Genomic DNA, 43,629 nt, shown 5'->3' with positions numbered 1-43,629 from the left:
ATCATCGGTGCAAGCACATGTGGCAACTAATCAGGCGGGTGAAGTACTTCATGAACAACGCCTCACCATTCCCGGGTGGTGGTCATGGATTGCAGAAACTGGAGCACAATTAGGATCAGTTATTTAGTCCTCAGCCTAGTGCAAATCGATTTCACTCGGCACCTCTAAGTCGGAGAGAAGCAAGAGCAAGCGCGGTGGGGAAGTGGGGATTGGTGCGCCGCCACGGCACGACAAACGTGGCGGGATATCAAGTCATTGAGCTTAAGCAATCATCTTATCGTGGGTGGATTGATAAGTGAGCTGTCGTTCATGCGCTTACCGGGTGTGGCTAGAGGAGCAATCACTTTGTGATCCCTTGAGCTCCAGCATCACGATGCGTTGCAGTACTCTTGCCGGGCTTTGTCTAAAACGATTGAAGGCACGAGTTTGGCAGATTCTTCGGCAGAAAGTTGCTGTTCTTCGTGAAGCAGTCCCTGGCTGATCTGCGTGTTGGAACCTGTGCAATCTAAGGTCAACTGTGTCTCGAAGTTACCATTTTTGCCCAAGCGGCTGAGCTGCAGTTTAACGTCACTTCCCTGCTCTGTGAGCAATTGGGCATGCCACCAGTCACTGTAGGGACCTTCAATGTGCTCTTGATGCAGCACCCACGCCATTGCCTGAGACGGTAGTGACAAGCTGCTAAGCAGCAGAGCGGTTGCTATTGTCGAGGCTTTCATGGTTTTTCCAGCTAAGTTTATATTAATAAGCACTTTATTTTCAGATCTTGACTGGAAAGTGGCTTGAGCACAACCTTATGGGGTGCCTATTGGAAGGTTGATCAAACTATCGTTTCTGGTGAGATAGTCGAAGCTGAACAGGTGCGAAAAGAAAGCACAAACGAAAGCGCAAAAGAAAGTACAAGGACAGGCATTAAAAACCAATTATTTGGATTTGGTGGACTTTAGTGGCCGCGCCATGTTGGACGACAAACCGGGCCATATACCGGCGCAGTGCGGCACACTTTTGTCCCGGCTTTGGGTGAAATTGGAGAGTTAGCTAGAGCTGATGCAGGGCTTCGAGCATCAATTCTGTCACTTGGCCGGAAACGTCACTAGCTTGCAAGCCTGCCGACAGGCCGACGGACTGAGCCGCATTCGAGGCTCAGGAAACGCCAGGCGGCTATTCGCCGCCTAACCTGGTACCCAAGTAAGCAAAAACGCGCGCCGATGGCTCTTCGGAGGAGCAGCATGCCTAGCCGTCACGAAAAGCTATGAAAATCTGAGAAAGTACAAGAAAGTACAAGAAAGTACAAGGACAGGCATAGCAAGTACATGGACAGGCATTAAAAACCAAGCCGGTGACACGACAAGTATAAGGACAGGCATTATAAACCAAGCAAGTGACACGATGTTCTACGCTTACTCGTATTCATAAAGTGCTCGGGTAAGGGGAAGGGATATGCCAAAGGCGCGAAAGCAGCAGATAAGCTTGGAAGATACGCCGTATTACCACATTGTCAGCCGCTGTGTACGGCGGGGCTTTTTGTGCGGTGATGACCCTTACAGCGGCAAAAATTACGAACATCGACGCAAGTGGGTTGAGGACAGAATATTACAATTAACTCAATCGTTTGCGATTAGTGTCGGGGCCTTTGCAGTGATGAGCAATCACACACATTTGGTACTGTGTGTTGAGGTGGAACAAGCACAATCATGGGATATCGGGGAGGTGTTGGAGCGCTGGCATCGCTTGTTTTCCGGCACGCCGTTAACCCGACAATATTGCGATGAGCAGTCACGAGAAACCTTAAGTAGCGGGCAGGTCCATCAAATCGAGGATCTGGTCCAAGACTATCGTCAACGGCTGACCGACATTAGTTGGTTTATGCGTTCGCTCAATGAACCCATTGCTCGCAAGGCGAATAGGGAGGACGGTTGCACGGGCCACTTCTGGGAAGGTCGGTTCAAATCGCAAGCATTGCTTGATGAGCAAGCGTTGCTAAGCTGCATGGCTTATGTGGACTTAAACCCCATCCGAGCCAAGCTATCCAAGACGCCGGAAGACTCCGATCATACCAGCATTCAACTGCGCATTAGGGCGGCGATTAACGGTAAACAGCCGGTAAAACTTAAGCCTTTCAATAGCTGTGATATTGACGAAGCCTTTACTTTGCCTTGCCACCTTAACGATTATTTGGAGCTGGTGGAGTTCAGTGGCCGCGCCATGTTGGACGACAAACCGGGCCATATACCAGCGCAGTGCGGCACACTTTTGTCCCGGCTTGGGGTGAAATTGGAGAGTTGGCTAGAGCTGACACAGGGCTTCGAGCATCAATTCTGTCACTTGGCCGGAAACGTCACTAGCTTGCAAGCCTGCCGACAGGCCGACGGTCTGAGCCGCATTCGAGGCTCAGGAAACGCCAGGCGGCTATTCGCCGCCTAACCTGGTACCCAAGTAAGCAAAAACGCGCGCCGATGGCTCTTCGGAGGAGCGGCATGCCAGGCCGTCACGAAAAGCTATGAAAAACTTAGCTTAATCATGCTTAATCCCTCTTGGTTAGACCGATAATCCCAACAACCGAGATAAACGCCCGCGCAGAGATGGAGATCCAAGGGGGCTAAGGCTGTAGTTGTTGCTACTTCAATATAATGGCTGTCCTTGTAATTGTTGCAACCCACGTCCCATGGAGGTGACGGTCAAGCTGGCACCATTGGCGAGACTGCTAACGCAAGCATTTACCGCACGCTGGCGCGTGCAGTGCATATCGAGGGTGACGCAGGATATAAATCGAGATAGGATCTGTCGGGCATTCATGGCGTTCTAGGTTTGTTTTTGTTTGGCGACTGATCAGATCGCGAAACGCCATGAATGTTCCCTCCTTTTTCGCCTATCTATCTGTTTTAGCTTATAACTTTGTGGGGATACCTCAGACTCTGACCCCTTGAACCATATAAAATGGCTGTCCTTGTAATTTGTTGTAATTTGTCTTGTAATTTGCCTTGAACCTATCACTTTTCTGCAGTAATTATTATTTCATATGGTGAGTCTTCATGTTTCGTGATCTTCCGGTAGTTAAGGACATCCATTTTCCACATTATATTGTTAACTACTTTGTATGCATATTCAAGAGTTGGTTCGTTTGATCCTGATTCAATAAGCCCCCGCAGAGTCCCTTTTATTTCGCCATTGCCGTCTTTTTTGAGAAATAAGACAGGAATAGTTATGACAATGACTCCACCTCTTGTTAGTACTCTATAAGCTTCATGTAATGCGGGCTTGATGTCGAAAAGACTTGATTGATACGTTCTAAGTGATACGTATAAATCAATAGTAGAGCTTTCTATCTTATTTAAATTGTTTGCGCTGGATTTACATGTTTCTATATTGGGTAAGTTAGATTTTGCTCGTGCTAGTGACTTTTCTGATACATCTACCCCTATCAAGGAACGAACGTTCTTCCATATGGCTTTAGAAGCTTCAGCATTGCCTACTCCAACATCTAATACATTTAGATTTGATATGTCAGATATACCGATATTAGCTAGGCATCTACTGAAATAAAAGTCCCAACACTTGGCTTGGTCATGGCTAGTGATGTTGAGAAGCTTGGGGTTGACAAGCTTCTCATCTTCTTTCATTTCAAGATATTTTGATGTAAAAGCAGTCTCCATTGCAACCAATACTATTTCTTCAATTTTTTCTTCGTGCTCTCCTGGGTTAAGTATATGAAGTCTCTTTACAAGATCGCTAGACTCGAACCCATGCTTTACATCAAGTCTTTCTATATTTAACCCACACCTTTCCACTTCGTTTAACACAATGTTTCTAGTGCTTTGCATTGCATACTTTGAATTTGGGCTTACACTTGAGTTGCTTTTTTGATGATTGGGGCTTTGGCCTTTTTTGCTATTTTTGTCAAAGTGTGGGTAGAAAAATGTATATAACCAAATTGGTATTATTGATAGTGACAGGATTTTAATAAACCATGAGTCTGTTTTTATGATGGCAGGTATTGTGTGCTTGCCAATCTCAACTCCAGCAAAAAAGGGAGAGACACTGACTGCAATAATTATAAGTGTAAGCGTAGTCACTAGCTGTGCAGGCACTTTAAATTTTTCGATTAAGTTAACAGACAAAACAAAGACCTTTATTTAGGATTATTCATTTGGCCAAAGGAAGAATTAATGAGAGCTAACCGATCATCGTTAACTCTTTCTAAGTTGCTCGCTCCGGCCACTTGGTTTAATGGTTCAGAGAAATTGAAGTTATTACCAGTAGTTCGAACAACATGCTGTAACTCTGTTGCGGCCTGTAGAAGTAGGGCCAGAGTCAATTTTCTAGTCTTAGGCCTGTGGCGTGTAGTTTGGCTATATCGTTTAGCCAACTTCCGATTCGCAGACGCCTTTTGAATAGCGCCTGCTCGCACGACGTTTCCACTGAACTGGTAAGTAACCACTATCGTGTGCACCATAGTTCTTTCTGTCCAATGGGCGTTTTCGTTGCCTAGTTTCAGGCACGCTGCCGCATAAGTGCGACACACCCCGTTATGGCAATACGGTGCTTAGGAGGGGTGAGAGGGCGGGGATACCGCTTATCTTCGGCCACTCCATTGGCACGTATCTATCTGACCTAGCTGTCTAAAATACGCAAATTTACGGTGTGTTGAAAGGCTAAATAATGTTCAATGCGTCAGTTTGGTATTTATGGTGCGATTTTGGGGGCCTTGGCAGCTTGGCCACGCCCAGCGAACTCCAACAGCCGGGCATAAGTATGTGAAAAGTTGTTGGAACTCGCTTCACTCATTCCAACCTACGAGCCGTTTCCACTTGGGTTACGAGGCTGGGCTATCCCGCCTCCGGCAACTCTCCCTCACTGGAACTGCGTTGCTCCGGCGACGGCTCTTGCAACACCGCCACCAGCAGGGCGGGTAGGAAGGTGAGGCTGAGTAGGGCCGAGGCGAAAATGCCGCTCAGCACAATAATGCCGACGCCGCGATACAGCTCGGTGCCGGCGCCGGGGAGCAGCACCAGCGGGGCCAGGCCAAAGATGGTGGTGGTGCTGGACATGAGGATGGGTTTAAGCCGCTTGCTGATGGCGTGCAGCACCGCTTCTTGCACCGGCATGCCTTGGTCGAGCAGGTTCCTGCGGGTTTGATCGACGATCAGGATGGGGTTGTTGACCACGGTGCCCAGTAGGATCAAAAAGCCCAGCATGGTGATCATGTCGAGCGGCTGATGCAGGCTGGCAATGCCCATCGCCGCGAGCGCTGCGTTGACGGCGTTGACCCCCACCAGCCCCAACAAGCCGCCGGCCATACCCATGGGCACGGTGGCGAGAATGAACAGCGGGTAGCGCCAGTGGGTGAAGATCGCCACCAGCAGCAGGTAGATCAGGATCAGTGCGACGGCAAAGTTGTCGGTTAGCGAGGCGCGGGTGGCGTCCAGCAGATCGGCGGCGCCGCTGATCTCCACTTTGATCCCCTGGGCAATGTCGCCGTCGCGCCACAGGGCGGGCAGTAGCTCTTGCCGCACCCGCTGCTCGGCGGTTTCCAGCGCGACGTTGCGCGGCGGAATGATGTAGACGGTGACGGTTTTGCTGCCGCCGATCCGACGGATGGAGTTGCTGTCTTTGCTGCGCTTGAGATCGGCCAGGGCGTGCAGTGGCAGCACGCTGCCCGCGGGCGTCACCAGCGGGGTTTGCGCCAGCGCATCGATGCTCTGCTCGTTACCGGCGCCGCTGAATAGGAAGATGTCGATCTTATCGTCACCGAGGATGAATTCGTCGACAAAGGCGCCGTCGCTCATGGCGGCGATGGCGTAGCCGAAGTCACGGCTGTCGATCCCCAACTCCGCCAGACGTTGCCAGCGCGGCAGGATCTCAATAAGCGGCTGATCCAGGCTGAGGGAGCCGGGATCCGAGTTGATCTGCGGATCCTCGAACAGCGCTTCGGCTTTGCGGTACACGGCGTCGGCCGCTTGATAGAGCAAGGCGGTGTCACTGCCGGCCAGATCCACCGCCACCGCGCGGGTGCCGCCATCGTTGCTGGAGATGATGGATCCTCGGGAGGAGAAGGCGCGCATCTTGGGGTAGCTGCGAAACTTCTCGGTGATGGCGCTCATCATGGCGTTGATATGGGCCGAGTCTACCGGCGCGCTCAAAAACCAGATCCGGCCGATGGAGACACTCATGGAGTAGTAGGCCAGCGGCGGCATGTCGGTGTTGCCGGCGAGGAAGTCTGCCTCGTCGGCATTGAGGTGGGTTTCGAAGTACTCGCGCAGCTCTTCGCCGATCAGGGCCATCTCACTGAGGTTGTAGCTGGGCGGGGCGATCATCATGGAGAACGCTTTGGGCTCCTCGCCTTCGGGCAGGTACTCGGCGGCCGGCAGCAGCAGGTAGGCCGCGCCCATGATCACGCCCATAAAGAGCAGCGATCCGATCTGGGCTTGACGCCGGGAGCGCACGAAGAAGCGGGCCAGATCGAGTAAGCGGCCGGACCATCGCATCGGTTGGTTGGATCTGGCGTCGACGCTGCTGGCCTTGTTGTCGGCCTTTTTATCAGAGAGGTGCGCCAGGGCGACGGGCACCAGGAACATGGCCACCAACATGGAGGCGAGGATCGCCCCGGAGATCGCGATGGCGATGTCGGAATAGAGTTGTCCCGCCTCCTGCTCGACAAACAGGATGGGGGCGAACACCAGGACGGTGGTGGCGGTGGAGGCGAGCACCGCAGGCCACACCTCTTTGGCGCCGTCGATGGCCGCCTGCTTTTTACCCAGGCCCTTGGCCCGCGCCTGAATAATGGATTCGAGCACCACGATGGTGTTGTCCACCGTCATGCCGATGGCAAAGGCTATTCCGGCCAGGGAGATCACATTGATGGTACGCCCGGTGATCATCAAAGCGTAAAAGGCGGCGATGGTGCAGATGGGAATGCCGATGACGCCCACCAGGGTGGCGCGGCCGGAGCGCAGGAACAGGAACATCACCAGGGTGGCCAGCCCGGCGCCCAGCAGCAGATTGGTCCAGACGTTTTTCAGCGAGCTTTGCACATAGCCGACGTCGTCGCTGGTCAGTTTCAATTGCAGGCCGTTACGCGCCAGCAGTTGCTGGTTGAGCTCGTCGACCAGGGGCAGCAGGGCGGCTTTGATCGCCAGCACGTTGGAGCCGCTTTCCCGGCTGACCGACAGACTCAGCGCGCGTTCGCCGTTGTGGTAGGCCAGGGAGCGGGTTTCAAAATGGTCGAGCTCGACGGTGGCGACATCGCGCAGGCGGATGTTGGCGCCGCCGCGGCGGTCGATGATCAGCGCTTCCAGTTCGCTTATCTGCTCGAAGCGACCAATGACCCGCAGCAGGTAGCGGCTGCTGCCGCTTTCCATATCACCGGCCGAGGTGTCGCGGTTGCGGGTGCGAATGGCGCTGCGCAGGTCGCTGAGGCTGATCCCGCGTTTGGCCAGTTTGGCGGCATCGACTTTGATCTGCAGCTGGCGCTCGGCGCCGCCGCGGAGGTTGACCTCGGCGACGCCTTCGATACTCTCCATCCGCGGCCGGATGTAGTCGTCGGCAAAGTCGCGCAGCATGTCGACATCCAGCTGCAACGGGTTGCCGGGCAGCGGCTGCAGGGTGAAGTACATGAAGGCGTTGGAGGAGAAGGCGCTGGAGAAGAGCCTGGGTTGATCGACGTTTTCCGGGTAGGCGGGCACTTGGCTCAGCGCATTGTTGACCCGGATCAGCGCATCGTTGACCTCGACGCCGAAGGGAAACTCCAGCTCGATGCTGGCGCTGCCCATGTTGGCGTAGGAGACCATGCGCTTGAGGTTGGGCAGGCTGCGCAGATAGCGCTCCTGCTCGATGAGGATCTCTTTTTCCACGTCCTGTGGCGTCGCTCCGGGCCAGCCGGTTTGGACGGTAATGGTGCGCACTTCCAGATCTGGGATCATCTGCACTGGGATGTTCAGGGCGGAGACAATGCCGAGCAGGGTGGTAATGAGGGCGATCACCACCACCAGGGTGGCGCGGTTGACGGCGGCGGCGATCATAGCGTGCGCCCGCTGATGTGTTGGATCTGGACCGGATCGCCGTCGTTGAGCAGCTCAATGCCACTGAAGACGATGCTGTGATCAGCCGGTAGGCCCATGACTGCCACGCGCCCCTCCTGACGTTCGACGATCTCCACCTGGTAGCGTTTGGCTCTGTCCTGCTCGACGGCAAACACGCTGGCGCCGCCATCCGGGTGGGCCTTCACCGCTGAGCTGGGGATCCAGCTGACGCTCAGTTCGCTGCGCGGCAGGGCGATCTGGGCCCGTGCCGACATGCCGGGCACCCAGCCGGCATCGCGGGGCAGATCGACGAGCGCCGTCATGGTGCGGCTGTCGGCGCTGACCACTTCCACTAACTGGCTGAGTCTGACTTGACTGGATTGTTGCGCCGACGTCTCGGGTAGCAGTGTGACTAAGGTGTCGGGGGTACCGACCAGCCGCGCGTAGTACTCTTGTGGCACCTGCAGGGCTAAGCGCAGATCCTGCTGCTGCACTAGGGTAAAGACGCTGCTCTGGCGGGTGATCCACTCGCCGAGGTTGATCGATCGGGCGGAGATCACGCCAGCGAAGGGGGCATACAGGGTGTGGCGATCGAGCCGCTCTTGTTGCAACGCCAGTAGGGCGGTGGCGCGATTGAGATCGGCCTCGGCAACGCTCACGGCGGAGCGGCGCTCTTCCATCTGGGTGGTGGGCACCAGCTGTTGCTCCGACAGGCCCAACACCTCCTGATAACGACGCACGGCTTCCGCTTGGGCCACTTTGCTGGCGCGCACTTCAGCTTCAACTCGCTGCAGCTCTAGCTCGGCCAACCTTGAGTCCAGTGTCAGCAGTTTTTGTCCCTTGGCCACCTGCTCACCGCGCTCGGCAAAGATCGCCGCCACCACTCCGTCCTGCAGCGGTGCCAGATCGGCGTGCTGGCGGGCTTCCACGGTGCCGGTTAGCAGCAGGTTGCGTTGGTGCTGATCGGTGGTGGGGAAATAGACGTCGACCTGGGTGGTTTCGGCGTGGCTGAGCGCTGGGGCACACAGTGCCGCTGCCAGCAGGATCTTCGGGATCAGCCTGTCGCCCGCCGGACCCCTCGAAAGAGACTTGAAAAACCGTCCTGTGATCACCTGAACGTTCTCCGTAACTTATTGGTGCAACAATTGATTAACTGGATTGTGACAGAGAAGGCGGCGAGGTTATAGCGGCAATTAGGGCGGTGACATGGCTTGGTCCACCATCTTTGCTCTTATTGCTTGCCTTTTTACATAGGGATCCGGTTGATCGCTTTTAGGTCATCGGCTTAGCCAATTGTGTGGCTTAGTGCCTGCTAATTGGCCAGCTGAGGCTGCTCGCTGGCACTCGGCGACAACGCTTGTCTTAACGCGAACTCCACTTCATTGCGCTGATAGCCGCGTTTGGCAGGGAAGCGCACCAGTGGTAATTGGGCACATTCGCAGGCATCGTTGACCAAATTGTCTCTGGCTTTTGCCTTGTTGCTGCGGTGGCTTTTGTCGTCCAGCTCAATGCTGAGTACCGGTGCTAAGGTTTTGGCATCACACAGCACAAAGTCGAAGTGCTTTTGGCTGATGCGGCCGAAGGCGCGCAGCCAGCCCTTTGTGCCTTTACGATGGTCCGGCTCCAGCACATCGGCGATGCGTACTTTGGCAAAGAGCAGGTACTGGGTGCCGCCTTGATTTAGCTGACTTACGCTGTGTTGCAGCACGCCATAGAATGAGCGCTCGGCAGGACTAAGCAATGCCGCTATCCGTCTGTAACGCGAGGGCTTGGGGCGATTTAGTCGATTGCTGGCGGCGCTGAGCAGGAGCAAAGCAATAAAGGCTAGGACAAGTACGCTCATATCCATAGGTGTATTCTCGTGGTTTGTTCGGGGGCAAGCGATCTGAGTCTGCGAGAGCCCCACAAATCCTTGAGATCCACTCTGACGCTTTTTGTTGTGGTTTTCTGTGGTTCTTTGGGGTTACGCCTCACCCGTTTGCAGCTCTGCCTCCGGCCCGCCGTCAGCTTGCGCCTTAAGCTGTGCTTGCTTTGCCGCGGCAAAGCCTCGTAACCAGTATTGGTTGAGTCTTTTTTGTGTCTCGCATGTGAGGCCGTAGGGGCAGTCGTCGGTGCTGAGGCCCGAGCTGAAGGCGTGTTGGCCTTCGGCTGTCGCGGCGTGATGGCCGTCGGAAACGCGCTTGTAGAGTCGGGCGTTGTATTCAATGAGCACCAGACTGAGTCCAATCAGGCTGAGTCCCACTACCAGATAGATGACGAAACATAGGATAAAGCCGAACTGAAGCCGCTCTGGATAGAAGTACAGGGTGAACAGAATGGCTGGGATGAGCAGCTTCCAGACGCTTCCCTCAGACATCCATTCGGCGAACTGACTAAGCCGGGTTTCCAGTTGACTGAGACGGTGCCATTGGCGGCCAAGGGCGATGCGCTGCTGCTGTTGTTTTGTTTGCATGTTTCTCGTTCTTCACTCTGTTTGTTCAGACTCACTTGCCATCAGAGGCAAGTGGCGGTGTTTTTATCGGGACGGTTTCGGCGCAGCGGTGTTGCGCTGGCATGTTGCCATTGACGGGCGTGTGGTAAGTGGCCACTGTCGCTGGCTGCGTTGTTGTGTGTGGAGATGAGGTATTTTGTCGGTCTGGACGTAGGTACGCTGCCGCTTAAGTGCGACACACCCCGTTATGGCAATACGGCGCGGAGGGAGTGGGGGCAGGGGGGAAGACCGCTTGCCTACGGCCACTCCTTGGCGCGTATCCATCTGATCTGAATGCTTAAAATACGCAAGTTTGTCGGTCGATGGAAGGTTAAATACTGTTCGGCGTATGGCCAGAGAAGGCATTGCCCCTTTAGCCGGTTTGGTTGCTGAGTGAGTCGGTGGTTGGGTCGAAGATCGGCCGCGAACGATGGGGGAGTTGGGCGAGCTGCGCGGAGCAAGTGGCGGCTGTGTTGCTGTGATCAGTGGGTGCTGTGTGGCCTGGCCGCTGCGGAGCGTGGGAGTGGACGCGTCCGATCTGGGTCATGGGGCGTATCGTGGGTTGGGGGGGTCGCCCTATCGGTGATCGTTCGGTGGGCGCTGGTGTGTGAGCTGTCGGTGGTGGCAGCAGAGGGGCTTGGCCCCTCTGCTTGTGGTCGTGAAGGTGAGTGACTATCGGCGTGGGGCAGCAGTGCGATGCGCGCGTTGCCGATCGCCATCAGCCGTTTACGACGTGGTTGGCCCTTAATGCGTTCTGTGATGGGCGGTTAGAACGCGTAGTTGTATTCCACCCAGTAGCTGTCGTCGTTCTGTGAGTTGTAGTAGGCGCGTAGGTTGGTTTTGGGACTGAACTGGTATGCGGCGGAGATCTCAACCACGGAGTTGTCCATGCCAAAGTCGCCCTTCATCGGATCACCCCCCCATTTTTTGCCTTGCAGCTCGGTGGTGTACTGGTAGCTGGCCAAGACCCAAATGTTGTCGGTGACGGTCACTTTCATGTAGTTCATGCTGGTGAACAGGGTGGAGGCGATGTTCACACCGTCGGCTCGGCCCGGGTAATCGGTGCCTGGGCTGCCTGGCAGCATGGGGTTATCACTGCGGTTCTCTACCATGGCGCCGCCCACGTAGAGGATTGGCCAGAATAGGACGCGGTCGCCCAGCGGAATGGTCGCGACTGGACCGCCTTGCACGACGGTGGTTCGGCCGTAGATGGGGTGGTCAAAGTTGATGGCGTCGATGGAGCCACCTAAGCCGTTTTTGGTGTTTACGGTACCCACGCGAACGCGATACGTTCGGTTGTCCACCTCTTTGCCTGGCTGATAGAACGAGGGATCGCCGCCGTTCTCGTTGAATATGTCCTTGATGTCGATCAACACCCCGGATTTCTGCTCATAGCCGCCCTTGTCTTCGGAGAAACCGACCATGCCCTTCAGGTTAAAGCCGTCGTTACCATAGGAGGCGCCCAGATAGGTGTAGGCTTCGGTCGGGCTGCCCATATCCGGCGCGTCGTTGGCAACGGCTCCGAGGCTGACGGCACTGATGGCGAGGGCGAGGGCGATTTTTTTCATGTTTCACTCCATGTATGGCAAGGCCATTTGAATAAAATTGGGATGAGATATCCCGGACTTATTGGCTGATCCAATGAGTCGTTAAATATTGGTTGATTTGTGCGCAACTCTATATTTATTGCTTATGTACTGCGCTTAATGTTCGCGGCTTTATGGCTGACAATGGGTCGGCACACAAAGGGGCGTTTGTTCTTATATGTATACGTCTCGTTGAGCTCCAGTTTGGGGTTGTTTTGTGGTCGCCTTTGCTTTGATTAGAGCAACTGCTCTAAAGTTATTTAAAGCGTAGAGATAATGTTTGTTAACAATGTTGATCGACATCAATTAACGAGACGGTTATGAAAATTTACTGGCTGACTTGTTAACGGGGTTGGATAAAAGAACGGGTGGGTGAGTTTAAGGCTAGAGTGGGAGTTGTGGGTAGGCGACGCCCTTGGCAAAGACTTGGTGCAGATAACGGATCATGGTGCGGGTTTTTTCCGGCAGATAGGCTTTGGTCGGGTAGATAACCGAAACGCGTAGGTCGGGCAGACGCTGCTCGGCCAGCAGTTCAATCAGTTCGCCTTGCAGGATGGCTTTATCCACCAGCAAGGCGGGCAGGGCGGTGATCCCATGGCCTTGGCACGCCAAGCGTTTCAGCAGATGGAGGTCATCACTGTAGTGTTTGTCGCGCACTTTGCTTTGGTAAGCGTGGCGGATATAGCCGCTGGCTAGAAAGGTATGTTCGCTGAGCTGCTCGTGGCTGTTTGGGTGGCCATGAGCAGCGAGGTAGCGGGGTGAGGCGACGATGCGGTAGGGCAGATCGACCAGGCGTTGCTGGACAAAGTCGTCGTGCTGAGGTGGTACGTAGTTGGGTAGGATCTGCAGATCGGTATTGGTACGGCGCAGATCGACCGAGGCCTTTTCATGACGGATATTCAGCTGTATGTCCGGGTAATGGAGCATGTACTGCTCCATGATGTGACTGAACAGCTCTGTCATGCCTAAGACGGGCGGAATGGCCATGCGCAGTGTGCCTGAGGGGCGGGATCTTTGCTCGGTCATCCAACCTGTGGCGGATTCGATGGTCTCAAGTGGCGCTTGGATCTGGTTATACAGCCACTGGCCCTTCTCGGTGAGCTCGATATGCCGGGTGGTGCGGATCAACAGTTGGTAGCCGAGCGCTTGCTCTAGGTGTTGCAGACGGCGGCTGACCTTGGATCGTTGCAGATCACAGGCTGTGGCCGCTGCGTTTATTCCGCGATGGCGAACCACGGCGGCAAAGAGGCTGAGATCATCAAAATTCATTAACATGGCCTCAAATAATAATGATCCGGCACTGTATCATTCTGTTCGAACGTTCGATAAGTGATGTTTGTCTTTGCCAAAGTAATATCAAAAGTCGGCCATTTAAATGAAATGGATTCGCTGCGGTGGTGGTTTTTTGATGTGTTCATGTAAAAACGAGTCGGCAGAATAAGTAAGTCACATCGAGTGTTGCAAAAATAGGTCGCAAACGGACAAATACACGGTCTAGTACGTTGGTGCATCGCCTCTCTATATTGCAAGCGAGAGCCGAACGAGTGCTGTGGTTGTATAACGGACAGATATCGGCTGGGGCATTACTGTTTTATTCCTATCTGAGGGATCCCATGTTTTTATATGAGTCGATCACAGCCATGCAGTGGCTGATGTTCTTGGTGGTGTTGGGAAGCTTGATGCTCGCCAATGAGATCTCCCGCCGCAGTTTGTGGGCTGCCATCGCTTGTTTTGCTATCTTGCCGCTCGGTCTTTTGTTGTTTGTCTGGCCCAACACGGTGCCGGGTACGCACGCGGATACCTGGTTTCACTATGCCAAGGTGTACTCGGTGCTGATCGCCTGTCTGGGCTTCTTGCTGCTGCGCTATGTGCCGCGCCTGCAAAAAAACAAGTTTCTGCTGTTTTTTCCTGCGTTGATCTTGGCGGTCAATATCTTCGAAGCGGTGATGCGCGACTTTGAGCTGGCTGGCGCCAACGGCATTGTCGATAACATCATGGTGGTTGGCGGTCCGTGGAACTACATGAATGGCGTCGCCGGGATCCTCAATATCCTGACTATCTGTGGTTGGGCGGGGATCTACATTACCCGCGATAAAACCCAGGATATGATCTGGCCGGATATGATGTGGTTCTGGATCATCGCTTACGATCTGTGGAACTTCGCGTACGTCTACAACTGTGTCGGCGCCAGTTCGTTCTACGCCGGTGGCGCTTTGCTGCTCTCTTGCACCATCCCGGCCTTCTTTATGTGCAAGGGCGCCTGGCTGCAGCATCGTGCTCATACCTTGGCGTTCTGGATGATGTTTATCATGGTGGCACCCAATTTCTCGACTTACAGCCAGTGGACGGTTCAGCCTTCTTACGAGCCGACGGCGTTGTTCCTGGTGTCTTTCCTGAGTTTGGCGGCGAACATTGCTGTGGCGGTGTATCAGGTGCGCGTGATCTACAAGCGACGTCTCAACCCGCTGACCGATGAGTTGTACAGCGATCATGCGAAGTATCAAGAGGTGGCGGATCCTATGCTGAGCAAGCCCGCGGTGACCGCATGAGCGGATCTGAGCTGTTGAGTGGGCCTTGCGCCCGGCTCTGAGCGAGTCCGGTTTTCGTTTGATCTCTTTGGGGCGCTGCGGCGCTCTTTTTTTGGGCTGTGCTCAGTACCGCCGGCGTTGAGGCATAGGGTGGCCGTGGGCTTGACGGTTGGTGCGGGGATGCCGCGCGGCGCGATCGACGCGGGGGCTGAGTGGGACGGTCTGTATACGCGTTCACAGGTGTGTTGTTGGTGGGCCTTGATGGGGGGGTCGCCGGAGCGTTGGTGAGTGTGCTCGAGAGCAGGGCATGGCGAAAGGCTAACTCGGGGGAGCAATGCGGTGCTTGGTTTTTGTGTTGGCTCTGGGCAATGGCTGATCGCCGTGGATGGGCGTCTGTTTGGACAGCGCACAGGTCGCGGTAACGCGGGCGCCGCGTGAGCCCTGGTGGCCTACAGCAGAGGCGTGGGGGTTAGGCGGTTGGGGATGGCTTTGGCGTCGAGTTCGCAGGCGACTGGGGCGGATCGCGATTGATGATCCGATCGCGGCCCGATGTTTTGGCGAGATAGAGTCGGCGATCGGCGCATTCGTAGAGGTTGGGGCTTTGCGGTTCCTGTTCCGGCCAGTTGGCGATCCCGCCGGAGACGGTGACTGGGATGGTGCATTGGTTGTGCTGATAAGGGGTACGGCTAAAACCTTGTCTGATCTTATTGGCGACTTTGAGTGCGCCCTTGGAGTCGGTGTTGGGCAATAACAGGCTGAACTCCTCTCCGCCGATCCGAAAGGCCAGATCTGAGTTGCGCACGGAGGATTGGAGTTGCTGGGCAAAGTGTTTGAGTACGGCATCGCCGACGGGGTGGCCGTATTGGTCGTTGACCTTTTTGAAGTGGTCCAGATCAAACAGCACCAGTGCGAACGGCGTCCCGGGTGTGGCGCTGGCTTGCAGTCGCTTTAAGGCTTCTTTGAGATGGAGCCGATTGAATAGGCCGGTTAAGGGATCGCGCGAGGCCGCGTCTTCCAGCTCGATGGTCATGTTGATCCGCTGGCGTTCAAACACATCAATAACCAACCAAATAGTCAGGCTGGACATAAGGGTATTGGCGACGGAGAGATGGGTAAAGCCGGTTTCGGTCTGCCATCGGAACAACAAGATGCTCAGGGCGATCGTGAGGAAGATCGCGGTGTAGAGTCGACCGTGTCGCCGTCCCAACAATAGGTAGCTGAATGCGGGGATAAGCAGCAACCAGTTGCCGTGGCTGTCCTGGGGTGGGACGCGCGCGATCCCGTAGATGATGACCGAGAACAGTAGGATCAGATAGAGGCCAAACAGACTCTGGAGGTGGCGGCGGTGGGGTAATAGGCGCAGCGCAACGAGGCAATAGAGGGCCATCACGGTTTCGATCAGCGCATAGTCAATGCGACCTGCGATCCAGTTGACGGGGGCGAAGCCCGCGCAGATCAGCATGCTGATCAGCAGCATGATGCGAAAGATGGTAGTGCGAAAGTCGCTTTTTCGACTGCGAGGGGGAGTTTGCGCGTCCATGGGCCGGGATCTCCTTCTTTGTTGGCTGTTGGCGCGCAAGCTCTTGACCCTCTTGCTTTACCAACCTATTGGATTGTAGTTCATTTGCTGCCGGAGTCGCGCTGGGCTGGCGCCATGGTGCTTTGGGTTGGCTGGCGGTCGAGCCTCGGGGGCGCTACGCGATTGTGCTGAGTGCGGACACCCGATCCGGCGGTGGCGACTAAAGGAGGTTCCCGGCGAGGAGCCTCTGCTCTTGTGGCCTAGTCAGTCATCACGCGGGTATTGCGTCGGGCTGTGGGACGACCTCGTGCTGAGGCGATTGCGGCTCGGTGATCAGCGGAATACGGGCCGCTGTGCTGGTTGGCCCGGTGTGATGGGCGAGGAATTGGTACACCTCATGGCGTTTGGAATAGCTGCCGTGATCGTAATCCTGCGCGGTACAGTCGACGGCCAGGGTGTTGCTGACCACGGTATCGAAGGGTTTGGGGCCGGAGTAGCCGAGCGCCTTTTCGCCGCCCGCGCCGACAAAGAAGGCGTACTTGAGGACTTCATCTTCTTTGGAGTGGAAGACGTAGGTGGTGCGTGCTTTCTTCGCGGGCAGTGCAAAGCCGCGGTTGTCGGAGAGCCGGTTGCGCCGGACGGCAGGGGCCATCAGACAGAGGTTACCGAGTTGGCTCAGGCTCGATTTCTGCAGGGCGCGTAGAGTCAGGTAACAGCCCATGCTGTGGGCAATGATATCCACCCGCGCAGCGTGCTGGGCCAGTAGCGTCAATTGATCTCCCAGCCGTTGGGCGATCTTCTTGGCCCGGCTGCGGGCCGACCAGTAGCCCAGCGCTTTGTCGCCGCCAGGCCAGAGGTAGCCGACGACGTGGTCGTGTACGACGTGGTTTTGCGTCATTAGGTTAATGATCCGCTGGTATGCGCTGCACACGCTGGCAAAGTCGTTGTTGTAGCCGTGGATGATGACGACGATGTGTTTGCCTTTGATCTGATCGAACAGGGCGTTTTGACTGATCGGGGTGGTGGTGGCGGGCCGTACATCGACCAGATCGACGGTGCGAATGCTGTCGCGTTTGCTGCGTTTGCCCGATTGGAAAAATCCTTTTCTGGCACTGATCATGGGGATCACGCTCATCGCTGCCTCCTGCATGCTATTGGGTGCGGTGCTAACGCGTTATTCGTTAGCGACTGTCGTTGTCACTGTAGTGGATGAGCGGCGCGCTGGACAAGGTTTTGAGTGATCGACAGCAGCTTGCGCGGGGGCGATTGTCAGGTGGTGGGGATACGTCGCAAGGGCCGCTATTCTGTCACGGCCCTTGCGTGGTTTTGCATGGCTTATAGGCGGGTGGGCAGGGCCTGGCGGATCACCTCGGCGTTTTGAGCGGCCAGGTTTTTCGCCAGCTCTTGGGCGACATGTTGCTGCAGTGGTGCCGCCTGATGTTTGCGTAACTCGCCGAGGAATTGCGGCGGGGCAACCACATAGAGTTTGCCCAGCTCCCCTTCGCTGCGCGCCTGCTCCAGTGTTTTGCAGACGTCGTTGGCGAAACGGCTGATCCCCTCTCTTTGTGCTTGTGCTTCGTGGCCCATGTCGCCATTGCGATTGCGGCCTTGTCGATCGCTGATCAGATCGCCCCGGTGTGCTCGGCCTGTTGGGTTGGTCAGGGCGTAGTGTTCGACAATGGGGCCGCTGGCCTGCTCATTGGTAAAGAATCGGGCATGGCTGCTGTCGGCAACGACGATCCAAGTGTTCGGCATGGGAAGTCTCCGTGAGGTGAGGTGGGATCCTAACTTGCTCCCCTAAGATCGGGGACGCGGTGCCAGCACCGCTGTCTTGCAGTATAGCTATGGTGCAGTATAGCTGGGTTGGATCAGGGGCAGAGTCTTGGATCGGTTTGTATCAAACGCGTACGGATAATGTGCAACTGTGGATGACGTGCCGCGGAGCGGCTGTTGCTGACGCGTCGTGATGATAGGCTATGGGTGACATGCCGTTGAGGCGGGCGATCTTCGCGGTTGTCCGTCGATTGGGGGACGAGTCGGGGCACGCCTGTGACTCGATTTGAGGATGCTGCGTGATCACAGCGGGCGCTGTCCCGGTCGATGATGCGTAGCATCGGCCACACATAGGAGCGGTGGATGTTAGGGTGTATTGAGACAATAAACAGAGCGGTTTAATTAGACCGTCGATAAGGAGCCGATTTGTCGAGTCAACGCTACCATCATGGCGATCTGAAACAGGCGCTGTTGGATCAAGCGCAAAAGATGCTGCGCGACGAGGGAGTCGAGGCGATGTCACTGCGTCGGCTGGCGGCCGCTGCGGGTGTGTCGCATATGGCGCCGTATGCGCACTTTAAAAACAAAGCGGAGCTGCTACAGGCGGTGGCGACGGAGGGCTTAAATGCCTTAGCGCAAGAGATGGAGCGGGTGGCGGAGTCCATTAGCGAGCCGGCTGCCTTGGTGTTGGAGTATGGGGTGGTCTACGTCGAGTACGCGTTGCAACATCCGCAGTTGTATCGGTTGATGCTGGGACAGGTTGGCGCTTTCCCTGACGCTGCGCCTGATAGCGCGCTTCAAAGCGCGAAATGGCAGGCGCTGCAGCAAGCGTCGAAACGTCCGTTTCGGCTGCTGCAAGGTGCGTTTGCTTTGGTGTGTGACGATGAAGTCCAGACTCGGGCGCAAGCGCTTGGGGCTTGGTCATTGGTGCATGGCGTGGCGGCGTTGATCACCGATGGCCATATCCGCGTGCCCCAAGGGATGAACATCCGGGATTTTCTGATGTTGGCGGGCGATCACTTGCCCGGTACGGCCGCTTTGCCCCAGCCGTAAGCGGCTGGGGCCTTGGCGTTACAGCAATATTTCGATGTCTTCGGTTGGGAAGGCGACGCAGCTGTGGATCCAGCCAAACTGGCGATCAGACTTTCTGAGTTTGGCTTGCGGGGGGTTAAACACATCGCCGGATAGGAGTTTCACCCGGCATAGGCTGCACTCGCCCGAGCGACAAGCGTTCTCGGCCTGATATCCATTGCGCTCCAAACTGTTAAGTAAGGGCTCACCGATCTTGGCTTTAAACTGGCCGCGACCTTGCACCGATACGGTGATCTCCCGATCTGGGTCAAGCCCCTCGGGCCAGGAGGCCAGTTGCTGCGGTGGGTTGGGGGTGCCATTGGCTTCGACCCGGATCCGCCGGTTTGCGATCCCCAGGCTGTTCAGTTGCGCCTGACAATGCTCGTTAAAGCCGGTTGGGCCGCAGATAAAGACGATGGGATCGGCCTGCAACGGCAGCAGGCGTTGCATCAGCTCGGCGCTGAGGTGGCCGCTTAGGCCAGTGTACTCAGGGCTCGGGCGCGAGATAACCTGATGAACCTGGATATTGGCGTGGGCTTGGGCTGTGGCTTCCAGCTCTTGGCCGAAGATCACGTCATCGGCGCTCTGGGAGGCGTAGAGCAGGTGGAAGTCGATTTCGGCCTCGCGCGCAATCAAGCTGTTGAGCATACTGCGCGCGGGCGCGATCCCCGAGCCCCCGGCGAGAAATACGACGGTTTTGCCGTGATAGACCGGATTGTAGAAGAACGCCCCCATTGGACCTGAGCTTTGCAGCGTGTCTCCGACCTTGATCTGATCCTGCATATGATGGCTGACAAAGCCGTTGGGCATCCGTTTTATGGTGAGATCATAATGGCTGCGCTGCTCCGGGGCCGAGGCGATCGAGAAGGGGCGCGCGGTCTCTGTGCCGTCGACGGTGACGAACAGATTGATGTACTGGCCGGATTGAAAGTTGGGCAGCGAACCTGTCGCGGCGCTGACCCGCAGCGTTCGGGTGGACGGGGTTTCATCGATGATGGCGTCGACTCGAAGAGAGAGGCGCTTGGGGTGAAGCTGGGCGAGCTGCTGGGCGACATTTCCGCGTAGCTCGCTGAGATCGGTGCCTTGCTCGGCGAGCTGTTGTTGCAGATCCAGCGCTTGCTGGTAGCCGGTGACGGCGGTCAGGGCTTGGTTGGGCTTAGGCATGGGCGGACTCCTCGGCGTTATGGCGGGCTTTCAGGGCAATTTCGGCGGCGGAAAAACCGGCCATATAGGTGGGCTGGAATCCGCCCATGCTGGTCCAACTGCCTGCCAGATAGAGGCCTGGAATGACGTTGATGTGGCCACGCACTAAGGGCGAGTCGGCGGCGTTTTGCTCGAAACCATAGATGGCGCCTCCCGGGGTATTGAGATAGCGCATCATGGTTTTCGGGGTGGCCACCTCCATCTGCTCGATGTGAGCGCGTAAGCCGGGGTAGACTTGCTCCGCTTGCAGTAGCAGTTGATCCGCCAGTGCGTATTTGGTGTCGAAGTAGTCGTCGGCGGCGACGTCGTCCCAGGCGGCGCCATATTGCAGGCAAACCAGTGACACCACACTTTTGCCGGACGGGGCAAAGTCGGGATCGTCGATGTTGTAGCAGGTCAGCATGGTGTGCTCTGGCGCGTCGAGGGTTTTCATGCGAGCGTAGGCCTTCTCTTCGTCCAGATGGTTACAGATGAAGCTCGAAGCGCAGGGGATCCCCAACTGCTCTGGTGGGCAATCCAATCCAATGTAGAGCACGAACGCTGAGGTGCCGATCCGACGTGAGCGGAAGTCTTGTCGCACGACTTCGGGCGGTGCTTCACCATCGAGTAGGTCGTGGTAGGTCACCACGGAGCTGGCATTGGAGATCACGATATCGCAGGCAATGCGCGCTCCGTGTTCGGTATGAACGGCGCAGACGCGGCCATGTTCGGTTTCTATCCGTTGTGCGGCGCAGTTGAATTGTACCGAGCCGCCGGCGTTGAGGAAGGACTCGAGTAAGGCGTTGGAAAGCGCCTGAGAGCCGCCTTTGACATGCCAAGGCTTAAAGGTCGCATACGCGTACAGAACCATCGCCAGATCCGCGAAGGGCAGTTGGCTTGGTGGCAGGCCAAGGTAGCACCAGTAGGCCCCCACCACGGAGCGAATGGCTTGGCTGGTAAACAGCTCGTCGAGGATCTCGCTGGCGGGCTGCATGCCGTATTGCGCGAACAGCGGGCAGCGGGCCTTGAGCAGTTCCGGATCGTTGCGCTTGGCGATCTCGGGCAGGATGGCGAAGCGCTCGGTGGCGATCCCCTCACATAGCGCCAGAAACCGATCGATGCCAGCCGCTTCATGGCGAAAGTGCGTTTTCAGTGTGTCCCTTAGGCCAGACCAACTGGCGGGCAGGGTGATGTCGATCTCGCCGGGCACGACGTAGCGATAGAGCTCGTGCTCTTGCACAAACTCGACCTTATCCATGATCCCCAGACTCTGGAACATCTGACGCATTACAAACGGCTTGTCCTGGGGGCCTAGGCCACTGAGCTGGTGCAGTGCCACTTCGAACTCAAATTCGCCCCGGACAAAGGAGGTGGCACAGCCTCCGGGGATATTGTGTCGCTCCAGCAGTAAGGTGCGCTGGCCGGACAGTTGCAACGCTGCGGCTGCGGTGAGCCCGGCGTTTCCTGCGCCAATTACGACGGCATCAAACTCTTCCATGATGTTTCTCGCCTCTGTTGTGGGTTTGTCTCCGTAACGGCATTAACTTTACGGCGTAAAGTTTAAGGGTGCAACCGCGACTAGCCTAACCGGTAACGGATAGGGAGCGACTCGGTTGCCTCGTTCGGTAACGGCTCTGGCGGCGCAGTGTTGAATGGGGAGGGGAGAGCGCGAGTCGGTTCCGGTTTTGTTGGCCACTGCCCTTCCTCTGAGGTGGACGCTGACGTCGCAAAGGTTGCTCGCCTGTTGCAGGTGGCATAGGGTGGCTTAGGGTAAGGCCGCACAACGCCAGCTCTTGACTGGACATGCTGGGCGACACGAGGCGTATTCAGCCTGAGCAGTCGGCTTGTTGGAGCGGTAACCGGTCTTATCGTCGTGATTGAACGAGTCACTGATTTATCCGATGGCCACGTGAGGGCTGGCGGACAACCAAGTTGAGGCGATGATGATGCAGAGGATCCGATCTGGGTGGTTGATACATGGGCTCCAGGCTTTGAGCTTGGCGATGTTGAGTATGGCGGTTTGGGCGGCGCCGCTGCAATTTGGCGATCCGGTTGATCTGAAGGCGGAGATCCCCATTGCGCAGTTGATGGCAGAGCCGGATCAACATCTAGCGGCCCCAGTAACGGTGCGCGGTACGATTGAAGGCGTGTGCCAGAAGCGTGGCTGCTGGATGGCGTTGACCACCGACGAGAGATATCCGGCGCTGCGGGTGAAGGTGCGTGACGGCGATATGGTGTTCCCTGTGAGCGCTAAGGGGCGGGTAGCCGTAGCCACCGGCACGTTGCACAAGCGCGAGTTGGATCTGGAGGGCACGCGCAAGCATTTGGCCCATCAGGCGGAGGACGCCGGCGAGGCGTTTGATCCGGCCAGTGTGACTGAGCCAATGGCGTTGTATCAGTTGAGCCCCAGCGGAGTGACCATTCTGGAGTGAAGCGCTTGAGGTGATCGCTCGGGGTGAAGGCTGTATGGAGCGTGCGATATCTGCGTGTAAAGACGAGACTCGCATGAGCTCTTGGGGCTTCGCTGATGGCCCAGCGGCGCTCGGCGGTATGCATTAGTGTCAGCAAAGGGGAGTCTCAACAACACGGGGATGTGGGTGGGCCTTTCATCTCGTGGCGGTTTGGTGCTTTCCACGAGACGATTGTTGTGGCGTCCCTCGCCGCTAAGCGAGCAATGCTAGAGGGGGCTGAACCATGGTGCGCTGGTGTTTAGCGCCGCAAAGTCATTGGCGAGAGTATGGCAGTAACAACACTCAATGACCGCTTCATCCCTCCTGAGCGTTAGCGAACCCCGGTTGATCATTGCTTGATTGTACTGCTTTCAGTGGGCGATTTTCCGAGTGGGTTTGCCGATCTTTCCACTCCCGATCCCGTGTCACGAGATCAGGCCAACGCACAGATATAAGGTTCCCTGGATGTGAGCAATAACGCTCATTGATGAGCCTTTTGGCCGCTTGCAACATCAGCACTGATCGCCGCTTGAGCATGAGGATCGCGTCAATGGCGCTATCGCTGCACAGAAAGCTGCGCCACCTTCGTAAGTCGCGTCATAACCGGTCAATGAGACTGCGCACGATCAGCGCTGAGTTTCGGTTTTGGCTCAGCCTCAATGGTGGATCGGATCGTTGCCTTAAAGCGCAAACTACTCTGGGGCTGCTGTGCAATGTTGATGTGGGATGCTTGTCTTTGCTTGGCCTATTTTCTTGTTTTAGTTCAAAGCGTTATGTTGATTTAAATTTACGCTGAGTCCATCAAGGACAGCGGGGGTAAACCCATGTATAAACAGGCAGCAATGGTCGATTTCACGGGGACGTGATCTCGTACCAATAACCAATAAAGCGTGGCTCACACGCTACAGTTTCCATTTTCATGGTTGATAACGCTTTTATGAGACAAGCCCCCTATACACACCTTGCCGGTCGATGGTTACGCCGGTGCTTTTTAACGCTGGGGCTGGTGGCCCCACTTTACGCCGTGGCTGACGCGCCGACCCGCCCGCTTAACCTGGCACCGCTGGCCGAGGTGAGTGGCGATGGTGAACACCTGCGGGCCTTGGTTGATGGCATCAAACTGAAGGATGGCCTGGGGGAGTGGATCGGCGGCAGCCCGAACAAGTGGCACGGCGAGATTGATTACCCCTCGGTGACTCTGACCTGGCCCAAGCCACAGACCGTCAACACCGTGGTGATCTACGATCGCCCCACGCTGGATGAGCACATGGCGGCGGCCGTGCTTACCTTCAGCGATGGCAGCAAGGAGCACCTCTTTGCCGTGCCTAATGATGGTTCGGCCCTGGAGTTAGTGTTCGAGCCACGTACGGTGGAGTGGATGCGGCTGGATGTGGTCGATGGCGTCGGTACCCAGATCGGCCTGTCCGAGCTGGAGGTGTTTCACCAGCCCGGCGCCCCGCTGACCGAGCTTAAGCCGCGCCTTGAGCTGAGCGATTGGGTCTCCCACGTGGATCCCACCATCGAAACCGGCCGTGGCCGCTGGTTTTTCAGCACCCCGGGCAGTCGTCCCTTTGGCATGGTGTCAGCCGCGCCGTACACCCGCAATAAGAATCAGGGCGGTGGCGGCTACAACTACAACAGCGATGAGATCTTGGGTTTTACTCAGATCCACAACTGGATCATGTCCGGGATCAACATCATGCCCACCACGGGTGAGGTGGATCCCCGCCTTGGTGAGCAGGGCTGGAAGTCCAAGTTCTCCCACGATAATGAGATCATCGAAGCGGGCTACCATAAGGTCTTTCTGGATCGTTACCAGACTCAAGTGGAGTACACCTCCACCGATCGGGCCGCGTTCTACCGATTGAACTATGAGCAGGACGCCAAGGCCAATCTGTTGCTGCAACTGGGGGGCTTTGTCGGTGCCGCCAGCTATGTTGATCCCAAGGTGACGCTGGTGTCGCCGACCCGGTTGGAGGGCTCCCATGGCATGACCGATCGCCTGTGGGGCGGGCCACGCCTGTCCCACGTGTTCTTTGTGATCGAGCTGGATCGCCCCGTCGACCGGATGGATGGCTGGGTTGGGCCTGAGCAGCGCTTTACCGATATTCAGTCGTTTGACAATCCGCTGCCCGAAGGGCGCATCGTCAAAGACAACCACAGGGATCACATCACCCAGTTTATGTTCCAGGACGTGCCCGAGGAGCGGGCAGGCGTGGCGCTGGCGTTTGACGCTAAGGCCGGCGAGGAGGTGAAGGTGAAGATCGGGATCTCCTACACCAGCCTGGAAAACGCGCGCAAAAACCTCGAAGCAGAGCTGCCGCACTGGGATTTTGATCGGGTTCGGCAGGAGTCCCGCGACGAGTGGAACGAGTGGCTGGGCAAGGTTGCGATCCAAGGTGGCAGCGAAGACACCCGCATCAAGTTCTACACCGATCTCTGGCACGTGCTGCTGGGTCGCCACAAGATCGACGATATCAACGGCGAATACCCCAGCTACATGGGCAAGGGGGATGAGCGGGGGATCGTGCCGCTGACCGTTCAGCGCGTGCCGCTGGATGAGGATGGCCAACCGAAACACCATATGTACAACTCGGATTCGCTGTGGCTGACCATGTGGAACCTCAACATTATCTGGGGCCTGGGTTGGCCTGAGGTGATGGATGAGTTTTCCGCCTCGATGGTGGAGTACGCCCGCATTGGCGGCACCTTGCCGCGCGGGCCTTCCGCTGGTGGCTATACCCACATCATGTCCGGTAACCCGGCCAGTAGCTTGATCACCGCGACCTGGCAAAAAGGCCTGCTGACCAAGGTGGACGCCGATGAGGTCTATGATGCGATGAAGCGCACCCACCCGCGCCGGATCAAGATGCGCAATGCCGGGATCGCGGTGCAGGGCTCCTTCGAATACTGGGCCCTGGCGCAGATGGCGAAGGAGACGGGGCGTGACCAAGACGCCGCCGAGTTTATGGCCCAGTCGCACGAGTGGAAACGCTTCTACGATCCGGACAAGAAACTGCTGTCTGGCAACTGGATGGAAGCCAATGACTGGCAGGGCACCTTTGGTGTGTCCCACGATATCCCCGGTTTGAGTGCGCTGATGGGCGGCGATGAGGTGCTGGCCCAGATGCTGAACCACGCGTTTGAGACCGAAAGGGACTCCGATTTTGTCTTTTCTTATGGTGAAGGCAAGATCAGCTACGCCAACCAGCCGGGGCTTTCCAGTGCCCATGTCTTTAACCACGTCAATCATCCCTGGCTCAGCCAGTACTGGGTGCGTCGCGTCAGCCAGCAGGCTTACGGCGGCACGAATCCCAATATCGGCTATGGCGGCCACGATGAAGATCAGGGCCAGATGGGCGGCGTCAGTGCACTGATGAAGATGGGCTTGTTCAGCCTGCGCGGCACCTCCTCAGCCGAGCCGCGCTATGAGCTGACCGCGCCGGAGTTTGATGAGATCCAGATCCAGTTGGATCCGCGTTACTATGACGGCGAGATGTTCACCATCAAGACCTACAACAACGCCCCGGAGCACCCCTACATTCAAAAGGCCAAGCTTAATGGTAAGCCATTGAACAGCTATTGGTTCTCCCACGAGGCGTTTGCCGCGGGCGGGGTGCTGGAGCTCTGGCTCGGTGCCGAGCCGAATAAGGATTGGGGTGTCGAGCCCTGATCGTGTGGCGCTCGGCTCTGGCCGCGTAACGTGACGTGAACGGGGGCGAACGCTGGCCTCTGTTGAGCGACGCGTGTTGCTGCGGCGAAAATGAAAGACCCAGGCAGTTTGCCTGGGTCTTTTTCTATCTTGGCTCGTCAGGGTCCGCTTTGTGTCGATCCCCGGTTGGTTTGCTTAGTCGCGTACTAGGGCGTCGATGGTGGCGCGGGCCTTGGCGCGGCGCACTTCATTGGCTTCCATCGCGGCATCCAGCACGTCCTGCGGGATCTTCTTTCTCGCCTCGACGTCGAGGTGGCCGTTGTAGTGGGGGTATTCGGTGCGGTTGCGGCCCCAGCGCGGCAGCTCATTGTCCGCATCCCAGGCTTGGTAAGCTGCGAGCAGGCGGGCGGCTTGATCCGGATGGGTTTGCGACAACTCATGTTGCTCTTCCATATCGGCGCTGAGGTTGAACAGCACCGGCGCTTGTTGGTTATGGAAGTTTTGGTTGTACAGCTTCCAGTCGCGATCCCGCAGCGCCCAACCGCGGGAGTTGGCCCAGAACAGGAAACGGTCATCCAGTTGCTCCTGCTTACCGGTCAACAAAGGCAGCAGGTTTTCCCCTTCCAGTTGCCAATGGGGCTGTTGCTCGATGCCTGCGGCCGCCAAGGAGGTGGCTAGGATATCCAAAGCGATGACGGGCTCGTCGATCCGCTGCTCCGGCAGGATGGTGCCCTTCCAGGTGGCGGTAAAGGGAATGCGAATGCCGCCTTCCCAGAAGCTGCCTTTTTCGCCGCGCAGGGGGGTGTTGAGCGAGAAGTTGTCGTTGAGTTTGCCGCCGTTGTCGGACAGGAAGAAGATGATGGTGTCTTCCATCAGGCCTTCGGCTTCTAACTTGTCGACGATCTTGCCGATGTTGTTGTCCATGTTGTAGTTCATGGCCACGGCTTTGCGGCGGTTCTCATCCTCGATGTGGGCGAAGCGATCCATGTCGATTTGGCGCGGCTCCATCGGGCTGTGGATGGCATTAAAGGCCACGTAGAGGAAAAAGGGCTGCTCTTTATGACGTTCGATGTAGTCGACCGCCTCATCGCCGAATTTGTCGGTCAGATACTCGTCGAAGTTGCCTTCCAGTTTGCCGTTACGGTACATGGCCGCTTCCGGCTTGTAGTCGAACTTGGCTTCGTTCATCGGTCCAACATAGTAGGTGGCGGCGCCGTTGTTGAAGCCGAAGAACTCTTCGAAGCCGCGGTTGTGGGGCCAGTATTCGGCGGGATCGGCATCATGCCATTTGCCGATCATGCCGGTGCGGTAGCCTTCATCAAACAGGTAGTTGGCGAAGATCGGGGTGTTGATATCCAGACCGGCCGGCACCTCGGCGTCGCGGGAGTAGGGCGTCACGATATCCTGATAGCCAAAGCGTTGCTGATAACGGCCGGTCATCAAACCTGCACGGGAGGGGCCACAAACGGTGCCGGTGACATAACCGGCAGAGAATGAGGCGCCCAGGGCCGCCAGTTTGTCTAGATGGGGGGTTTCGACGTCGGTGCTTTGATCTTGAAAACCGGTATCGGCGTAGCCGAGATCATCAGAAAACAGCAGGACGACGTTGGGACGACGGGGCTCGTCCGCCATGGTTTGTTCAGGGGTGGAATGGCTGCAGCCGGTGAGGACCAGAGCACAGGCGGCGCTCAGTGTGCCGAGTCGCCAGGATGGAAGCGTCATATTATTTCCTTCTTGTTTGAGATGACGGCGGTTCTGTCCGTTCAGAGATGGGGGCAATCTCAGGTTCTCTGATCGGGTCTGTTAGTTTGGCTTGTACTCGGCGGTGGGGGGGCCGTGCGCCCGAGCAAGGCTCTGGCACTATTACCGCTGCGCGGTATGGGGTCAAAGAGAAAGCGAGATCCTGGCGTTGGGCAATGTTGTTTGTGTGAGCTCGGTAGCGCGGAAATTATGAACTGTTAAATGGCGTTTACAGCCTCGCGGGGTTCTGAGTGCTGTTGTTCTACACGGCGCTGGCTGGCATTGCCGCGTGGGGGAGAGCTGGGGTAGGGAAGAGGCTCGGTGTCACACCGAGCATTATCGGGGCAATGCGATCATCGCGCTGCGATCTCTTTGATCATAAATTCTTTGCCGGACAGCAGTCCCCACTTTTCACTGTCGCAGCTGGGACAGCGGGAGCGATGCTCCAGCACATTGAACACCTGCTGGCATTGGTGACACAGGCCGTTGGCCGGGATCACTTCGATCTTCAGCTCGGTCTGCTCCAACTCCGTGCCGTCGACGGCGGCTGGGTAACACTCTTTGACGTATTTGGGGATCATCGAACACAGCTGCCCGATCTGTAAGGTGATGCTTTCCACCTCGGATAGCTCATTTTGTTTCACGACGTTGCGCACATTGCGTACGACTTCGATCACCACACCCAATTCATGCATGGTTGGCTCTCCTGACTGCACTGCCCCGCACGATGCGGGGCAGTGAAAGGGATCATCTCAAGGGCTTAGGCGCGCTTGGCTTGATCCGATTGCATTATCTTTTTGATCTTCTTGAACGGCTTGTTGACGGTCACCCGCACCTTGCGCTTGAGCGCGTGCTTGATGATCACCTTCTTCACCGTCTTCAGATCGGCACCGTCGGCGTCGAACACGCGCTCCAGCTTGATGGCACCAAATTTACACTTGGTGGTACAGGCACCACAGCCGACACACATAAACTCGTCTGCTTTCACTGTGCCACAACCCAGACAGCGGGCGGTTTCCGCCTTGATCTGCGCTTCGGTGAAGGTGCCGCGCAGATCGCGGAAGGACTTCTGAGCTTGTTTGCCACACACGTGAGCCGTGGCTTGACGCGGTGCCCGGTCGTAGCCTTGCAGCAACAGGTTCTGCTTGTCGAAGCTGCGGTAGTCGCGTTTGACGCGGCCGATCACCATGCTTTGACCATGCTGCACGAAGCGGTGGATGGAGATCGCCCCTTCCTTACCTTGTGCGATGGCATCGATAGCAAAACGTGGGCCGGTGTAGACATCGCCACCGGTGAAGACGTCTTCTTGTGCCGTTTGGAAGGTTAGCGCATCGGCTTTTAGGGTCTGGTTGCCGTTTAGCTCGGCGTCAGAGCCGGCCAGCAGATCGCCCCAGTGGATGGCCTGACCGACGGAGATCAGCAGGTGATCAGCCGGGATCACCTTGACTTGAGCGTCGTCGAAGACCGGCGCAAACTTGCCTTGCGCGTCGAGTACGGACAGACAGGCTTTGAATTCAACACCGGTCAGTTTGCCGTTTTCGCTTAGGATCCGAGTCGGGCCCCAGCCGTTGCTGATCAGCACATCTTCGCTTTCCGCTTCCGCGACTTCCTCTTCGTGAGCGGGCATCCGGCCGCGTCCTTCCAGACACAGCAGCTCTACGCTTTCGGCGCCGACTCGCTTGGCGGTACGGGCCACGTCGATGGCCACGTTGCCGCCGCCGATCACCAGGGTTTTGCCCTTCAGCTCAGGGGTGTTACCCAGGTTCACTTCGCGCAGGAAGTCGACCCCGGTTTTCACCTCTTCCACGTCTTCGCCTTCCAGGCCCAGCTTGCGGCCAGCCTGTGCACCAATGGCCACGTAGAAGGCTTTAAAGCCTTGCTCGCGCAGTTGGTCCAAGGTGATGTCTTTGCCCACTTCGACGCCGGTTTGGAAGGTAACACCCATCTCGCGCAGCACGTCGATCTCTGCGTTGATCACGTCTTTTTCCAGGCGGTAGGATGGAATGCCGAGCGTCAGCATGCCACCCAGGGCAGGCTGCTTCTCAAACACGGTGACCTTGTAGCCGTCCATTGCCAAGAAGTAGGCGCAGGTCAGACCCGCCGGGCCGGAGCCAACGATGGCGATCGGCTTGCCATGATCCCAACGCTTTGTCGGGATGTAACGGGTTTCGGCGTTCATATCCTGCTGGGCGATGAACTTCTTGATCTCATCAATGGCGATCGGCTCATCGATGTCGCCACGGGTACAGTCAGACTCACACTTACGTGGACAGATCCGGCCACACACCGCGGGGAACGGGTTTTCCTTTTTGATCAGCGCCAGCGCATCTTGGTAGCGGCCTTGTGCCGCCAGCTTGATGTAGCCCTGAATGCCGATGTGGGCGGGACACTCGGCCTTACACGGGGCAGAGCCCTCTTCGAATACCACGGCCTTGTTGGTGCGGTAGTCCGGGTTAAACTTATCGTCGCCCCATTCGGTATCATGTGGGTATTCACGCTCGGGAGCTGGCGCATCGGTGCTGGCGCACAGCTTTTTGCCCAGACGCATGGCGTTGGTCGGACAGGCTTCCACGCACTCACCACAGGCCACACACTTCTCTTCGTCGATGCGAACCTGGTAGTTGGAGCGGATCATGTCCGGGTTTTGCCACTGGGTCGCCAGACGCATGGCGAAACAGCCACAGCCACAGCAGTTACAGATGGCGTGGGTTTTGCCGGAACCGTCGAAGTTGGGGATGTTGTGCATCAGGCCATTGGCTTCGGCCTGTTTGATCACCTCTACCGCTTCTTCCCGGGTGATCTTCTTGCCACGGCCGGTCTTGATGTAGTACTCGGCGGCATGGCCCATCTGAATGCACATGTTCTCCTTCAGGTGACCACAGCCTTCGCCCATGGCTTCACGGGAGGCGCGGCAGGCACAGTCAGACAGGGAGAATACGTCGTTATCGGCCAGATACTTGGACACTTCCTCGTAGGAGGCACTGCGGGTGTCACCATCGATGGCGGTTTCGATCGGGATCACCCGCATCGGACCTGAGCCGACCGGGATGTTGCCTGCGGCCATTGGCCCACGCTTCTTACCAAAGGCATCAAACGCTTCGCCCAACTGTGGGTATTTGGCGATCAGCTCTTTGTTGTTGACGATCATCTCCATGTGGCCCGGAACCCACACGTCTAGCCAGTACTTGTTGACGCCTTCGACTTCGTTGACGAACGCGCCACCCACGACGGCCAGCTCCCATAGCAGCTCTTCGGTCCGTTCGACGGATTTGCCGCACAGGGGCGCGACATCGGCTGCACTCATCTTTTCGCGCAGCTTCAGTTGCATCCCGGCTTCGGCCATCTCATCGGTCATGATTGGCTCGAGGATCTTGTACTCTGGATCCACTTCAGTGACACCGCCACGTGATCCCCGCTTGGTGCGGCTGATCTTATTGGCAAAGTCCAATACTGTCTCTTTAACCATTGCTGGCTCCATTTCGTTGATTAAATTCTTTACGCGCTTTGCCACACTCGCACTTCAGTGCGCAGCCAATTTGCCCACTGCTCGATGCCTTCACCGGTGCGAGCGGAGATCGGGATCACCTTGATGTTCGGGTTCAGCTCGGTGACGCGCTCGATCACGGCATCGAGATCGAAGTCGAAGTGCTCCATAACGTCGATTTTGTTGATCAACAGCACATCAACCACGGAGAAGATCAACGGGTATTTAAGCGGCTTATCGTCGCCTTCTGGCACACTGAGGATCGCGGCATTCTTGACGGCGCCGGTATCAAACTCCGCCGGGCAGACCAGGTTGCCAACGTTTTCGAGAATGGCCAGATCAAGGCCGTCGGTGCCCATGCCTTCGAGGCCTTGACGGGTCATGTCGGCGTCAAGGTGGCACATGCCACCGGTGTGCAATTGGATCACTTTCGCGCCGGTTTCAGCAATGGTTTGGGCATCGACATCAGAGCTGATATCCGCTTCCATAATGCCGACGTTGGTGTCGTTTTGAAGGGCTTTTAAGGTTTGGACCAGGGTGGTGGTTTTGCCTGAACCTGGGGAGGACATCAGGTTCAGTAGAAAAACGCCGTCTTTTTTTAGATCGTCACGCAGCAGTTCAGCACGTTTATCGTTGTTCTCGAATACGCTTTCTTTGATTTCGAGGATTTTAAATTCGCTTTTCACTTTAAATGCTCCATAACGACGCGGTGTGGCGTGGTGAAATTTTGTTTCAGATCGTTTGTTGTTTTTCAGGATAAAAGTTTTCGATTCGATTTGTTAGGAGGCGGATCACCCTTCTGTAGAGTCATTGCTCTAATTTTAAGTTTAATAACCAGATTATGAAGGCGTAGACAGTCTTTAAATAACGTTTTGAAAATTCTTCACGCGCCAGGTGGAAAAAGAAGGGTAAGCAAAAAAGCCCCCGCCGGGCGAACCGGTGGGGGACTTTGCTTGGGGAGGAGATTGAGAGAGCGTTTTTTCAGAAATTAGGCGGTAGCTTCGACCGCTTTCTTGCTTTTACCGAAAGTCAGGATCCCTTTCTTATAGAAGTAGTACAGCTGGAATACACAGGCGATGTTCAGGATCAAACTCAGCGACGCTACCAACATGGAGGAGGTCTCAGAGCGTGGCAGGATCCACATGTTCTGGGAGTAAAACAGCGGGAAGGAGAAGTAGTACATGAACCACGCAGCCAAGGTAAAGGCGCGGGCCTGTAGCCAGGTTCCCTTCTTAATGAACGCCGCCGGGATGGTCGCCGCCAAGATCACTGCTGCGTGGGCGGAAGCGCCGGTTGGGAAGTTCAGGTAAACGTAAACGATGTTCCAAACGTCGTAGGCGATGATCCACAGACCGGTCATCAAAGGCCAAACCATGTCTTTCTGCGGGCTGTTGTCGGTGTGGATACCTTTCCAGCCGTAGTAGCAGGTGATGATGGACAAGATCCCGGCGGTGCCGTTTAACACGTTAGGAATGTGGCCCATGGAGAAATCTTGCATGACCGCTTCTAGGATGTTGATCGCCAGGAAGGAGGCAGCACCGAACTTGGCCCATTTGTATTTCCACAGCGGGGTAAAGCGCATGCATAGGAAGAACACCGAGGCGCCAACGACTGAGTAGATCTTAGCCCACTTAAACCAATGGGAAATGCCAGTGTATGGCCAGATCCAGATGGTGGCGATAGCAGCAAAGCCCAGGAAGAAGGCCCAGCCGGTCCACGCGTAGTGACGGAAGAGCTCGTTTAGGGCGATCAGGATGATCAGGGTCAAGAAGATGTGGGAGTACGCCGCAAAAGCGCTCCACTTGTGCAGAGAAAACTGCGCATCTTCTGGTACCAGCTCAAAGGTGGAAGCCGGAACGTTGATGTCTACTTCAATCAATTTCTCGTCTGCGATAACCATGATGGCTTTATCAAACAGCGTGATTGGGCTGTTGGCATCAGGTTCGATCACAAGTCGGTCGCCACGGACAGACCAATTGTGCTCATGACGTAAGTCTTGACCGTAGTATTTTTGTTCAATAACAACGGTGCCGTTAGTATCAAACTCCAAGCGTAAGGCCATACCGCCGCCAGCGCCGGTACTTTCCAAAGAGCCTTGGTAAATGCCAATATCTGGCAAGGTGGCTTCATTGGCAGACGCCGTTGGCGCCATCCCAAAGGTGATTAAACTCAGTGCGACCATTAACCATGACCGGCACATACTTACTATCTTCATGCTGCTTTCCTAAGAATCATTAAAAGCCATACGAGCCATGCCTGTTAGCGTTGTCTTCATGATGACTCGCCAATCGAATGGCCGTTAGTGCAATTACTCTAACCTTTTCTACGATAGACAAGTTAACGGTGATAAAAAGCGAAAGAGATCAACTTTCCAAACCTAAGGCCAATAATGGTGGCTTAGGTTTAGATATTTGGCTACGAGGTACAGGTAATTTATCCCTATCGGGTAAACTTTTTACTCAATGGTATAAAATACCGCTCAATTGCTCTACTTGTCGAACTTTGTGATTACTTGTTGAGGGATTGATGACGTATTTAAGTATGGATGGTGTGAGGCAGGGTTGAAAGAAGGCACCTGTGGGCAACATTCTATTTACTGAGGGTCGTGGACTATCAACATTAATCGTTGTTTTATTTTGTCGGATAACCTTCTCTTAACGAATGAGGTTCACCTCTAGTGTCGCAATAACTGTTCTGCTTTTATTGTGGCGCACGCGTTGCGCTGTGTTAAGTGAAAGGGTTATTCCTGTCTGATTTGAATTCGTGAAGGGCGAGGCAAAGTTTCATTAAAAGGCATCTAACTTGATCCGGCTCACAAGCAAAATATAAATGTCACGCATATACTCAGCTCCACATAGAGCTATTGCTCTAATTGTCGTTAAATTTATATTTGATGTCTTTTTACTTAACGGGTGTTCTACATATTATGGATATACCAACTTGGCATTACGTTGCGTCTATGACGACGTACATTGTCTTCTTGATGTTGCTGGTAGAGGGGATGCGTCGCACCCCGCGTGCTACTTTTGTCTTCTGGATCCTGTCTCTCTTGACGGCACCAATTTGGGCTAACAATGTTGAAGGTTGGTTCCGCTGGGCCAAAACCCTGAGCGTACTGTTGCCGACCGCTCTGATCGTAGGCACAGCGCGTCTGGCGCAGCTGTACCCTAACAGCCCTAACAAAGTGCTTGCCTATTTCCGCCGCGACTGGGTGTTGTGGGCCTTCTACGGTGTACTGTTCCTCAATATTGCTGAAGCGACCTTGAAGGATCTGGTGACCGGGAACTACTTCAACTTTGTTGTGGGCTTCCTGCTGTGTATTACGATTCCGTTCCCGCGCCATAAAAATGGTAAGCGTCAATATTGGTTGGTCAGCCGAGATTCCAATGCGGATCTGCTGTTCTACTCCACCGCCGCCTGGAACTTCCTGTACACCACTTGGAACATGGCGTTTGTTTACGGTGAAAGCCCTGCGTTCTTCGCCAGCTCCTTCTGTATCCTGATGGCCGCTGAGCTGTACCCGCTAATCAAGAAACGCCCAGAGCTGTACATCATTGCTCGTGTTTATACCTTGGCCTTCCACATCTTGGCTCGCGCCATGGGCGACATGTTCACGCCAGTTATGGACTCCACCAACTGGTACAACGAGAACGTGCTGCACTGGTGGGGCGTGATTAACCTGGCTCTGATGATCCCGTTCACTATCTGGTACTTCAAGAAATTCAAGCAAGATGGCGAACCGCCTTTCAACTTGGAAGGTAAGCCACCGATCGCTAACGAACTGCCGCAAAACCAACCGGCACGCGCGTAACTCCTCCATTAGAGGGAATGCCCAAACCGGCATTCCCTCTCTCAAAAGCACTAATTCTGTGAGGCATTATGAAGACCAAATCTCTGTTTTTGGCCGCGGCTCTGTCCGTTTCGTCTTTCTCGCTGGCCGCTATGGAGCTGGCCAACGTCAAGCTGTCTGAAAGCATCGAAGTTAACGACCAAGAGCTGGTGCTCAATGGCGCTGGGATCCGAAACAAGTTCTTTATGGATCTGTACGTTGCTGCCCTGTACACCAGTGAAAAAGGCAACAAAGCGGAGCCGATGATCGAAGGCGACAAGCCGATGGCCATCCGCCTCAATATCACTTCCGGCATGATCACTTCCGAGCGTCTGGTTGATGCCATGAACGAAGGCTTTGACGCCGCCACCGGCGGTGATACCTCCGCGATGGAAGCCACCATCGAAGAGTTCATGACCCACTTCGAAGCCCCCACCAACAACGGCGACCAGCTGACCTTCTTCAGCATCCCTGGTCAAGGCCTGGTGGTTAACAAGAACAACGAACTGCTGACCACCGTTGAGTGCGAAGAGTTTCGCAAGCTGGTGATGAAAGTGTGGCTGGGCGACAAGCCAAGCGACCGTCGCCTTAAGCGCGCCATGCTTAAAGGTTAAGCCTGTTTCGAAATACCAAAGCACGACAAAAAAATAACAATACGATAGAGAGATCTAATGAAATTACGAAATAAAGCGTTGATAGTGGCCCTAGCCACTGCGATGAGTGCGCCGACATTGGCTGCTGGTTTCGGCCTTAACTCCCAGTCTGCCAACGGCATGGGCCGCGCCTTTGCTGGTGACGCCATCATCGCCGACAATGCCGCGGTTATGGCTCGTAACCCAGCTGCCATGGCACTGTTTGACCGTCCTGCCCTGTCTATGGGTTTGGCCTTCGTGGATATGGACTCCCGGATCACCAACGCCCACTATGCTGGCGGCTCATTGAATGACATCGATGACGCTGCGCAAAGCAGCTTTATCCCTAACATCCACTACATTCACCCACTGAATGACACGTGGGCCGTGGGGGTTTCCGCCCACAGCAACTTTGGCAGCAAGGGCAGCACCACCAGCCTGTACAAAGGCGCTGACACCGGTATGTTGCCGTACGACCTGATTGGCGATACCGAAGTTGTCTCCATGAACTTAAACGGTAGTGTCTCCTACCGCGTCAACGAATACCTGTCGTTCGGTGCCGGTCTGGATATCATCTACGGTCAAGGCACCTTGACCCGCATGAACGACGCTATGGTTGCCGATGCCGATGGTGTCGCCTTTGGCGGCGTGCTGGGTGCCACCTTCGAGCTGAATGAAAACCACCGTTGGGGTATGAGCTACCGTGTGAGCCCAACCGTTACTGCCACTGGTGATATCGGTATGAACATGGCAGGTCAACTGCCGATTGGCCAAATCACCTTCACAGCTGCCGATTTAAGCGACAATCCATTAGCTGTAGCGATCCCAATCGAGTTTGCTCTGAGCAATTTGAACATGGGGATCAATGCAGACTTTGATGAGCTGGAGCTGCCGATGCCGGATGTGTTCCAGTTTGCCGGTTTCCACCAGTTGACCGACCGCTTTGCCGTACACTACACCGCCCAGTGGACCCAGTGGAGTGCCTTTGACCAAGTGACCGCGCGTGGTGGTTACGGCAGCCTGTCTGGTAGCGCCGACCTGAGTGGTCGCTGTACTTTGCCATTCGGCTGTAATTCGAACATTCCTGGCTTAGGTCTGAGCGCTAATGACATCATCGGCATGCTGCCACCGGGTGGTGAAGTTGGTATCGATGGTATCGCTCTGGGTGACGTCGCCCTGAAAGAGTTCGGCTGGAAAGACTCTTGGATGCTGAGCATTGGTGGTACTTACGACGTGTCTGACAAATTGGCACTGCGTGCCGGTTACGGCCGTGACATGGGTGTCGTTGACCAAATCGAAACCATCTCCTTCCCAGACTCTGATCGTAACTGGTACTCCGTTGGTGCCAGCTACAAGCTGAGCGCAAGCTCCGCTATCGATATGGGCTTCCTGTTCATCCGTGGTGAAGAAGTTAACGTAATCGAAGACTCCAGTTTTGTCGGTCCCGTCAACGCCACCACCATCACCGACGGCAGCTACTACTCCATTCAGTACAGCCGCTTGTTCTAAATTGGTTCTCATCAGCCAATGGAGAAAGATGGGGGGCTTATCACTCCCCTGTTATTCCCTGCAATTCAAGGAAGCCTTCACGGCTTCCTTTTTGGGTTCTGGCTCGGACTGGAATTTCAAATCAGATGCTGTGCTTCTAGGCAGCGACGGACGTGTGATGAAGCGCGCCCATGGCGCGCCAATAGACAGGGCAATGCAAGAGGACATTTGCTTTGTTGAGCGAGGGCAAGGTTTTGCAAAGTTGCTAGATCCCAAGGCGAATGGTGGTAGATTTTTCAGCGACTAACGTACCCAGAGCGAGGTACGGTTCCCAATAAGAAGAAGTGGATAGAGATGACGGCGAAAACCTTGACGATGTCAGCCTGTGCAGCAGCAATGATGGCGATGGCTCCGGCGCAGGCCACTCAGGAAGCGGTAAATTTCATTTGGATCGTCGCCGACGATCTCGGTTACAGCGACGTTGGCTTCCACGGAGCGGAAGATGTTTTAACGCCGCAGATGGACCGTTTGGCTGCGGATGGGGTGATCATGAGCACCGCGTACGTATCGGCTCCGGTTTGCGGCCCGTCTCGAGCCGGTTTCCATACGGGCAAATATCAGCATCGGTTTGGTCATGAGATCTTAGTAAGTGACAGTGGCATGGGCACGCCGCTGGATGAATTGATGATCCAGGAACACCTGCTGACGTTGGATTACCAGACCGGTCTGATCGGTAAGTTCCACGATGGCAAGGCGGAGAAGTATCAGCCACATAACCGCGGCTACGCCGAGACGTTTGCGTTTAACAGCGGGGCCTCGGCCTACTGGGTTGGCGACAACTCAAAGGGGATGCTCAAGCGCAACGGCGTGCCGGTGGAGCGGGAAGATCGCTACCTGACGGATGCCATGGGCCAAGAAGCGGTAGACTTTATTACGCGTAATGCCGATAAGCCGTTCTTCCTGCAGGTGGCCTTTACCGCGCCACACGCGCCGATGCAGGCGACTGAGGAGAAGTTGAAGGAATACGAGCACATCAAGGGTAAGCGTCAGATCTTGGCGGCGATGATCTCCAGCATGGACGACAACATCGGCTTGATCCTGGACTCGCTGGAAGAGCAGGGGCTGGCTGACAATACCATGGTGGTACTGTTTTCCGACAACGGCGGCAAGTTCCAACATGGCGGTGAGAACGGCCCGCTGCGGGGCCAGAAGGGCAGTACCTTCGAAGGGGCACTGCGGGTGCCGTTTGTCGCTAAACTGCCTGGGGTGATCCCAGCCGGCAGTCAGTCGGATGTGATGATCAGTGCACTGGATCTGTTCCCAACCACGGTGAAATTGGCTGGGGGCGAGCTAGATCCGACCTGGGAGTTGGATGGCAAAGACATCTTGCCGGTGCTCAGCGGTGACAGTGATGTGTCGCCACACGAGCGTTTGTTCTGGCGTTTCAACCAACACTGGGCATTGCGCGAGGGTGACTGGAAGTTGATGAAGAGCGGCCGACCCAGCGATCCCATGATGTTGTTTAACATTGCCGAAGACATTGGTGAGGAGAATGATCTGGTGCGGCAGTTCCCGGAGCGGGCACAGGAGATGCGTAAGACCTGGAATGAGATCAGCTCCGAGGTCGGGGGCGCGGCTTGGGGCCGCTATAAAGGTGAAGTTGAGCGTAAGTAGGTCTGTTGAGCCAGCGCTCAGCAACTGTTGAGCAGTATTGATAACAAGCCCGATGTGTGTGCCGCTGGCCACTGTCGGGCTTTTTGTTTATTTGGCGTTTGTGGACGCGTAAATGAACAAGGGCACGCATCGATCTTGGCGACGTTTGGTACGCTTCTGGACGCGTAGGTGACGCAAAGGCGTCAGATCTTAGCGTCAACCCGCTCGTTGAGCGTATTTATTCACCACGAGCTGGGTGAATTTTGTACGGCAGTAAGAGGCGGGATCGGATGTTGCTGTTTTTTAACGTTATAACAATGTGAGTGAGGTCGCGATTTGACGGTTTGTTTTGGCACATGGGGCAAGCGTTGCAGGGTGTTTTTTGTTCAATCAGGGTTAACACGAAAAATGTTCGAGAAAGCGGACACTTAGTTATTTCATTGAGCCTTCGTCAGACTTGCTGACTGACAATGTGCGATGAAATGGTGTTCGAATGTCGTTGATATTTAATACATTCTCAATATCTCAAGTGAATATTGCTCATGCGGTGGCGGTAAGCCTTCTGCTACTGTGCTGCTCCTGGTTCAGGAAAGGTGTTGTTGTGACGCCTTTGTTGGTATGAATTTTGACCGTGTGCATTTGACGTAGGGATCTCTCATTTGCCGTTTTGATGAGGAGTAACGATGAAAAAGCAATGGCTAGCCACTGTAGTGGCCGCAACCCTGGTTTCAGGTTGTGGCTCTGACAGCAGCAATAGCAATGGCGGAGGCGATCTTCAGCCACCGGTACCCGGGCCGACCAGCCTGAATCTGTCGGTGATCGACCGTTGGGATCTGGCTCAACGCAGCGTTGATGATGCGGCCGCACCGATGCGTCAGGATTGCCATCATGACAAGTGCCTAGATGATCTGGAAAAGGTTAACATCGCCTTCAACTATGTCTTCTTGAAGCCGATCGCCTCGTTGCCCGGTGAGGAAGAAACCTGCGATCAGACCGGTGAGTGTGAGCCCTACCATGTGTATTTCGAAGATCAACCCGATCACCTGCGCATGCTGGAAGTGAAGGATGCCAACGGCGGCAGCGCAGATGTACTGTTTGAAGGCTTGGCGATGTCGCCGGGCACTTATGAGATGTGCCTGTACATCAACGGGAAATATGAGTCCGGCGTCGAGCCGAACGTTCGTCACGATTCTCACGTGGTTGAGCACAGCGGTGTGGTTGATCATCTCACTACCCCCTCTCAGGGCGCTTGTGCCGGTGCTAAGCCACCAAGCGATGTGCGTGACAGCGGCCGCCTGGTGAGCCAGCGATTTGATATTGTGGCCGGGGACAATAACCTGGCGGTGTTGTTCGATCTGGAGAACAGCCTGCAGTACAACAAGAACAATGGTTGGCGCTTCCTGGGTAACAAGAACTTAGAGATCCGCCACGTTGAGCGCGAGTACGGCGATATCTTAGGGACTGTGGCGGGGACTGAAGTGCGGGATCAGTGTTTGCGTGAGCGCGGCAGTAGTGTCGAAGCGGTGTACCTCTACCCGCACAACACGGCCGCTCATGAGATGCTGGGGTATTACAGCCGCGCCGGTGCGACGGTACAGAATCGTCCGCTGGCCGATGCTCTGCTGGTGACCTCGGAGGGCGTCGATAATCTGGGCCACTTCTCTTTCCATGGCGTTGAAGCGGGTGAATATAACCTGGGGTATAGCTGCACGACGCAAAACGATACCCCTGAGATCGAGGGAGATGGCTTCCGGATCCACGCCAGTCTCGGCGGGCTCCAGGTCGAAGGTGGCGTGATCAAGCACGTTGCTTTCGAATAGGCTCTGTCGAGTCAGTCAATGACCGGAACAACAGTCCAAAGCCCGTATCGCTCTGCGATATGGGCTTTTCTTTTTCTGGCTGATGCGACTGGGCCGGCTCTTGCTTATTGAGTGACGACCCAAAGGGCGTGAATGATCCCTGGAACCCAGAAAAACAGGCAAAGCACCACGTTGATCAGCAATTGCTTATTGGCGCCACTTTTCAGGAAGACCGCCAGAGGGGGTAACAAGATGGCGAGGATCACTAACAGGAGTTTATTCATGGTCGATACCGTGGTTGAGCAATATATATTGAGCAATATAAGTTGAGTATAGACAAGACGATCCGGGCGATGGCGATGCATAGGCGAAGAGTCCTGTTCGTTTGTTCTATCGGGCGAACGCTGCCCTGGCGCTCGTTGCACCTCTGTCATAGCGGCTTCGGCGAAGCAACACCTGCGGGGCGTCGCAATGGGTTGTCGTGGCTTTGTGCCGTGGTTGTCGTCATCATTTAGGGCTGACTCTAATAACCGTGCAAACCTCTGCAAGTTTTATTGGCCTTGCATCACTGGGTTGGTATGTAAGACGCAGCTTGGCGAATTTGTGCCAATCCAACCATTAGGAATTTTTCATGCGTTGTACATTTCAAATTGTGGCGGTCGCTGCCTCAGTCTTAGCTCCGTTAGCGCACGCGGCACAGCCGAACATTGTGGTGATCATTACCGATGATCTGACCTACGCGGGCTACAGCTATACCGGCAATGCTAATGTCGTTACGCCTCATGTTGATCAGCTCATCCAGGACGGGGTATTCGTCGAGCAAGCCTACGCCACCCACGCGGTGAGTGCGCCTTCACGGGCAGCGTTGATGACCGGTCGCTACCAGTCTCGTTTTGGCTACGAGACGCTGACGGGCAATGATAAAGAGGGCCGTAAACTGGATTATGGGGTCTCGACAAAGGAGATCTTCCTGTCAGAGGTCTTGGCTGAGCAAGGCTACAATACCGGCGCCTTTGGTAAGTGGCATCTCGGGGTCAATGATCACTATCAGCCGAATCAGCGGGGCTTTGATTATTTCTTTGGCTTTCCGGGCGGCAGTAGCTACAGCAATTGGAACCGGTTGGTGGAAAATGGCGAACCGGTAGAGGGCGAGGGCTATATCACCGATGCGTTGGGCGATCAAGCCACCACCTTTATTGACGCACATAAGGATGAGCCATTTTTCCTCTACTTTGCCCCGTTCAGTGTCCACGCACCCTACGAGGTCAGTGCAGAGTACCTGCCGGAGGGCTTTACCAAGACACGGGTACCCAAGCCCAAAGGCGAACACGGTGATCCACAATCCTTGGCTGACGCGCAGATCGTTTACGATGCAATGATCGTCTCGTTTGATGCTCAGGTGGGGAAGATCACCGAAAAGCTGAGAGAATTGGGTCTGGAAGAGAATACGTTGGTGATCTTGACCAATGATAACGGCGGCTCAACCTTGCACCCCAATGGCGAATTCAGTGGCGGTAAGGCATCGCTCAACGAAGGCGGGCTGCGGATGCCGTTTGCGGTTAAATGGCCTGCCAAGTTGGATGCCGGACAGAGCTATGGCGATGGCATCGTTTCTAATTTAGATATCTTCCCCACGGCGGTGGCGGCGGCAGGTGGTGCGATGCCGGACGATCGGGATTACGATGGCACGGATCTGCTGCCGTACCTAACCGGACAGGCACAAGGCAGTCCGCGTCAGGAGCTGTTCTGGCGCTCTGGGCGTGGCCACGCTGTGCGTTGGAACAATTACAAGCTGTTGTGGGAGTCGGACCGCAATGCGATGGACCAGGCGTTTGTTGAGCGCCATGACCGCAAGCGTCGTAAGCAGGATCTGCCACTATATGAACTCAAGGAGCTATACACGGCGCCGCGTTTGTATGATCTGAGTCAGGATGTGGCAGAGCAGAATGATCTGGCCCGGAGTCACCCAGAGGTGGTGGAGTCGCTGCTGAAAAAGATCGAGTCGTTTGACCGTTTGCGGGTCGAAGATAAGATCCAAGGCGAGGCGACACGCTAAGGTTTGCTCCGGCAATCGAGTCTGGGATGAAGCGCCTGAAACGGCGTGGCTAGACAGAGCACTTTCCGCACTGCTGTGCCGTTTGTGCGGTGATTGAATAAAGCCCAAAGGCCCGATGTGCCTTTGGGCTTTTGGTTTGTGCATGCTCAATGTGTCGGCGGACTGTATGACGTCGTTTTAGGGCAATGGCCCAGTGAGCGGCTGTTGGTCTCTTTCGTTTTAACGTCCACCCAATGCCTGTTTGCCAAATTTCTGCAGCAGTTACAGCGGCGTTGGCTTCGAGCTTTGTCGTCGAATCTCAACAGTGAGTTGACGCACAGATCTGGTGAGGACCGGCCTTGGCCTTGACTGGGGCTGGAATGACCCCGGCAGACGATGTGAACTCGGCAGCGTGCGGTGTTGAACGCCGTGTTGTTTGCTGCAGGCATCGGCATTCGTGCTCTGAATAAGGATTTTTGCTGGATCTCATGGTGCTTTTGATATGACGAAGATAGCGCAGGTTGTGGGTTATTTCGACAGCAGCCGAGAGTTGGTGGATCGACATGATCAGGAATGTTGTTCTGCCAGCAAGAGGTCAGGGCGGGAGCATACTTTGATCACAATTCACCCAAAGAACACTTTCGCCCTGTAATCGTCATCCCAGCCTGCCCGTTTAAGCTTGTTGCGCTGACTGGGTGAGCCGCAATCACACTGCTTGAGTAT

The 43,629-nt window shown here is 55.7% G+C and carries 31 protein-coding genes; 12 read left to right on the top strand and 19 right to left on the bottom strand.

What is annotated here, in order from left to right; all coding sequences use genetic code 11:
- Positions 1-368: 368 nt before the first annotated feature.
- Positions 369-716, bottom strand: coding sequence for a hypothetical protein (locus ABEA08_RS12675; protein WP_345335696.1), 348 nt, complete (start codon positions 714-716; stop codon positions 369-371).
- 63 nt (positions 717-779) lie between these two features.
- On the opposite strand from ABEA08_RS12675, the gene ABEA08_RS12670 reads away from it, so the two are divergent.
- Positions 780-944, top strand: a complete 165-nt coding sequence (locus ABEA08_RS12670) for a hypothetical protein (RefSeq protein ID WP_345335695.1) — start codon at positions 780-782, stop codon at positions 942-944.
- Positions 945-1,437: 493 nt separating this feature from the next.
- Positions 1,438-2,421, top strand: a complete 984-nt coding sequence (locus tag ABEA08_RS12665) for a transposase (RefSeq protein ID WP_425557367.1) — start codon at positions 1,438-1,440, stop codon at positions 2,419-2,421.
- 566 nt (positions 2,422-2,987) lie between these two features.
- Here the strand turns inward: ABEA08_RS12665 and ABEA08_RS12660 are convergent.
- The 7 genes from ABEA08_RS12660 to ABEA08_RS12630 all read right to left on the bottom strand — a co-directional run bounded on the left by ABEA08_RS12660 (position 2,988) and on the right by ABEA08_RS12630 (position 13,340).
- The gene (locus tag ABEA08_RS12660) at positions 2,988-4,115 is read right to left on the bottom strand and encodes a class I SAM-dependent methyltransferase (protein ID WP_345335693.1); all 1,128 of its coding nucleotides are present in this window, start codon (positions 4,113-4,115) and stop codon (positions 2,988-2,990) included.
- A 708-nt stretch (positions 4,116-4,823) separates the two neighbouring features.
- Positions 4,824-8,015 (bottom strand): efflux RND transporter permease subunit, encoded by a 3,192-nt coding sequence (locus tag ABEA08_RS12655; protein ID WP_345335692.1) that lies wholly within the window; start codon positions 8,013-8,015, stop codon positions 4,824-4,826.
- A complete protein-coding gene (locus tag ABEA08_RS12650; RefSeq protein WP_345335691.1) occupies positions 8,012-9,127 on the bottom strand; it encodes an efflux RND transporter periplasmic adaptor subunit in 1,116 nt (371 codons plus the stop codon). Before ABEA08_RS12650 ends, ABEA08_RS12655 begins: the two co-directional genes overlap by 4 nt.
- A gap of 200 nt (positions 9,128-9,327) precedes the next feature.
- Positions 9,328-9,756 carry a DUF2726 domain-containing protein gene (locus tag ABEA08_RS12645; protein WP_345335690.1) on the bottom strand — a complete coding sequence of 143 codons (429 nt, stop codon included), beginning with the start codon at positions 9,754-9,756 and terminating at the stop codon, positions 9,328-9,330.
- Positions 9,757-9,978: 222 nt separating this feature from the next.
- The gene (locus ABEA08_RS12640; protein ID WP_345335689.1) at positions 9,979-10,467 is read right to left on the bottom strand and encodes an Rmf/CrpP family protein; all 489 of its coding nucleotides are present in this window, start codon (positions 10,465-10,467) and stop codon (positions 9,979-9,981) included.
- A 785-nt stretch (positions 10,468-11,252) separates the two neighbouring features.
- A complete protein-coding gene (locus tag ABEA08_RS12635) occupies positions 11,253-12,053 on the bottom strand; it encodes a hypothetical protein (RefSeq protein ID WP_345335688.1) in 801 nt (266 codons plus the stop codon).
- Between the two features lie 402 nt (positions 12,054-12,455).
- A complete protein-coding gene (locus ABEA08_RS12630; RefSeq protein WP_345335687.1) occupies positions 12,456-13,340 on the bottom strand; it encodes a LysR family transcriptional regulator in 885 nt (294 codons plus the stop codon).
- A 344-nt stretch (positions 13,341-13,684) separates the two neighbouring features.
- On the opposite strand from ABEA08_RS12630, the gene ABEA08_RS12625 reads away from it, so the two are divergent.
- Positions 13,685-14,620 carry a DUF5692 family protein gene (locus ABEA08_RS12625; protein WP_345335686.1) on the top strand — a complete coding sequence of 312 codons (936 nt, stop codon included), beginning with the start codon at positions 13,685-13,687 and terminating at the stop codon, positions 14,618-14,620.
- 448 nt (positions 14,621-15,068) lie between these two features.
- On the opposite strand, the gene ABEA08_RS12620 is transcribed toward ABEA08_RS12625, so the two are convergent.
- From ABEA08_RS12620 to ABEA08_RS12610, 3 genes are all read right to left on the bottom strand, one after another.
- Complete coding sequence (locus ABEA08_RS12620; protein WP_345335685.1) at positions 15,069-16,139, bottom strand: GGDEF domain-containing protein; 1,071 nt, start codon at positions 16,137-16,139, stop codon at positions 15,069-15,071.
- A 250-nt stretch (positions 16,140-16,389) separates the two neighbouring features.
- Positions 16,390-17,253 carry an alpha/beta hydrolase gene (locus ABEA08_RS12615; protein WP_345335684.1) on the bottom strand — a complete coding sequence of 288 codons (864 nt, stop codon included), beginning with the start codon at positions 17,251-17,253 and terminating at the stop codon, positions 16,390-16,392.
- Between the two features lie 200 nt (positions 17,254-17,453).
- On the bottom strand, positions 17,454-17,873 hold the full coding sequence (locus ABEA08_RS12610; RefSeq protein WP_345335683.1) for a host attachment protein: 420 nt from the start codon (positions 17,871-17,873) through the stop codon (positions 17,454-17,456).
- A gap of 444 nt (positions 17,874-18,317) precedes the next feature.
- On the opposite strand from ABEA08_RS12610, the gene ABEA08_RS12605 reads away from it, so the two are divergent.
- Positions 18,318-18,944 (top strand): TetR/AcrR family transcriptional regulator, encoded by a 627-nt coding sequence (locus tag ABEA08_RS12605; protein ID WP_345335682.1) that lies wholly within the window; start codon positions 18,318-18,320, stop codon positions 18,942-18,944.
- Between the two features lie 18 nt (positions 18,945-18,962).
- Here ABEA08_RS12605 and ABEA08_RS12600 read toward each other — a convergent pair whose 3' ends face one another.
- Both ABEA08_RS12600 and ABEA08_RS12595 read right to left on the bottom strand, forming a co-directional pair.
- Positions 18,963-20,126: an FAD-binding oxidoreductase gene (locus ABEA08_RS12600; RefSeq protein ID WP_345335681.1), complete on the bottom strand. Its 1,164-nt coding sequence runs from the start codon at positions 20,124-20,126 to the stop codon at positions 18,963-18,965.
- Positions 20,119-21,642: a phytoene desaturase family protein gene (locus ABEA08_RS12595; protein WP_345335680.1), complete on the bottom strand. Its 1,524-nt coding sequence runs from the start codon at positions 21,640-21,642 to the stop codon at positions 20,119-20,121. Before ABEA08_RS12595 ends, ABEA08_RS12600 begins: the two co-directional genes overlap by 8 nt.
- A gap of 514 nt (positions 21,643-22,156) precedes the next feature.
- Here ABEA08_RS12595 and ABEA08_RS12590 point away from each other — a divergent pair.
- Together ABEA08_RS12590 and ABEA08_RS12585 are read left to right on the top strand one after the other, a co-directional pair.
- On the top strand, positions 22,157-22,576 hold the full coding sequence (locus ABEA08_RS12590; protein WP_345335679.1) for a DUF4920 domain-containing protein: 420 nt from the start codon (positions 22,157-22,159) through the stop codon (positions 22,574-22,576).
- A 1,024-nt stretch (positions 22,577-23,600) separates the two neighbouring features.
- On the top strand, positions 23,601-26,267 hold the full coding sequence (locus ABEA08_RS12585) for a GH92 family glycosyl hydrolase (protein ID WP_345335678.1): 2,667 nt from the start codon (positions 23,601-23,603) through the stop codon (positions 26,265-26,267).
- 174 nt (positions 26,268-26,441) lie between these two features.
- Here the strand turns inward: ABEA08_RS12585 and ABEA08_RS12580 are convergent, their stop codons facing one another.
- The 5 genes from ABEA08_RS12580 to ABEA08_RS12560 form a co-directional block, all read right to left on the bottom strand.
- Positions 26,442-27,968: a sulfatase-like hydrolase/transferase gene (locus ABEA08_RS12580; RefSeq protein WP_345335677.1), complete on the bottom strand. Its 1,527-nt coding sequence runs from the start codon at positions 27,966-27,968 to the stop codon at positions 26,442-26,444.
- Between the two features lie 371 nt (positions 27,969-28,339).
- Positions 28,340-28,681: a hydrogenase maturation nickel metallochaperone HypA/HybF gene (locus ABEA08_RS12575; protein ID WP_345335676.1), complete on the bottom strand. Its 342-nt coding sequence runs from the start codon at positions 28,679-28,681 to the stop codon at positions 28,340-28,342.
- A gap of 65 nt (positions 28,682-28,746) precedes the next feature.
- Positions 28,747-31,452, bottom strand: coding sequence for an FAD-dependent oxidoreductase (locus tag ABEA08_RS12570; protein WP_345335675.1), 2,706 nt, complete (start codon positions 31,450-31,452; stop codon positions 28,747-28,749).
- 29 nt (positions 31,453-31,481) lie between these two features.
- Entirely contained in the window at positions 31,482-32,156 is a 675-nt protein-coding gene (gene hypB, locus ABEA08_RS12565) for a hydrogenase nickel incorporation protein HypB (RefSeq protein ID WP_345335674.1), read from the bottom strand.
- A 302-nt stretch (positions 32,157-32,458) separates the two neighbouring features.
- A complete protein-coding gene (locus ABEA08_RS12560) occupies positions 32,459-33,685 on the bottom strand; it encodes a DUF5692 family protein (RefSeq protein WP_345335673.1) in 1,227 nt (408 codons plus the stop codon).
- Between the two features lie 744 nt (positions 33,686-34,429).
- Here ABEA08_RS12560 and ABEA08_RS12555 point away from each other — a divergent pair.
- The 5 genes from ABEA08_RS12555 (at position 34,430) to ABEA08_RS12535 (ending at position 40,892) form a co-directional block, all read left to right on the top strand.
- Positions 34,430-35,281 carry a hypothetical protein gene (locus tag ABEA08_RS12555; protein WP_345335672.1) on the top strand — a complete coding sequence of 284 codons (852 nt, stop codon included), beginning with the start codon at positions 34,430-34,432 and terminating at the stop codon, positions 35,279-35,281.
- A 68-nt stretch (positions 35,282-35,349) separates the two neighbouring features.
- The gene (locus tag ABEA08_RS12550) at positions 35,350-35,913 is read left to right on the top strand and encodes a chalcone isomerase family protein (RefSeq protein ID WP_345335671.1); all 564 of its coding nucleotides are present in this window, start codon (positions 35,350-35,352) and stop codon (positions 35,911-35,913) included.
- A gap of 57 nt (positions 35,914-35,970) precedes the next feature.
- Positions 35,971-37,440 carry an OmpP1/FadL family transporter gene (locus ABEA08_RS12545; RefSeq protein WP_345335670.1) on the top strand — a complete coding sequence of 490 codons (1,470 nt, stop codon included), beginning with the start codon at positions 35,971-35,973 and terminating at the stop codon, positions 37,438-37,440.
- Positions 37,441-37,773: 333 nt separating this feature from the next.
- Positions 37,774-39,093, top strand: a complete 1,320-nt coding sequence (locus ABEA08_RS12540) for a sulfatase-like hydrolase/transferase (RefSeq protein ID WP_345335669.1) — start codon at positions 37,774-37,776, stop codon at positions 39,091-39,093.
- A 662-nt stretch (positions 39,094-39,755) separates the two neighbouring features.
- A complete protein-coding gene (locus ABEA08_RS12535; protein WP_345335668.1) occupies positions 39,756-40,892 on the top strand; it encodes a hypothetical protein in 1,137 nt (378 codons plus the stop codon).
- Between the two features lie 104 nt (positions 40,893-40,996).
- Here ABEA08_RS12535 and ABEA08_RS12530 read toward each other — a convergent pair whose 3' ends face one another.
- A complete protein-coding gene (locus tag ABEA08_RS12530) occupies positions 40,997-41,155 on the bottom strand; it encodes a YqaE/Pmp3 family membrane protein (RefSeq protein ID WP_345335667.1) in 159 nt (52 codons plus the stop codon).
- Between the two features lie 347 nt (positions 41,156-41,502).
- Here ABEA08_RS12530 and ABEA08_RS12525 point away from each other — a divergent pair, with 347 nt between their 5' ends.
- Positions 41,503-42,927, top strand: coding sequence for a sulfatase-like hydrolase/transferase (locus ABEA08_RS12525; protein ID WP_345335666.1), 1,425 nt, complete (start codon positions 41,503-41,505; stop codon positions 42,925-42,927).
- The last annotated feature ends 702 nt before the right edge of the window (positions 42,928-43,629 follow it).

The organism is Ferrimonas pelagia (assembly GCF_039543565.1).
Classification (GTDB): Bacteria; Pseudomonadota; Gammaproteobacteria; order Enterobacterales; family Shewanellaceae; genus Ferrimonas; species Ferrimonas pelagia.
Note: the sequence above shows the minus strand (reverse complement) of the source record. Positions and strands in the feature narration are given on the sequence as shown.

Excerpts from the sequence above, each read along its gene's own strand:
- ABEA08_RS12540 (WP_345335669.1), top strand. The coding sequence starts at position 37,774 with ATGACGGCGAAAACCTTGACGATGTCAGCCTGTGCAGCAGCAATGATG.
- ABEA08_RS12665 (WP_425557367.1), top strand. The coding sequence starts at position 1,438 with ATGCCAAAGGCGCGAAAGCAGCAGATAAGCTTGGAAGATACGCCGTAT.
- ABEA08_RS12600 (WP_345335681.1), bottom strand. The coding sequence starts at position 20,126 with ATGCCTAAGCCCAACCAAGCCCTGACCGCCGTCACCGGCTACCAGCAA.
- ABEA08_RS12530 (WP_345335667.1), bottom strand. The coding sequence starts at position 41,155 with ATGAATAAACTCCTGTTAGTGATCCTCGCCATCTTGTTACCCCCTCTG.
- ABEA08_RS12630 (WP_345335687.1), bottom strand. The coding sequence starts at position 13,340 with ATGAATTTTGATGATCTCAGCCTCTTTGCCGCCGTGGTTCGCCATCGC.
- ABEA08_RS12595 (WP_345335680.1), bottom strand. The coding sequence starts at position 21,642 with ATGGAAGAGTTTGATGCCGTCGTAATTGGCGCAGGAAACGCCGGGCTC.
- ABEA08_RS12575 (WP_345335676.1), bottom strand. The coding sequence starts at position 28,681 with ATGCATGAATTGGGTGTGGTGATCGAAGTCGTACGCAATGTGCGCAAC.
- ABEA08_RS12590 (WP_345335679.1), top strand. The coding sequence starts at position 22,157 with ATGGCGGTTTGGGCGGCGCCGCTGCAATTTGGCGATCCGGTTGATCTG.
- ABEA08_RS12635 (WP_345335688.1), bottom strand. The coding sequence starts at position 12,053 with ATGAAAAAAATCGCCCTCGCCCTCGCCATCAGTGCCGTCAGCCTCGGA.
- ABEA08_RS12535 (WP_345335668.1), top strand. The coding sequence starts at position 39,756 with ATGAAAAAGCAATGGCTAGCCACTGTAGTGGCCGCAACCCTGGTTTCA.
- ABEA08_RS12655 (WP_345335692.1), bottom strand. The coding sequence starts at position 8,015 with ATGATCGCCGCCGCCGTCAACCGCGCCACCCTGGTGGTGGTGATCGCC.
- ABEA08_RS12675 (WP_345335696.1), bottom strand. The coding sequence starts at position 716 with ATGAAAGCCTCGACAATAGCAACCGCTCTGCTGCTTAGCAGCTTGTCA.
- ABEA08_RS12550 (WP_345335671.1), top strand. The coding sequence starts at position 35,350 with ATGAAGACCAAATCTCTGTTTTTGGCCGCGGCTCTGTCCGTTTCGTCT.
- ABEA08_RS12560 (WP_345335673.1), bottom strand. The coding sequence starts at position 33,685 with ATGAAGATAGTAAGTATGTGCCGGTCATGGTTAATGGTCGCACTGAGT.
- ABEA08_RS12615 (WP_345335684.1), bottom strand. The coding sequence starts at position 17,253 with ATGAGCGTGATCCCCATGATCAGTGCCAGAAAAGGATTTTTCCAATCG.
- ABEA08_RS12620 (WP_345335685.1), bottom strand. The coding sequence starts at position 16,139 with ATGGACGCGCAAACTCCCCCTCGCAGTCGAAAAAGCGACTTTCGCACT.
- ABEA08_RS12525 (WP_345335666.1), top strand. The coding sequence starts at position 41,503 with ATGCGTTGTACATTTCAAATTGTGGCGGTCGCTGCCTCAGTCTTAGCT.
- ABEA08_RS12610 (WP_345335683.1), bottom strand. The coding sequence starts at position 17,873 with ATGCCGAACACTTGGATCGTCGTTGCCGACAGCAGCCATGCCCGATTC.
- ABEA08_RS12580 (WP_345335677.1), bottom strand. The coding sequence starts at position 27,968 with ATGACGCTTCCATCCTGGCGACTCGGCACACTGAGCGCCGCCTGTGCT.
- ABEA08_RS12545 (WP_345335670.1), top strand. The coding sequence starts at position 35,971 with ATGAAATTACGAAATAAAGCGTTGATAGTGGCCCTAGCCACTGCGATG.
- ABEA08_RS12555 (WP_345335672.1), top strand. The coding sequence starts at position 34,430 with ATGACGACGTACATTGTCTTCTTGATGTTGCTGGTAGAGGGGATGCGT.
- ABEA08_RS12625 (WP_345335686.1), top strand. The coding sequence starts at position 13,685 with ATGTTTTTATATGAGTCGATCACAGCCATGCAGTGGCTGATGTTCTTG.
- ABEA08_RS12640 (WP_345335689.1), bottom strand. The coding sequence starts at position 10,467 with ATGCAAACAAAACAACAGCAGCAGCGCATCGCCCTTGGCCGCCAATGG.
- ABEA08_RS12570 (WP_345335675.1), bottom strand. The coding sequence starts at position 31,452 with ATGGTTAAAGAGACAGTATTGGACTTTGCCAATAAGATCAGCCGCACC.